Annotated in this window: 40 protein-coding genes and 1 tRNA gene (1 of these 41 running past the window's edge); 20 read left to right on the forward strand and 21 right to left on the reverse strand. The window is 69.9% G+C overall.

All coding sequences use genetic code 11. The features are described 5' to 3' along the window. Positions 1-522: 522 nt before the first annotated feature. The 3 genes from HNQ61_RS16095 to HNQ61_RS16105 are packed head-to-tail and all read right to left on the reverse strand — an operon-like array spanning position 523 to position 2,359. Positions 523-1,002 carry a PAS domain-containing protein gene (locus tag HNQ61_RS16095; protein ID WP_170032282.1) on the reverse strand — a complete coding sequence of 160 codons (480 nt, stop codon included), beginning with the start codon at positions 1,000-1,002 and terminating at the stop codon, positions 523-525. 20 nt (positions 1,003-1,022) lie between these two features. Next, positions 1,023-1,655 (reverse strand): response regulator, encoded by a 633-nt coding sequence (locus tag HNQ61_RS16100; RefSeq protein WP_170032285.1) that lies wholly within the window; start codon positions 1,653-1,655, stop codon positions 1,023-1,025. Next, positions 1,652-2,359 (reverse strand): ATP-binding protein, encoded by a 708-nt coding sequence (locus HNQ61_RS16105; RefSeq protein WP_170032287.1) that lies wholly within the window; start codon positions 2,357-2,359, stop codon positions 1,652-1,654. Before HNQ61_RS16105 ends, HNQ61_RS16100 begins: the two co-directional genes overlap by 4 nt. A gap of 180 nt (positions 2,360-2,539) precedes the next feature. On the opposite strand from HNQ61_RS16105, the gene HNQ61_RS29255 reads away from it, so the two are divergent. Next, positions 2,540-3,232 carry a GntR family transcriptional regulator gene (locus HNQ61_RS29255; protein ID WP_170032289.1) on the forward strand — a complete coding sequence of 231 codons (693 nt, stop codon included), beginning with the start codon at positions 2,540-2,542 and terminating at the stop codon, positions 3,230-3,232. A gap of 785 nt (positions 3,233-4,017) precedes the next feature. Beyond that, positions 4,018-4,644 carry a hypothetical protein gene (locus tag HNQ61_RS16115; RefSeq protein WP_170032291.1) on the forward strand — a complete coding sequence of 209 codons (627 nt, stop codon included), beginning with the start codon at positions 4,018-4,020 and terminating at the stop codon, positions 4,642-4,644. 126 nt (positions 4,645-4,770) lie between these two features. Here the strand turns inward: HNQ61_RS16115 and HNQ61_RS16120 are convergent, their stop codons facing one another. Continuing rightward, complete coding sequence (locus HNQ61_RS16120) at positions 4,771-7,008, reverse strand: ATP-binding protein (protein ID WP_170032293.1); 2,238 nt, start codon at positions 7,006-7,008, stop codon at positions 4,771-4,773. 251 nt (positions 7,009-7,259) lie between these two features. Here HNQ61_RS16120 and HNQ61_RS16125 point away from each other — a divergent pair, with 251 nt between their 5' ends. Further along, positions 7,260-7,427, forward strand: a complete 168-nt coding sequence (locus HNQ61_RS16125; protein ID WP_170032295.1) for a hypothetical protein — start codon at positions 7,260-7,262, stop codon at positions 7,425-7,427. Positions 7,428-7,891: 464 nt separating this feature from the next. Beyond that, complete coding sequence (locus HNQ61_RS16130) at positions 7,892-8,392, forward strand: DUF4870 family protein (protein WP_170032297.1); 501 nt, start codon at positions 7,892-7,894, stop codon at positions 8,390-8,392. 119 nt (positions 8,393-8,511) lie between these two features. Here HNQ61_RS16130 and HNQ61_RS16135 read toward each other — a convergent pair whose 3' ends face one another. Then, the gene (locus tag HNQ61_RS16135; protein WP_170032299.1) at positions 8,512-11,583 is read right to left on the reverse strand and encodes a DUF4344 domain-containing metallopeptidase; all 3,072 of its coding nucleotides are present in this window, start codon (positions 11,581-11,583) and stop codon (positions 8,512-8,514) included. A 626-nt stretch (positions 11,584-12,209) separates the two neighbouring features. Then, a complete protein-coding gene (locus HNQ61_RS16140) occupies positions 12,210-13,940 on the reverse strand; it encodes a hypothetical protein (RefSeq protein WP_170032302.1) in 1,731 nt (576 codons plus the stop codon). A gap of 317 nt (positions 13,941-14,257) precedes the next feature. Between HNQ61_RS16140 and HNQ61_RS16145 the strand changes: the two genes are divergently transcribed. After that, positions 14,258-15,028: a tryptophan-rich sensory protein gene (locus tag HNQ61_RS16145; protein ID WP_170032305.1), complete on the forward strand. Its 771-nt coding sequence runs from the start codon at positions 14,258-14,260 to the stop codon at positions 15,026-15,028. Positions 15,029-15,189: 161 nt separating this feature from the next. On the opposite strand, the gene HNQ61_RS16150 is transcribed toward HNQ61_RS16145, so the two are convergent. From HNQ61_RS16150 to HNQ61_RS16160, 3 genes are all read right to left on the reverse strand, one after another. Beyond that, positions 15,190-16,179 carry a ketopantoate reductase family protein gene (locus tag HNQ61_RS16150; protein ID WP_170032308.1) on the reverse strand — a complete coding sequence of 330 codons (990 nt, stop codon included), beginning with the start codon at positions 16,177-16,179 and terminating at the stop codon, positions 15,190-15,192. A 147-nt stretch (positions 16,180-16,326) separates the two neighbouring features. Next, the gene (locus HNQ61_RS16155; RefSeq protein ID WP_170032311.1) at positions 16,327-16,884 is read right to left on the reverse strand and encodes a hypothetical protein; all 558 of its coding nucleotides are present in this window, start codon (positions 16,882-16,884) and stop codon (positions 16,327-16,329) included. Between the two features lie 243 nt (positions 16,885-17,127). Beyond that, complete coding sequence (locus HNQ61_RS16160; protein ID WP_205761211.1) at positions 17,128-18,822, reverse strand: ABC transporter permease; 1,695 nt, start codon at positions 18,820-18,822, stop codon at positions 17,128-17,130. A gap of 91 nt (positions 18,823-18,913) precedes the next feature. Here HNQ61_RS16160 and HNQ61_RS16165 point away from each other — a divergent pair, with 91 nt between their 5' ends. Next, positions 18,914-19,081 (forward strand): hypothetical protein, encoded by a 168-nt coding sequence (locus tag HNQ61_RS16165; protein ID WP_170032319.1) that lies wholly within the window; start codon positions 18,914-18,916, stop codon positions 19,079-19,081. A gap of 82 nt (positions 19,082-19,163) precedes the next feature. Here the strand turns inward: HNQ61_RS16165 and HNQ61_RS16170 are convergent, their stop codons facing one another. The 4 genes from HNQ61_RS16170 to HNQ61_RS16185 form a co-directional block, all read right to left on the reverse strand. Further along, a complete protein-coding gene (locus HNQ61_RS16170) occupies positions 19,164-20,282 on the reverse strand; it encodes an ATP-binding cassette domain-containing protein (RefSeq protein ID WP_170032322.1) in 1,119 nt (372 codons plus the stop codon). A gap of 2 nt (positions 20,283-20,284) precedes the next feature. Continuing rightward, positions 20,285-21,328 (reverse strand): extracellular solute-binding protein, encoded by a 1,044-nt coding sequence (locus HNQ61_RS16175; protein WP_170032325.1) that lies wholly within the window; start codon positions 21,326-21,328, stop codon positions 20,285-20,287. A gap of 624 nt (positions 21,329-21,952) precedes the next feature. After that, on the reverse strand, positions 21,953-24,550 hold the full coding sequence (locus HNQ61_RS16180; protein ID WP_170032328.1) for a PIG-L family deacetylase: 2,598 nt from the start codon (positions 24,548-24,550) through the stop codon (positions 21,953-21,955). Between the two features lie 413 nt (positions 24,551-24,963). Beyond that, positions 24,964-25,641 (reverse strand): HAD family hydrolase, encoded by a 678-nt coding sequence (locus HNQ61_RS16185; protein WP_170032331.1) that lies wholly within the window; start codon positions 25,639-25,641, stop codon positions 24,964-24,966. Positions 25,642-25,896: 255 nt separating this feature from the next. Between HNQ61_RS16185 and HNQ61_RS16190 the strand changes: the two genes are divergently transcribed. Together HNQ61_RS16190 and HNQ61_RS16195 are read left to right on the forward strand one after the other, a co-directional pair. Next, positions 25,897-26,715 carry a DUF5715 family protein gene (locus tag HNQ61_RS16190; RefSeq protein WP_170032334.1) on the forward strand — a complete coding sequence of 273 codons (819 nt, stop codon included), beginning with the start codon at positions 25,897-25,899 and terminating at the stop codon, positions 26,713-26,715. A 298-nt stretch (positions 26,716-27,013) separates the two neighbouring features. Continuing rightward, complete coding sequence (locus HNQ61_RS16195; RefSeq protein ID WP_170032337.1) at positions 27,014-30,235, forward strand: GAF domain-containing protein; 3,222 nt, start codon at positions 27,014-27,016, stop codon at positions 30,233-30,235. A gap of 487 nt (positions 30,236-30,722) precedes the next feature. Here HNQ61_RS16195 and HNQ61_RS16200 read toward each other — a convergent pair whose 3' ends face one another. Further along, on the reverse strand, positions 30,723-31,733 hold the full coding sequence (locus tag HNQ61_RS16200) for an SDR family oxidoreductase (protein ID WP_170032340.1): 1,011 nt from the start codon (positions 31,731-31,733) through the stop codon (positions 30,723-30,725). Positions 31,734-32,497: 764 nt separating this feature from the next. Here HNQ61_RS16200 and HNQ61_RS16205 point away from each other — a divergent pair. From HNQ61_RS16205 to HNQ61_RS16215, 3 genes are read left to right on the forward strand one after another with little or no spacing between them, the layout of a single operon-like run. Continuing rightward, complete coding sequence (locus HNQ61_RS16205) at positions 32,498-33,937, forward strand: TolC family protein (RefSeq protein WP_170032343.1); 1,440 nt, start codon at positions 32,498-32,500, stop codon at positions 33,935-33,937. Positions 33,938-33,951: 14 nt separating this feature from the next. After that, a complete protein-coding gene (locus tag HNQ61_RS16210) occupies positions 33,952-35,100 on the forward strand; it encodes an efflux RND transporter periplasmic adaptor subunit (RefSeq protein WP_170032346.1) in 1,149 nt (382 codons plus the stop codon). Positions 35,101-35,150: 50 nt separating this feature from the next. Next, positions 35,151-38,315 (forward strand): efflux RND transporter permease subunit, encoded by a 3,165-nt coding sequence (locus HNQ61_RS16215; RefSeq protein WP_170032349.1) that lies wholly within the window; start codon positions 35,151-35,153, stop codon positions 38,313-38,315. A 472-nt stretch (positions 38,316-38,787) separates the two neighbouring features. Here the strand turns inward: HNQ61_RS16215 and HNQ61_RS16220 are convergent, their stop codons facing one another. The 6 genes from HNQ61_RS16220 to HNQ61_RS16245 all read right to left on the reverse strand — a co-directional run bounded on the left by HNQ61_RS16220 (position 38,788) and on the right by HNQ61_RS16245 (position 46,533). Then, the gene (locus HNQ61_RS16220) at positions 38,788-39,918 is read right to left on the reverse strand and encodes a lamin tail domain-containing protein (RefSeq protein WP_170032353.1); all 1,131 of its coding nucleotides are present in this window, start codon (positions 39,916-39,918) and stop codon (positions 38,788-38,790) included. A 202-nt stretch (positions 39,919-40,120) separates the two neighbouring features. Next, positions 40,121-41,269 carry a lamin tail domain-containing protein gene (locus tag HNQ61_RS16225; RefSeq protein WP_170032356.1) on the reverse strand — a complete coding sequence of 383 codons (1,149 nt, stop codon included), beginning with the start codon at positions 41,267-41,269 and terminating at the stop codon, positions 40,121-40,123. A gap of 506 nt (positions 41,270-41,775) precedes the next feature. Next, the gene (locus HNQ61_RS16230; RefSeq protein ID WP_170032360.1) at positions 41,776-42,900 is read right to left on the reverse strand and encodes a lamin tail domain-containing protein; all 1,125 of its coding nucleotides are present in this window, start codon (positions 42,898-42,900) and stop codon (positions 41,776-41,778) included. 224 nt (positions 42,901-43,124) lie between these two features. After that, complete coding sequence (locus HNQ61_RS16235) at positions 43,125-44,273, reverse strand: lamin tail domain-containing protein (RefSeq protein WP_221305270.1); 1,149 nt, start codon at positions 44,271-44,273, stop codon at positions 43,125-43,127. Positions 44,274-44,471: 198 nt separating this feature from the next. Next, positions 44,472-45,596, reverse strand: a complete 1,125-nt coding sequence (locus HNQ61_RS16240; protein ID WP_170032367.1) for a lamin tail domain-containing protein — start codon at positions 45,594-45,596, stop codon at positions 44,472-44,474. A 268-nt stretch (positions 45,597-45,864) separates the two neighbouring features. Next, positions 45,865-46,533, reverse strand: a complete 669-nt coding sequence (locus HNQ61_RS16245; RefSeq protein ID WP_170032371.1) for a nitroreductase family protein — start codon at positions 46,531-46,533, stop codon at positions 45,865-45,867. Between the two features lie 273 nt (positions 46,534-46,806). Between HNQ61_RS16245 and HNQ61_RS16250 the strand changes: the two genes are divergently transcribed. From HNQ61_RS16250 to HNQ61_RS16275, 6 genes are all read left to right on the forward strand, one after another. Further along, complete coding sequence (locus HNQ61_RS16250; RefSeq protein WP_170032374.1) at positions 46,807-47,370, forward strand: hypothetical protein; 564 nt, start codon at positions 46,807-46,809, stop codon at positions 47,368-47,370. 785 nt (positions 47,371-48,155) lie between these two features. Next, complete coding sequence (gene dnaK, locus HNQ61_RS16255) at positions 48,156-50,102, forward strand: molecular chaperone DnaK (RefSeq protein ID WP_170032377.1); 1,947 nt, start codon at positions 48,156-48,158, stop codon at positions 50,100-50,102. A gap of 474 nt (positions 50,103-50,576) precedes the next feature. Next, the gene (locus HNQ61_RS16260) at positions 50,577-52,097 is read left to right on the forward strand and encodes a trypsin-like peptidase domain-containing protein (RefSeq protein WP_170032380.1); all 1,521 of its coding nucleotides are present in this window, start codon (positions 50,577-50,579) and stop codon (positions 52,095-52,097) included. A 338-nt stretch (positions 52,098-52,435) separates the two neighbouring features. Continuing rightward, positions 52,436-53,023, forward strand: a complete 588-nt coding sequence (locus HNQ61_RS16265) for a hypothetical protein (protein WP_170032383.1) — start codon at positions 52,436-52,438, stop codon at positions 53,021-53,023. Further along, positions 53,020-54,261, forward strand: coding sequence for a hypothetical protein (locus tag HNQ61_RS16270; RefSeq protein ID WP_170032385.1), 1,242 nt, complete (start codon positions 53,020-53,022; stop codon positions 54,259-54,261). The genes HNQ61_RS16265 and HNQ61_RS16270 overlap by 4 nt, the downstream gene beginning before the upstream one ends. After that, positions 54,258-54,791: a hypothetical protein gene (locus HNQ61_RS16275; protein WP_170032387.1), complete on the forward strand. Its 534-nt coding sequence runs from the start codon at positions 54,258-54,260 to the stop codon at positions 54,789-54,791. The genes HNQ61_RS16270 and HNQ61_RS16275 overlap by 4 nt, the downstream gene beginning before the upstream one ends. A 162-nt stretch (positions 54,792-54,953) precedes the next feature. Here the strand turns inward: HNQ61_RS16275 and HNQ61_RS16280 are convergent, their stop codons facing one another. Continuing rightward, entirely contained in the window at positions 54,954-55,109 is a 156-nt protein-coding gene (locus tag HNQ61_RS16280; protein WP_170032389.1) for a hypothetical protein, read from the reverse strand. Between the two features lie 178 nt (positions 55,110-55,287). Between HNQ61_RS16280 and HNQ61_RS16285 the strand changes: the two genes are divergently transcribed. From HNQ61_RS16285 to tig, 3 genes are all read left to right on the forward strand, one after another. After that, positions 55,288-56,466 carry a 6-bladed beta-propeller gene (locus HNQ61_RS16285; RefSeq protein ID WP_170032391.1) on the forward strand — a complete coding sequence of 393 codons (1,179 nt, stop codon included), beginning with the start codon at positions 55,288-55,290 and terminating at the stop codon, positions 56,464-56,466. 413 nt (positions 56,467-56,879) lie between these two features. Beyond that, positions 56,880-56,960 (forward strand) — tRNA-Leu (locus tag HNQ61_RS16290). 42 nt (positions 56,961-57,002) lie between these two features. Next, positions 57,003-57,671: the 5' portion of a trigger factor gene (tig, locus tag HNQ61_RS16295; protein WP_170032393.1), read on the forward strand. It continues 636 nt past the right edge of the window; 669 of the gene's 1,305 nt are visible here — the first part of the coding sequence; the start codon lies at positions 57,003-57,005; the stop codon falls past the right edge of the window.

The following is a 57,671-nucleotide window of genomic DNA, read 5'->3' on the forward strand; positions in this document are numbered from 1 at the left end:
TCCATGGACGGTCTGTTTACCCGGCTCTGCGCAAAAGCTTCGCTTCACAACGCCTGCATCTTGATCAACAGGCAGCTAGGACGACAGCCGCTCGCCTTTGCCGATCTGCTCGGCTGGTGAGAAACTCACACCAAGCGTTGAAGTCGCGGCAACAACGGCGCAAAGTCCGCCTTCGCGGACTGCGGCCGCCGCTCTGGTGCACGGACCCGGAATCTGTGCATTCGATGGTCCGTGCGCGACGGCGTTCTCGATGCAGCCCGCGGCGCGTTGCTGCTGGGTACCCGCGTGGGGGCGCGACGTTGCCCCCCGCCGATGCGAGGTTGAGCACCGAAGCGAGTCGTCCCCGATGCAGTTGAAGCCCCGAACGGCGCCTGTGGGCGACGTGTCGGGGCTTACCGCGGTTGGAGCGGCGGATTCATTCGCTCAGGGAGACTGGGTGAGCGCCGCCGCATGTCTCACACGAACGAGGCCGACGCCCGCCGCACGTCTCGCCCAATCGACGGCGGCTGGACGTCAGCGGTTCTATGCGCGGTCCAGATTGCGCACGATCAGCACGCCCTTCTTCTTGTCCGGCATGTACGTCATGGTGATCTGCACCAGCCGCTCGCCGCTCTTGAAGCGGAACAGGTAGCGGAACCGGTCCATCCCCGCCTCGCCCCGCTCCACCATCGCCCGGTACCGCCCCTCGAATTCCTGCACGGCCGTGCACGGCGCCACGTCGCGAAAGAAGCTGCGCCCCAGCACCCGCGCGGCCTGCAGCCCGCTCAGCCGCTCTTCAAAGGCGTTGAAGGCTTCCACCACGCCCGCGTCGTCCACCGTGACGAAGCCGAAGGGGAGCAGATCCAGATCGTCGGCGGTAAGCCCCATCAGGTCTTCCACCGGCATCATCCCCAGCTCGCCCGCGCAGTTCAGGCAGAAGCCGATCTGTCCGCCCGTTCCGTTTCCGGCCAGCGGACTGTCACACAGCACGCAGCTGCTAAGGGCTGAGATCCTGTTGTTCATCGAAGCGTGAATTCGTCGTTCTACGCCCGGCGGGCGCGGCCTTCGCGAAGGTACCAGGCCGTCGCCTCGGTGCGGTTCCGCACGCCGAGCTTGAGGTAGAGGTTCTGCAGGTGAAACTTGACGGTGTTGTCGCTCACCCGCAGCCTGTGCGCGATCTGCGCGTTGGTGAGCCCCTCCGAAACCAGCGCCAGGATCTCCGTCTCCCGCGCGCTGGGCGTGGTGGCGTCGCCGGGCGATTCGCTGCGCAGAAGCCACTTTCGCGCCGCCAGCGGAAACACCAGCTGCCCCCGGCACACCTGCCGGATGGACGCCACGGTCTGCTGCGGCGGCTCGGTCTTGAGCGCGAAGCCGTCCGCGCCGCCCTCCAGCGCCGCGCGCATGCTTTCGCCGTCGCCGTACGCGGTCAGCACCAGCACGCGCACCCCGGGCGACTCGCGCTTGATGACCTCCAGGCAGCGAAGGCCGTTCATCTCCCCCATCTCCAGGTCCATCACCACCACGTCCGGGGGATCGCGCCGCACCGCGTCAATCACCTGCCGTCCGTTGGTGGCCGTGGCGATGACGCGCATGTCGGGCTCGGCCTCCACCAGCGACCGCAGCCCTTCCAGCACCAGTTCGTGGTCGTCGCCCAGCAGGATGCGAAAGCCGCTCATTCCTCCTCCGCGGGCGCGGCGGACGGGACCTCCACCGCGATCAGCGCGCCGGCGCCGGGCGCGCTGCGCAGGCGGAACCGCCCGCCGATCATCTCCACGCGGTCGCGCATTCCCTGCAGCCCGAAGTGCCGGCCCTCCGCCATCCGCGCCGGGTCGAAGCCGTCGCCGTTGTCGCTCACCGTCATGCGCAGCCGCGGGCCCTCGCGCCCGGCGGCGCCCCGCAGCCGGACCGCCACCCGGTCGGCGCCGCCGTGGCGGTACGCGTTGCTCAGCGCCTCCTGCAGCACGCGGTACAGCCCGATCTTGACCGGGACGGCCAGGTCCGGCACCGGGCCGCGCACCTCCAGCGCGACCTGCGTGTCCGTCATGGCCTCGTGCTGCAGCAGCAGGTTCTCCACCAGCGCCACCAAGCCGCGCGCCTCGAACTCCGGCGGGCGGAACGCGCCGATGAAGCTGCGCACCTCGTTCAATCCGCCCTCCAGCAGCTGCCGGATGCGGGCCACGCGGTCCTCCGCCTCCGGCGACAGGCACTCGGCGCTCACCAGGGCGCGGCGCAGCAGGTCCAGCTGCGAAAGCGCGGCGAACATGTGCTGCACCGGCCCGTCATGAATGTCCAGCAGAATGCGCTGCAGCTCCCACTCCGTCACCTGCATCATGCGGTGCGAGGCGCTGATTTCGCGGGTGGGCGCGGCGGGTGCGGACACGGTCCCTGCGTGTGGGGGAAACGGGGCGACCCGGCCAATGTTGCGGCCCGGGATGGCCCCGGCAAGCCCGGCCAGTGGACGAACATTGGACAGCCCGGGCGGCACTCCGGCGGCGGTTGCGCCCGCCCGGCCCGCCCGCGATCTTGCAACGCCAGGAACGAACCACGCATCCCCCGCCTGATGACCTCCCGCCAAGCCACGCCCGTTTCCATCCCCGCCTCCATCGCGCGCGTTCCGCTGCGGGACCAGGTGCACCACGCCATCGTGGACCGCATTCTTCGCGACGACCTCAAGCCCGGCGCCCGCATCAGCGACACGGCGCTGGCGCGCGAACTGGGCGTGAGCCGCACCCCCATCCGCGAAGCGCTGCTGCGGCTGGAGCGCGAGGGCTTTCTGGGCGCCGACGTGGGCCGCGGCTTTTTCGTCAAGCCGCTTTCCGTGCGCGAAATGCGCGAGGTGTACTCCGTCCTGTGGACGCTGGAGGTGCTGGCCATGCGCAGCGCGGCCCCGCTGACGGAGGAGCGGGCCGCGGCGCTGGTGCGCATCAACACCGCGCTGGAGGCGGAGCAGGAGCCGGCGCGGCGGATTGACCTGGACGTGGAGTGGCACCGCACGCTGCTGGAAACGTCGGACAACGAGTACCTGCGCACCACCATCGATTCGCTCAAGCGGGTGGTGCGCCGGTATGAGTACGCATACATGCTCAACGCCGGATTCGTCCCCGCCAGCACGCGCTCGCACGAGCAGATCGTGGCGATGGCGATGGCCGGCGACCTGGACGGCGCCGTGCGGCTGCTGGAGGACAACTGGCGCCTCGGGATGGAGAACCTGATCGTCTGGCTGGAGGAGCGGAACGCGAGCGCGGGACAGTAGGGGAAGTGCGTGAGTGCGGGGTGCGTGAGTGCGTGAGTGCGAGGGACGGAAGTGCGCAGTGCTCAGCCCCGGGGGAGCCCTCACCCCGCGTGCTGCGCACGACGACCCTCTCCCACGAACAGATGTGGGAGAGGGAGCACACACCAACTGCGATACGGTGCGGGCGATGCGGTTCGGCGACCATCTCCAGCTCCGTTGAGCGGATGAATTCGCCGCTCCAACAGCAGGAACCCCTGCTCGTAGCCGCTGTCGCGTCCACGCCCGCGGCTTCAAGTGCGCACAGGAGCGCCACAGCCCGCCTCCACCTGCGCCAAGCCTCCCCCCTGCGCCACGCCACCACGCTCCGCCACGCATTCACCCTCCATCACACATCCACCTTCCGCCACGCCTCCACCCCTCCGCTGAGGCGCCAAAAGGCGTCATCCTGAGGAGGCGCCGGCCGATTCCGGCGCCCAGGCCGAACCTTGGCGCCGACGAAGGATCTACTCTCCCCCGGTCCAACCGTCCCGCTCGCACCGCACCCGCCCTGCATTGCAATTGAGGCCCCGAACGGCGCCTGTGGGCGACGGGTCGGGGCTTTGCGCTTCTGGAGCGGCGGATTCATCCGCTCAGGACAGTTGGCGTCGAGCGTCCCGCGGATAATCACTTTCTCATTCACGGCCGCTGGCACTCCGTCTGGCGACGGAATATCGTTGGGCCGTTCGCGCCCTCCTCGCGGATCGTCCCCGGCGAGGCGGATCACCCCAACCTGCGCCGCACCCCGGCGCCCTACCCTTTCTCCTCAGATGAAACGGCTTGTGTCCTCCGCCATCGTGGCGGCCCTCGCGCTGTGCACCGGCGCCGCGCACGCCCAATCGTCCCCCGCGGACGCCGACACCACCACCGTGCTCCGCAAGGGCGCGCGCTCCATCTCCTTTACCGCGCCGCTGGACGGCGGAAGCGCCCAGGCGGGGATCTGGAGAATGGTGGACGACAACACCAACGTGGGCATCCTGGTCGCGCTGGGCGCGTCCCGGAACAGCCTGGACGTGGACGACGACGAGGGCTCCTCTACCAACACCCAGCTGAACCTGTCGCTGGGCGTGCGCGTGCGCCGCTACGCCGATCCGCTGGGCCCGGTCAGGCCCTACATCCTGAGCGGCGCGTACGTGTTCGGCATACACCAGTCGCACGGCCCCGGCGACGATCTGGGCACCACATCGCGCGTCGTGGGGGTGGGGGGCCTGGGCGGGCTGGGCGTGGAATGGTTCCCGGCGCGCCGCGTCAGCATCTCCGGCGAAACCGGGCTGCGCGCGCAGTTGAGCCGCCAGACGCTGGAGACCGATGACTCGGTGAACGAACGCACCGCCCACTCCACCGGCCTGAACCTGGACACGTTCACCTCCGGCCTGGCGGTGCAGATCTACTTCTGAGCCGGGGAAACGCGGAGACCGGCACGCCGCGGGGGCATGCCGGTCTCCGGTCATTCTCCCGCCGATCCCGCCCGGGGGACGCAGCATGATCCCCGGCCGCGCGTCCATCGCCCGCCACTCCGCGGCTCAGTCGCCGCGGACGAGAGGAAGGCGCAGGGTGAAGGTACTTCCCTGGCCGAGGGTGCTTTCCGCCGTCAGGTCGCCGCCCATCCCCAGCGCCAGGTCGCGGCTGATGGCCAGCCCCAGCCCCACCCCGCCCTGCGGCTGGTCCAGCCGCCGGTCCACCTGCGTGAACGGGTCAAAGATGGACTCCAGCTTTTCCGCCGGCACGCCGCGCCCGTTGTCCTCCACCCGCAGGTAGCCCCACTCCGCGTCCGCGTCGCAGCGCAGCACCACGCGCCCGCCCGCCTCGGTGAACTTGACGGCGTTGCTCACCAGGTTCACCAGAATCTGCCGCACGCGCTCCTCATCCCCCATGAAGCGCAGTTCCCCGTCGCACTCCAGCACCTGGTAGGCGATCTGCTTGCTGGCCGCCTGCGGGGCGATCAGCGCGTCCAGACTGCCCAGCACCCGCCGCGCGGACAGCGGCTCCAAGTCGAACTCCACCCGCCCCGCCTCCAGCCGCGCGTAGCTCAGAATGTCGTTGATGAGCGTGAGCAGGTGGCGCTGCGCGGCCTGCACGCGCTGCAGCATGTCGCGCTGCCCCGTGGTCACCGGGCCGTGGATCTCCAGTTCCATCAGTTCCGTGTAGCCGCCGATGGCGTTGAGCGGCGTGCGAAGCTCGTGGCTCATGTTCGCCAGGAACTCGCTCTTGGCGCGGTTGGCCTCCTCCGCCTCCGCGCGCGCCCGTTCCAGTTCGCCCCGCGCGCGAACCTGGTGCGTAACGTCGTTGGCGATGCTCACCAGCGCGTACACCTGGCCGTTCGTGTCGCGCAGCGGCTGGTAGCCGACGTCGAACAGGTACTCTTCCGGAACGCCGTCACCGTCGCGGTCGATGAACACCGGGCGCTCGCTGGCAAAGAACGGCTCGCCCGCTTCGTACACGCGGTCCAGGATCTCGCCCAGCCCGCCCTCCAGCGTTTCGGGGAATGCCTGGCGAAAGGGAATGCCCAGTAGCGGCCGCCCGCCGCCGAACGCCGTGTACCGCGGGCTTACGATGGTGTACACGTGGTCCGGCCCGCTCATTACCGCCAGCGGAATGGGCGTCTGGTCAAAGATGCCGCGCAGCCGCCCCTCGCTCGCCTGAAGCCGCAGGTTGGCGTCGGCCAGCGCCTCGGTCTGCGCCTCCAGTTCCGCCGCGTTCTCCTGCAGCTGCTCGGTGATGACCTCCAGCTCCACCTGCTGCCCGGAAAGCAGCTCGTTGGTGCGCGTCATCTCGCGGCGGCTTTCCTCGCTTTCCGCCAGCAGCCGCTCCACCTCGCGCCGGGCCAGCACCTGCCCGGTGACGTCGAACCCGTGCGCGATGATCCCCACGCGCTCCCCCTCGCCCTCCACCAGCGGCAGGTAGGTGAAGTCCACGTAGCGCTCTTCCGGCTGGGCGCCGGGGGTGCGGGCCAGCAGAATGGGAAGCTCGCGGCCCAGGTAGGGCGTCCCCGTCCACAGCACCCCGTTCAGCAGCTCGATGAAGCCCTGCCCCGCCACCTCCGGCAGCGCCTCGATCACCGGTTTGCCGATGATCTCGCGGTGCCCCACCAGCTGGTAGTAGGCCCCGTTGGCCAGGGTAAAGACGTGGTCCGGCCCGCGCAGCACGGCCAGAAACGAGGGCGCGTGCTGAAACACCGCGGCCAGCCGTTCGCGCTCGATCTCCAGGTCGCGCGTCAGCCGTTCGCGCTCGGCCTGCAGGGCGCGGCTGGTGACCTGCGACGTCGTATCGAACAGGGTGATGAACACGCCGCCCACCGCCCCGCCCTCGCCGCGCACCGGGCTGTACGAGATGGTGATGTACACCGTGTCGGGCGGCGCATCGGGCCCGGCGCGCCGCAGCTGGTAGGGCTGGTCGACAAGGGAAACCGTCTCGCCCGCGAATACGCGGTGGTAGATGGGCTCGTTGAAGTCCCACGCCTCCGGCCAGCACTCCCGGGTGGGAATGCCGAATCCCCAGGGGTGCTTTACGCCCAGAAACGGGACGTAGCCGTCGTTGTAGATCTGAACGAGATCCGGCCCCCAGAGCACGATGTTGGGCACCGCCGACCCCAGGACCGCGGACGCGATGGTGCGCAGGCTCTGCGGCCATCCGCTCACCGGCCCCAGCGGGGTGCGCGCCCAGTCCGTCTGCCGAAAGATGCGCCCCGTCTCTCCGCCGCCGGGAATGAGCGCCGCCGCCTCGCCGTCCAGATCGTCTCGCGGGATCAAAAGCCGGCTCATTCGCGCCCTGTGGAATGGTTGATGAACACCGAACCGCAAACTAGCACCTCACCCGCGGCGCCGGTATGCGCCCGCGGCCGCGCGCATGCCGGATGCGACGCGCGGGGAGGAAAACTGCACGCCGGGACCCGATGGGGGCGCCCTCCAGAACACACTCCGGAGCGATCAGGCACGGTACATGCCGTGCAAATCTGCCGATCGCACACCGCCGTGGTGCCCGCGACGGGCACCGGTTCATCCCGGAGATCTCCATGATGGAAAACACCACCTCCTCGCAGGCGTCGGCTTCGCGCCGCCCCTGGACCGCCCCCCGCGTGCAGGAACTGCCGCGCCTGACGCAGCTTACGCTGGCCACCGGCGGCGGCATTCCCGGCGGCGACCCCGACGTCGTAGACAGCGGCGGCTCGACGGTGTTCTAGCACCCGGCGAGGCAGAACAGCAGAGGCCCGCGGCACACGCCGCGGGCCTCTTTGCGTCCCGGCCTCATCCACATCATTTCCGGCACCCGGAACAAAGTTCGTTCTCCCGCGGCGGTGGATGAGGTGCGACGGCGGATCCGCCGAGGGCCGCGGAATGCCGGATGCGGTTCGGGAGATGGAACACGGACGAGGTTCCCGGCGTGCGCCGCGACCTTCCTTCTTTTCCGCTGTCAACTGCTGAAGCGGATGCACGGAACCCGCTTCGCCGCCTGCCGTCCATCCCGTCGCTCCGCGCCTCGCCATCCCCGTCCTGCCCGTCCTGCCCGTCCTGCCCGTCCTGCCCGCCACCTTGCAGAAGCTTCTTTCTGACACTCGTTTCGCGCCGGTTGAAACGATTGCCGATGTCTCACGTACGATCCGCCCTCGATTGCACCCCCCTCATCAACCTGTTACCCCGGAACGAGATGGGCCACCTTACCACCTGCCCCTTCTGCGACGGCTCCGTCAGCGACGAGGCCGCGGCATGCCCCCACTGCGGCCGGCGCCTGTGGGGTGCGCGCCCGCCGCGGCAAGCGGCCGCGTACACGCCCGCCATCCCCGTCTCCCGCCCCGCCCCGGCGAAGCAGACGTACAGCCCCGTACCCATGATCATCTACGTGCTGCTCGGGCTGGGATTTCTGTACTTCATTCCGCCCGTGCTTGGCGTGGCGTTGGCCTACGTCAACCGGGGCGAGGCGCGGGGCACGTGGCTGGAGTCTCACTACCAATGGCAGATTCACACCTTCTGGGCTGGGCTGGTCTACGCAATCGCCGTCGCCGTCGTCGGGTTCGTGGTGGTCATGGGCACCCAGTCCATGGGGAGCCTCGTCCTGATGGGCGCGGCGGCGGTGGGCGTGTTCGTATGGTATGCGTGGCGCGTGATCAGAGGCGCGCTGGTGCTGCACAAGGAGCAGGAGATCGGCTGATCCGGCATCCATCCACCCTCACCGAGAGGGGTCTGGTGGATGACGGGCGGGGACGAAACGAAGGGGAGGCCCGCGGTGTGCGCCGCGGGCCTCCCCTTCGTTAATCCATCCCCCGTCTGCTACTGACGGCCCAGCGGGCGCCCCAGCAGGCGGGTCCACGACTTGGTCATCTGCTCGTACTCCGACGGGCAGCGCCGCGCGCGGGCCTGGGGCAGAATGCCGTCGCGCACCCATCCCTGGTACTTGCCCGGGTCCGAGCCGTAGATCCAGCAGGCGATGTTGAACAGGCGCTGCGGCCCCAGCGAGTGCTCGTCGGAAAAATCCGAGTTGTCGAACTGCGCGCCTTCGCTCTGCAGCGCCATGGCGCCGGAAAGCGCCGCGTTGGCGCCCTTGTCGCCGTCCTGCAGCAGCACCAGCGCGGCCAGCTGGTCCGCCACGTCCTCCTCGCGCCCGGTGATGGGCAAATCCAGCTGGTGCACCAGCGCGTGCCCGACCTCGTGCAGCATGATGAAGTCGAACGCGCCGTTCACCCGCTCCGCCAGGTCCTGCTGGTTCTGCGCCACGCCCTGGAAGCCCTCGGTCAGGTAGTCCAGCATCTCATAGCAGAAGGTGACCGAGCCGTCGCGCGGATTGTAGAACGCGTTGGCGCCCATCTCTGAGCCGCACTCGCCAAAGAGCAGCGGCACGTTGCGCGGCAGCGGGAACGAACCGTTCAGCTGGTCCGCCACGCCTTCCATGCGCCGCGCGCTCTGGAGCTGCGCCCGCATGGGGTTGTAGCGCGGGGTGGTCACGGCGGGGTACGCCGCCACCCACTTGCCCGTCATTCCCGCCGTGCCGGCGCCCACCGGCGCGGTGGACGTGCCGCCCTGCGGACGCTGGGCGACGGCCCCGCTTCCGCGCTCCACCAGCAGGGTGTAGGCACCCGTGGCGCGCGGGCCGTACGAGTTCACCTGGATGGCGTAGGTGCCGTTGCCTTCCACGGTGAAGTTGAGCTGCGCGTCGCTCCCGCCGCCGCTGTCGTCGTCGCTGGCGATCGCCCGCGTGTCTTCGCCGTCCGTGGCGCCCACGGCCAGGTACGAGTCGAACGCGGTGGAGCGCAGCGTCACGCGCACCTGGTCGCCCGGCTCGCCGCGGTACAGGTACACGTCGGCGTACGAGCTGTCGCTGAGCATGGCGTCCTGCGCGGTCAGCTGCCCGGTCACCGGCTGCCCGATGCTCACGGCCGGAAAGCGGCTGGTGGCGTCGGTGCGCTGGGCCACCTGGCTGGCCGGGTCGATGCGCAGCGTGTACGCGCCGGACTCGTTGGCGCCAAAGGAGTTGGCCTGGATGGCGTACGTCCCCGAGCGGTCCAGCCGAACGCGCAGTTCGGCGTTGGCGCCCGGGCCGCTGTCGTCGTCCTGGGCGATGCGCTGGTACTGGTTTCCGAACAGCGTGCCCCAGGTGAGGAAGGGGTCGAAGTCGGTGGATTCCAGGCGGACGACGATTTCTTCGCCCGGCTGGCCCTGGTAGGTGTAGATGTCGTAGTGCGAACCGTCCTGCAGCGTGGGGTCCGACGCCTCCAGCCGGCCGGAAACGGTCTGCCCCTGGCGGATGGTGCTGCCCGACGCGACCTGGCCGCCGCCGCCCGCGCTGCGCACGGCCAGCGTGTAGGCGCCCGTCACGTTGCCCTGCAGCGAGTTGGCGCGGATCACGTAGCGGCCGTTGCTGCCCACCGTCACGCGAAGCTGCGAGTTGGTGCCGCCGCCGCCGTCGTCGTCATGGTCGGCGCCCGTCACCGCCGAGGCCGCGTCTTCGCCGCCGCCCAGGAAGGTGTCGAAGTCGCTGGAGCTCATGGTGACCTCGATCTGCTCGCCGGGGCTGCCCTGGTACACGAACAGGTCGTACAGCGACTGGTCCGTCAGCACGGGATCGCCCGAGGCCAGGCGGCCCTGCACCGACTGCCCGGCGCGGATGGGCGTGCCCTGCGCCTGCGCCGGCCCGGTGCCGCGGGCCGCGGTTTCCACGCGCAGCGTGTAGGCGCCGGTGGAGGCCGCGGCCACGGAGTTGGCGCGGATGCCGAACTCGCCGCTGGCGCCCACCACGGCCACCATGCGGGCGTTGGTGCCGCCTGCGCCGTCGTCGTCGCGCGCCTCGGGGGTCAGCGTGCCGCCGCGAATGGTGCCGCCGGACAGGTACGCGTCGAACGCCGTCGACATCATGGTGACGGTGATCTGCTCGCCGGGGGTGCCGCGGTAGGTGTACAGGTCAAAGAACGACCCGTCATCCAGCTTGTTGTCGGACGCCGCCAGGGCGCCGGTGACGGTTTCGCCGGCGCGGATGGGGCCGCCGCTGGCCGTGCGCGCGCCGCCGTTGGACGCCTGCGTCGCGGGCGTGGTGCGCGGGGCGGGCGCCGGAGCACCCCCGCCGCCGCTCTGCACCGACACTGTGTACGCCCCGGTTTCGCCGGGGGACAGCGTGTTCACCCGGATCACGTACTGGCCGGAGGGTCCCACCGTGGCCTGCAGCCGGGCGTTGGTGCCGCCCGCGCCGTCATCGTCCGTTTCCGTGCTCTGCGCCGTGGCCCCGCCGCCCAGGAACGCGTCAAAGGCGGTGGACATGAGCGTGATGGTGATGTTCTCGCCCGGCCGGCCCTGGTACGTGTACAGGTCGAAGTGCGAGTCGTCGGCCAGCTTGGGGTCCGACGCGGTCAGCTCGCCCGAGATCGTCTGCCCCGCGCGGATGGTCTGGCCGGAGCCGCCCGCGGCCGGAGCCGGGCGCGGGGAGGGCGCCGGAGCCGGAGCCGGCGTGCCGCCGCCGCCACCGCTCTGCACGGCCAGGGTGTAGCGCCCGGTGGCCGGCTGCAGCGAGTTCACGCGGATCACGTACTGGCCGGTGGCGCCCACCGTGCCCTCCAGCCGCGAGTTGGTTCCGCCCGCGCCGTCATCGTCCGTGTCCGTGCTCTGCGCCGTGGCGCCGCCGCCCAGGAACGTGTCGAAGTCGCTGGACGTGAGCGTGATGGTGATCCGCTCGCCGGGGCGGCCGCGGTACACGTACAGGTCGTAGTGCGAGTCGTCGGCCAGCTTGGGGTCCGAGGCGGACAGATCGCCCGAAACGGTCTGGCCGGCGCGGATGGGCTGCTGCGCATGCGCGGGAACTGCGCACAGCAGCGCCACCGCGGCCGTGGGCAGAAGGAGGTGGCGTGCGAGGTTCATTGAGGCCCGAGCGGTTGGACGGGAACGCGAGCACAGCGGAGCGCCGGAGTGGCGCACCGGGTCCTGACAGGAAAGGGGCGGACCCGCGGACCGGCGCGGGGGCACGCCTGTCCGCGATCGAAACCGGACCGCGGAGGGCAATATAGCGCGCGCCCATCCAGCGTCCAATGCCGCTGCCCGCTGTTTTTGATGGCCTGATACACAGCTTTTCCGGGTCGCCGTTTCAGGGTTCGCGCGCCTGCCTGGCACAAGAACCCGTATCAGTGGGCGAGAGTTCCACGAACAGCTACGAGGATCACTCAGCGGACAGAATAGGCCAGAAAACGCCAGTGCGGGATTCCCGATTACCCGCCCTGCCTGGCCCCGCCTGGATCGATGCAGCAAAGCTCCGACGATGCATGCGAGCGTCGTCGGGGCTTTCCGTTTCTCGAAGGCCGATCCTCAACGTTGGGGGTGCGGGAGCAAGGCAATGCGCAGCAACAGCAGAAAGCATCACACAGACGTGAGGCTTCACCTGCACGGCGACCTCGGACAATCTCGAACGCCCTCTGGCGCATCCTCCGATTCAACGGGCTTCGTTCGATGCACTTCCACCATCCACCATCCACTGATACAGCGGATGATGGTCAGCGGACGACGGTGAGCGTGCGCCGGGCGACGGCGGGCTCGCGGCCGGGCAGGAGAACCGTGACTTCCAGCGTGTAGCCGCCGGGGCGCAGGCCGGCGGGGAGCGATACGCCCAGCGCGCGCCCCACCACCGGACCGGGCTCCACCGGCTCCACCCACCGCATCGCCGCCGTACGCCCGGCCCGCGCCAGCCCCACGGCCTCCAGCTGCCGCCGGCCCCAGCCCGGCTCGTCCGGCACCAGGCGCACGCGAACGGTCATGGAATCCGCCGCGCCCACGTCGTACGTCTCCCAGAACACCGCCAGCCGCTCCCCCGCCCGCGCCTCCGCCGAGGAGCGCGCACCCGCCGCCGCCTCGTCCAGCGTCACCGGCCGCGCGGCGGGATCAGCCAGCAGAAGCAGGTCCGACACGGCCGCGCGCGCATCGCCACCCAGCGCCACCCGCCGCCGTCCGAAGATGCGCGACGAATCCGCCCGTACCTCCAGGCTCGCGACCACGCTGTCCGTGGGAAGCGTCACGCGCAGCACGCCCCGCCGGGTGAACTCGGCGCGCGCCATCGCCGGGCGGGCATCGGCGTCTGCCATGGCCACCAAGGCGGCGTTCAGCCGGGACGCGGCGGCAAGGCTGTCGTCGCGCAGGGTGAAGGCGGCCACCAGGACCGTTTCGCGCCCGCGCCGGAACCGCGCGAACTGGTGCGGCAGTTCCGCCATCCGCGCCGCGTACGCCGGGCCGTAGCGGGTGATGGTGACCGCCGATTCCTCCGTGGGCCACTCATCGCCCTTGAGCGCGCGGGGATCGCGGGCCACGGAGAGCGGCGGCAGCCACTCCCACGAGCGGCCGCCGGTGTAGCCCACCACCGCGTCGCCCGGGTTGGTGCCGACGTACGAGGGCTGGTACACGGCCCACGAGCGCGGCCATCCGTACCGCACCACCACCTCGCGCGAATCGTCCAGCCAGCGCGTGCGGTCCACCTGACGCGCGTCGTCCTGCAGGGCGTGCATCACCCAGCGGGCGTAGTGCTCGGTGCGGCGGTCGTTGCCCGGCTCCGACCAGAACGGGTCCGCCAGCCACCACAACCTGCGCTCCGCCACCGCGCGGTCCGCGGGGGACAGCGCCCGCCACGTGCGCTGGTCGCGCGCGGAAAGCAGTTCGTCCACATCCACCCACCGCGCCCGCTCCGTGGCGGGAAGCAGCTGCAGCGCGCGCTCGAACGCGGCGCCCGCCTCGTCAAAGCGGCCATCCTCGTGCAGCGCGAAACCCGCGAGCGCGGCGCACCACGCGGCCTCTGCCCGGCAGGCGTGCGCGGCGGCGAGGGCGCGGGCGGGCTCCTTGTGCTCCGCCAGGTAGCGCACGCGCTGCCCCGTGATCCACGCGTCGCCGGGGCTGCGCGCGGCGGCGGCATCCAGCGCGCGCACCAGCTCCGCGCGGCGCGTGGAAACGATGGGCGGCTCCGGCGGGGGATTCACGTCGCCGTCGTCGCTGAAGTAGAAGCAGAAGCGGCCCACGCGCGTGCAGTCGCTCGGGCTTCCGCCGCCCAGCCCGCGCACCCGCGGCAGGCGCCCCGCGCGGAACCGCTCGAACGCGGCCTGCTGCGAGCGTGCGTCGCGCAGGGTCTGCACACTGTCGGCCGCCTGCACGCCCGCGAAGCGCACGGGCTGCGCCTGCGCCCGCGCATCTGCGGGAAGGAGGACGGCGGCCAGCAATACGGTTCCGAAGAATCGAGGGGCCATGGCGCTGCTCCGGGCTGGATGGGGAGCGGATGGGAGTACATGCTTCCGCTGCATCGGCCGCGCCAACGGATCGGCACGCACGGCGGTGGCGGCTCACGATCGGGGCTGCACCCAATCGCCGTCACCGCGCGGGGGTGGAGAACGCGCTCCCTGGCCGGATCCGGGCGGGCTGGACGTCGAAACGGACGCGCGGCGGAAGGTGCATCAGTCTGGCGGAACGATTCACGCCTGTTACAGGAACCGCTCGGAGAGAAAGCCGCGGCGGAACGCGGATCAGCATCCGCCACCGGCGTCACATACGGGAACGAGGCAGACGGATGAAATCGGACAGGCTGCGGCAGTGGGCCAACGTGTTGTTCTCCATCACGCAGATCGCGGCGCCCGCCATCCCCGCGGCGATGGGGCTGCCCGCGATCGGCGAGGTATCCAACCGCTATCCGACATACGTGGTCCCCGCCGGATACGCGTTCTCCATCTGGTCGCTGATCTTTCTGCTGACCGTGATCTACGCGGTCTGGCAGGCGCTCCCGGCGCAGCGCGCCCATCCGCTGCTGCGGCGCGTGGGATGGCTGACCGCGGCGGCCATGCTGGGCAACACGGTGTGGGAACTCGTCTTTCCGCGCGGATGGTACGCGCTGAGCGTGCTGGTAATCGCCGGGATTCTGGCGTCGCTCATCGTGGTGATCGCGCGGACGGCGCCGCGGCGGCAGTCGCTGTCCGCCACGGAGCGTGCGCTCGTGTGGGTGACGTTCAGCATTTTTCTGGGATGGATCACCGTGGCGACGGTGGCGAACGTGGCGGGTTCGGGACTGGCGCTGGGATGGACCGGCGCGCCGCTGACGGCCGAGATGTGGGGAATCATCATGATCGCCATCGCCGGGGGGATCGCGGCGGCGGTGACGTGGAGCACGGGAGGGAACGCGGGATACGCGCTGACGGTCGTCTGGGCGCTGGTGGCCGTCTTCATCGCGCGGCGCGGCGGGGACGAGGCGGTGCGGTCCGGCACCGTGGCGTGGACGGCGGCGGGCTCCATCCTGCTCATCCTGAGCACCTTGGCCGTATCGAAACTGCGGGCGCGATCGGAGTAGAACGTTCTCCGCGGGCACAATAAGAGGGCGCGCCCGCCGGGTGCGCCCTCTTCCATCATCCCCGAACATCCAGCGCGCTGCCGCGACCCAGCTTGGGGGAATCCGACAGGTGCCCGCGCGCTGATTCCAATCGGCCGCGGCCAGCGCCTGCGTCCGTCCCGTTACCTCTGGACGACCGGAGTCTGGTGCGGCTCGCCCGTCGTGCTCAGTGCCAGGATTTCCTGGCGGATGGCGCGGGTTTCCGGCACCGGCAGGCCGAGCGCATCCCCGTATGTGAGGATCGCGCCGGCAAACAGGTCCAGTTCCGTGCGGCCCTTGCCCCCGTGCACATCCAGCTGCAGCGACGTGGGCGTGTGATACGGAAAGGTGGCCGCCTTCTGGAACGTGCGCTCGATGAGGTCATCCGGCAGCGCGATGCCCCTGGCGCGGGCGATGGCCTCGATTTCCTGCATCAGGACGCGGGCCCGGGCGTGCAGGGCAGGCTCTTCGTGGACCTGGCCGATGGACCTGTTGTAGCGGGCCGAGACCAGGCCAAAGCTGGCGATGAAGAAGAACTTGGTCCAGATGGCGGGAAATGCGTCGGTCTGGTACTCCAGCCTGATGCCCGCGTCCGTCAGAAGGCCCAGCAGCGGGCGGGGATCGAACGAGGCATTCCGCGGGTCCTGGCCGGCGACGATGCTGCCCGGATTGCCGCGGTGCTCCACGACCCCTGCTTCCTTGAGATGGGACGCCACGTAGACGCAGGCCGGCAGAATGACCGTGTGCGGGAGGATGCGGCGGATGCGGTCGTAGATGTCCACCCCGTTCATCAGGGGCAGAACCGCCGCGCCGGCGGGGAGAACGGGCTGCAGCTGCCGGCAGAGGTCTTCCAGGTCGTACTCCTTGACGCACAGCAGCAGCAGATTCACCGCGCCCAGTTCCGCGACGCTTTCCACCACCCGCGCCGGGTGCGCGACGGAATCCGGATGCTCGGGCGAGAGCAGCGTGAGCCCGTGCTCGCACACGGCGGCAAGGGTGGCGCCCCGCGCCACGAACGTGACCCGCGCGCCCATCGACCCGGCGTACTGCTTCGCCAGCTTGAAGCCGAAGTAGCCCCCGACTCCACCCAGCCCCACGACCGCGAGTTCGGCTGTGTTCCGCTGAGAATCCATGAAAGCTCCCTGAGAGTGGAAAGCGGAAAAAGCCATGCGGGACCGGTGGAAGAGTAGATCCCGGGCAGCGGCGGACGCAATCGTGGAAACGAAAGAGGGGGCGCACCCCGGCGGGTGCGCCCCCTCTTCATCCATCTATCCCGAAGATCAGTTGCCGGAGCCCGGAGCCGCGGAAGGGGCGGCGCCGCCCGCGGGGCCGCCGCGCAGCGTTTCCAGGCGCGCGAGCAGCGCCGGAACCTGCGGGTCCAGCCGCGTCATGGTGGCGATGAGCTGATTGACGTACGCCTGCTGCTTGGTGCGCACCTCGGGCAGCGCCATTACGCGGGGCGTAAGCTGGTCGAAGTACACGGCCATTGCCTCGGCCTCGCTGGTGAGCGCGGCCAGGCGGACGGTGTCGCCGGCCTGCTGCGCGGCCTGCATCTCGGTGCCGAGCGTTTCCGCGCGGGCAAGGCGGCGCGTGGCGGTGCTGTCGACGGTGGCGGCGGCGGCCAGCAGGTCGCGGTTGAGCGCCTCGCCGGCGGCCAGGATGGTGGAATCCTGCAGCGCGGTCTGCTGCAGATGCTCCAGCCGGGCCTGGATCTGCGCGATCTCCACCTGCGGCGCGGGCGCGGCCTGGGCCGGCGGCGCGGCGGGCGTGGTCTGCGCGGCCAGGGCGGACGGAAGCGCCAGCGCGGCGGCCACCAGCAGTCGGGTCATCTTCTGCACGAGTACGTCTCCCACCAGAGTACGGGTGCGGCCGCCGGGCCCGGCGTTCCGCGGAATGCAAGCGGATACACTACATGCGTTTACATGATCCACGGGACGGAAGTGCGTGAGTGCTGGGTGCGTCAGTGCGTGAGTGCGAAAGACGGCAAAGAAAAAAGCGCCTTCTCTCCGCGGGCGATCGATGGGATCAAGGCCGCACCTCCGCCCGGCAGTTCAGCACTCACGCACCCAGCACTAACGCACTCACGCACTTCCTTTTCCCCCGCCCGCCGCGAACACGATCCCCACCAGCACGATCAGAATCACCCCGTACGCCGAGGCGCCGCCGAAGTCGAAGCCGCGCAGGCTCGACAGCATCTCCACCGAAATGGGGCGCGTGCGGTTGGTGTAGAGGAGGATGGAGGCCACGAACTCGCCCAGCGCGGTCACGAAGGCCAGCAGCGCGCCCGCGGCCAGACCGGGCAGCACCAGCGGCAGCACCACGCGCCGCGCCGTCGTCCACCGCGACGCGCCGAGGGAGGCAGCCGCCTCTTCGTACGTGGGATCCAGCTGCTTGAAGCTGCCGAGCGCCGCCCGCGTCACCAGCGGAATGTTGCGGATGAAGTACGCCAGCGGCAGGATGCCCCACGTCCCCACCAGCACGAACCGCCCCGCCAGCGGCTGGTGCACGTTGAAGGTGAAGACGAGCGCAATTGCCAGTACCGTTCCCGGCAGCGCCCACGGCAGCGCCACCAGCGCCGAAATCCATCCCCGCCCGCGCGTGCCCTTTCGCGACAGCAGCCACGCCGCCGCGTACGCAAAGATCACGTTGGCGATGGTGGCCACCGTGGCCATCTGCAGCGAGTTGAGGATGGGCACCAGCCGCTGCGAATCGCTGAACAGCCGCGTGTAGTTTTCCGCCGAGTACGAGGGCGGAATGACCTGCGTGGTCCACGTCCCCTCCGGCACGAACGAGATCAGCAGCACCGTGGCGTGCGGCAGCAGCAGAAAGGCCACCAGCAGCGTGGCGCCCAGCGACAGCCAGCCTCCGCGCCCGCCTGCCGCGGGGGGCGCCGGGGCCAGCCCCTTGCCCGCCCCCGTGTACTCGCGCCCCGACTCGTACCGCTGCAGCATCCACAGAAAGAGGAGCGAGGCGAGGGCGAGAACGACCGCCTCCACCGCCACCAGCCCGTCCTCGCCGTTCAGCTTGCTGTTGAACAGCTGCGTCGTCAGCACGCGGAAGCCGCCACCGAACACGTACGGCGCGCTGAACGACGCCATCGACGTCATGAACACCAGCAGCGCGGCGCCGCCCAGCGCGGGGGCCAGCATGGGCAGGGTGACGCGGCGCAGGGTGGTCCACCACCCCGCGCCCAGCGCCGCCGCCGCCTCGGCGTAGCCGCCGTCCAGCCGCGCCAGCCCGGCGGCGGTGAACAGGTAGAAGTAGACGTACATCGTGTACGCGTGCACCAGCAGCACCGCCCAGGCGCCCGTCAGCCGCCACGGCGCCTCGTCCATCCCCAGCAGCGACTGCACGCCGCGCGTCAGGAATCCGCTTTCCCCGTAGAGAAAAAGGAACGAGAGCGTGCCCACCAGCGGCGGAAGAAGAACGGGCATGGCCGCCAGCGCGCCCAGCACCCGCCGGCCGGGAAAGTCCCTCCGCGCGAACAGAAAGGCCAGCGGCACGCCGATCAGCGCGGAAAGCACCACGCTGGCCAGCGAGATCCACACGCTGTTCCACAGCGCCCGCACCTCTGACCGGCTGCCGAAGAAGCGCGCGTAGTGCTCCCCCGTCCACCGGCCGCCGTCCAGCACGCTGTCCGCCAGCACGAACAGGTTGGGATACAGAACCAGCCACAGGAGGATGATGATGACGGGAACCGCCACCCACGCCGCCCCGCCGATCCGCCCGCGGCCCGGCGTCCCGCGTCGCCCCGCGTCACTCGCCGTCATCGACATTGATTATCCGCCACAATTCACCCATGTTGATCCGCCGGGCCCCGGCGACTCCCGCCACGGTGCCCATTCCGCACTCCATCCGCCACCGGACATGAAGAAGAACCTGGATCCCAGCGCCATCATCGTCGAAAGCTTCAAGACCACCCCGGCCGCCCTGGTCGGCGGCGTGGGCGGGGGCACCGCGTGCTTCGAGACGTGCGCCAGCGACTACACCAGCTGTCCCGACGACGCCGCCTGCGCCGACAAGACCAACCCCTGATCCGCCACCGCACGGGTTGATGAACGGCGCCGCCCGCGATCCCTCGCGAGCGGCGCCGTTGCTCATTTCCGTCCGCGCCGGATCACGGCTCCGCCGCAAAGGCGACGGTGTGGCCGGATTCGTCCAGGCAGATCCCCACCCGCTCTCCCGGCCGGGCGGCGTGCGGCCCGCCCTGCACCAGCAGCTCCGGCCCCGCCTCCGTCTCCACGCGGTAGAACGTGGCCGCGCCGGCGAAGCGGCGGTCCAGCACGCGGGCGCCCAGCGCGTTGGGCTCGTCCACGTCCGCCAGCGTCAGCGCCTCCGGACGCGCCATCAGCCGCACGGCGTCGCCCGCGCCGCGGGGCGTGTCCGCCGCCAGCCGCGCGCGCCACACCACGCCCGGCGCCACCGCGCACGTCGCGCGGTCGCCATCCACCGAATCCACCCGCGCGGCCAGAAAGTTGGCGCGCCCCAGGAACGAGGCGACGAACGCGTTCACCGGCGCGGCGTACAGCGCCTCCGGCGAGCCCACCTGCTGCAGCCGCCCGCGCTCCATCACCGCGATGCGGTCGGACAGGGCGAACGCCTCTTCCTGGTCGTGCGTCACGAAAACGGCCGTCATCCCCAGCCGCTTGAGCAGGGCGCGCAGTTCGTCGCGGGTACGCTCGCGCAGGGCGGCGTCCAGGTTGCTCAGCGGCTCATCCAGCAGCAGCACCGGCGGTTCCGGCGCCAGCGCGCGGGCCAGCGCCACCCGCTGCTGCTGCCCGCCGGACAGCGCCTGCACCTTGCGGCGCGCGTACGGCTCCAGCTCCACCAGCCCCAGCGCGCGCGTGACGGCGGCCTCCACTCCGGCGCCGCGCTCCCCGCGCGACTTGAGGCCGAACGCCACGTTTTCCCACACGTCCAGGTGCGGAAACAGGGCGTAGTTCTGAAACACCATCCCCACGTCGCGCTTCTGCGGCGGCAGCCCGGTCACGTCGCGCCCGCCGATCAGGATGCGGCCCGACGTCGGCTGCTCAAAGCCGGCGATCATCCGCAGCGTGGTGGTCTTGCCGCAGCCGGAGGGGCCCAGCAGCGTCAGGAACTCGCCCGCCGCCACCTCCAGCGACACCCCATCCACCGCCACCGTTTCGCCGAAGCGCCGGCCGACGCCGTCCAGGCGGACGAGCACGGGCGGGGTGCCGGGCGTGGCTTCCAGCGGCGCGTTCACGGAACCCGGCACGCTCACCGCCCGCCCCGGTCGCGCACGTGCTCGTCCCAGTAGCGCATCCACTCCGACTCGCGCTCCTGAAGCTGCTTCCAGTCCATCGGTTCCGGCTTGATGGCGGCCTGCGCGGCGCGAAGGCGCGGCGGCATGGAATCCATCGGGAAGTCCGCGCGCACCGGCAGGCGGTAGAAGTCGCGCACGGCGGGGATGAGCGCCGCCGTGCCGCCCACGTATTCCATGAACACCTTTGCCGCCTCCGGATTGGGCGCGCCGCGCACGATGGCCACCGCGTCCACGATCTGCGGCGTGCCGCTGCTGGGGATCACGTATTCGATGGGATACTTGTACTTCTCGCGCACCATCTCGATGTCCGGCAGCGCCCAGAGGGTGACGAGGCCTTCTTCGCGGGCCAGCATCTGGTACAGCATCGTCGGGTTCAGGACGTACTGCTTGGTGTTGGCGTCCAACCGCCGCAGCCAGGTGAACCCCGCCGCCGTGTCGCCCGTGGCCCGAAGGCCGCGCTGCACCACCATCCCGAAGATGGTGCGCATCGTTCCGCTCGCCATGGGGTCGCGGATGAGCAGCTTGCCTTTCCACTTCGGGTCCAGCACGTCGTCCCAGTCCTTTGGCGCCTCCGCCGCGGGGACCGCTTTTCCGTTGTAGGCGATCACTTCCGGCGTGAGGTACGTGCCGTACCAGCGGCCCTGCGGATCGCGCGTGCCCGCCGGGAGCGCCGCGCCCCACGAGGGCGACGAGGGCGCCAGGAGCGAGTCGTCCGCGGCCTGCTGGAACATGGACGACGGGGCGCCCCACCAGATGTCGGCCTGGGGGTTGGCGCGCTCGGAGCGGACGCGGTCCATGACCTCCTGCGAGCCCATGTCCACGTACTGCAGGTCGATGTCGGGGTGCGCCGTCTCGAACCGCTTTTCGAACGCGGACAGCATTTCGCGGCCGTGCGGCGAGTAGACGGTGAGCACCGCGCGCCCGTCGCCGCCGGAGCAGGCGGCCAGCAGGGGCAGGGCGATCGACGGGATCAGGGCGAATGGCCTGCGAAGGCGCATGAATGTGCGATGGTGTGGGATACGTGCACTGTCAACAGGTCGAGCAACCAACGACGGACCAGTGCGGCGAGCCGGGTCGAGGCGCATCCGGAGAGGGCCCCCTCCCCCCAGCCCCATAGGCGTCAACTTTATTTTGCAAAGCTTATTCGCGACGGCTAATTCGACCAGATTTCGCCAGCTTTGCGCCACCGTGAATGTAAAAATACGGGGCTAAGAGGGCTCGATATGGCTTAAGTTCGCGCCTATGCCCCCCAGCCCCCTCCACCCGCTCCGCGGGAGAGAGGGAGCCGTTCGGCGCGGGCGATGGGCTTCGGCGCGCGTCCGGCACGCCGCGAGCCCCTCCCCGGCCCTCCCCGTGCAAACAGACGCACGGAGAGGGAGAACTCACACCGGAACTGCGGCCCCGATGCAGTTGAAGCCCCGATCGTGGGCGCGACAGCGGCCACGAGTCGGGGGTTCCCGCGGTTTGAGCGGCGGATTCATTCGCTCAACAGGGCATGGGCGCGAACGAATCTTGTGAAGCCACTCGAGCTTTCAGCCTCCAACAACCCTCCCCCAGTCTTTTTTGGGGGAGGGTGGGCCGGTGGTGCCGGCCCGGGTGGGGGCCGCCCGCGAACTCCGCGCTCAGCGCCCGGCCGGGTCGCGCGCGCCCAGGGCCAGCAGGTTGGCGAACAGGCGGTACGCGCCGGGAACGCCCTCCGGAAACTGGCGAAAGAACGCCAGCCCCGTGTAGACGTACGTCCCCTTCCCCAGATGCCCCACCAGCAGCCCGCCCTGCAGCGACTCGCCCGGATCGCCCATCTCCAGCAGCGGCGTGTAGAACGGGTCCCACGTTTCCGCGAAATACAGCCCGCGCTCCTGAACCCATCCCTCGAAGTCCGCCGGCCCGATGCGGTTGAGCGACGTGAACACCCGGTCCTCGGGGCGCAGGATGCGCACGGCGGCGTTTTCGTCCGTCACGCGGCCGTGCGGGCGCGCCATGGTGATGGGCTCGGGGGTGAAGCGGCCCTCCACGATCTCGTACTTGTTGTACTGCACGATCATGGTGCCGCCCGCCGTCACCCAGTCCAGCAGTCGCTGGTTGTGGGCGCCCAGATCCGCCCGCACCTCGTACGCCCGGCTCCCCGTGATGATGACGTCGAAGCGCGACAGGTCGCCCTCCGCCAGGTCGTCCGCGGAAAGCAGCGTGGGCGTGATGCCGAAGTTCTCCAGGAACGCCGGGCCTTCTTCGCCCGCGCCCTCGATGTAGGCCACGCGCAGCCCCGCGGGCACCCGCAGGTCAAAGGCGCGCACCCGCGACTCGGCCGCGTGGTACAGCGGCCGGGCGCGCACGTGCGGATAGTCGATCATCTGCACCCCGCGCGTGAACCGCCGCCCGTCCTGCGCCTCGAACACGGCGGACACGTCCACGTCGCCCGCGCGCGCGCTGGCCGGCGGCGTCACCGTAAAGCGCACCTCGCGCACCTCGCCCGGCGCGGCGAACTGCACCGGCACCGAGGCCGGCTCCGCGCGCCACCCCGCGGGCACGTTCAGCCGCAGCGTGCCGCGCGCGCCCCCCGCCGCCTGCGCCGCCAGCCGCACCGTGTACGACAGCGGGCGCGGCGCCGCGGTGGAAAGCACCCGCGTGCGCGGCGAGAGCAGCACGCTCACGGCGGGCACCACCATCACCGGCCGGCGCAGTTCGCCCTGGCGCGGATCGACTTCGCGGAAGGTGGCGTCCTGCGGGATCGCGATCTCCGCCCCCGCCACGCGCAGGCGCGCCACCGCACGCACCGGAGCCGCCTCGAACGGGCGGGTCAGCGCGGCGTCGCGATCCGGCCAGCGATACATGTCGCCGTCGCGCGGCTGGCGCAGAAAGTACGGGATGGTCAGCTCCGCGTCCGCCGGCACCCGCACGCGAAAGCGACGCGTCATCAGCGCGCCGGGCGCCACCTGCGCGTCCGCCGCGGGCTGCACCGCCTCCGCCGTCCACCCGGCGGGAAGCTCGGGGGCGAAGGCGGCCACGGTCACCGGCTGCGCGCCGCCGTTCCAGAGGGACAGTTCGACCGTCAGCGTGTCGCCGGGGGCCAGGCGCGAACGGCTGGCCGTCGCATCCACCACGAGGCCGGAGGCCAGCGCCAGGGCGCGCTCCACGTCGCGGCGCTCCTCATCCATCCGGAACGCCAGGTCCGCCGTGCCGTTGGTGGCGGGAAGCGCGGCGCGGGCGGCGTTCAGCGTGGTGAGCGCGGAGGCCAGGTCCGCGGCCAGCGCGGCGGGAGCCAGCGGGTTGCCGCGGGCGCGCAGCGCTTCGGCCTGCGCCTGGTAGCGCACCAGCCCGCGCGCCGCGGCGCCTTCACCCGCGGTGGCGAGAACCGTGTCGATCTCGGTCCAGAGCGTCGCTTCGATCCCCGCCTGGGCGGGCCGGACGCGCAGGAGATAGCTGGCGCGGGGGCCGGCCACTTCCGGCGCGCCCATGTCCTGCGAGCGGTGGCGGGAACGGCTGGCCATGGCCTGCTGAAACGGCGACCGGCCGATCAGCGGGTCCAGGTCGCCCACGGCCAGCTGCAGCGTGGCGCCGTCCCCGCGGGAGCGGAGAGACTGATACAGCTTGCGGGGCGCGAAAGGCCGCAGCCCCGCGGCGATCTGCTCGGGAAAGCGCGCCGGGTCGCTCGCGGCGTCGTACGCGTCGCGCGCGACGATGGCGGACACCTGGTGCTGGCCGTGCCCGTCGCGCGGCGTGCCGCTGAACACGGTGATCACCACGTCCGGGCGATAGGTGCGGATGACCCGCGTCACGTCGCGGACCAGTTCCTCGCGCGGCCAGTGGCGAAACGCTTCGTCGGCGGACTTGCTGAATCCAAAGTCGAACGCGCGCGAAAAAAACTGCTCCGCGCCGTCCACCCGCCGCGCGGCGAGCAGTTCTTCGGTGCGAAGCAGTCCCAGACCCTCTCCCAGCTCCGTGCCGATGCCGTTCTGTCCGCCCTCGCCGCGCGTGAGCGACAGATAGGCGACGTCGGCGCCTTCTTCCAGGGCCAGGCGGGCCAGGAGCTGCGTGTCTTCGTCGTCGGGGTGCGCGCCCACCATCAGCACGCGCTTGGCGACGCCCACGCGGCGCAGGCTGAGGCCAAGGGCGGCGGCGCCGCGGTATTCGGTGGCGCCGGCCTGCGCGGGCGCGGGGCTGGGAAGCGCGGGCGCCAGCGCGGCCGCGGCGAGCAGGGCCAGGAAAAGGCGGGTGCGTGTCATGCCATTCAAGCTAGGGCAGGGCCCCGGAGCACACAATCCGGGGTCCGCGATCAGATGACGAACGTCATGCGATCGGTACACCGCTTTTCCCATCCAGTGCGGCGGGATGCCTCGGTCGATCAGAGAAGCGTTCCGGATGATGCGGCGAGGTCTTTCTCCCAGTCCCTCATCATCCCCGCGGGAGAAAGTGGAGACCTCAGCGCGGCCGATGGGCTTCGGCACGCGGCGGCGGCCCTTCGTCCGGCGGTTGAAACCGCGCCTCGAAACACACGAAGTCCGCCTCCGCGGACTGCCGCGGCGAGATCGTCGCGCATGCCAATGCAGTTGAAGCCCCGAACGGCGCCTGTGGGCGCCGTGTCGGGGGTTCCCGCTGTTCGAGCGGCGGATTCATTCGCTCTCGTGGGGGAGCATCCTCACCCCTGATCCGCGCCGCCCAGAAACCGCTCCGGATCATCCACCACCTCCCGCAGCGAGCGCACCACCACCGTGGCCGCGTCCAGCCGCGATCCGCCGTCCGGCGCCAGTCCGATGCAGCGCATTCCCGCGGCGCGCGCGGCGGCCACCCCGGCTGGCGCGTCCTCAATCACCAGGCACGCGGACGGCTCCACGGCCAGACGCTGCGCCGCGAGGAGAAAGACGTCGGGCGCGGGCTTTCCCGCGGGCACCTCCTCCCCCGTGGCGCGCGCGGCGAACGCATCCGCCACGCCCAGTTCATCCAGCACCTGGTGGATGAACGTCATCGGCGAGCTGCTGGCCACGGCGATGGGGAGGCCGCGGGCGCGCAGCAGGCGGATCAGCTCCACCGAGCCCTCCATGGGCACGATGCGGCCGGGCGCATCCTTTGCCAGATCGGCCCACTTCCGCTCCACCAGCGCCGCCATTTCCTCCGCCGCCAGCGGCCGCCCCAGCGCGGCGGGAAAGAAGTCGTGATCCGCCAGCCCGGCGAACCGCTCCGTGATCTCGTCCGCGCTCAGGTGCACGCCCCAGTCCACGAGCATGCGCGACTCGCCCTCCGCGTGCAGCCGCTGCGTGTCGCTGATCACGCCATCCATGTCAAAGATCACCGCCCGCACCGCCGTCGATCCCGTCATTCCGATTCCCGTGTGTTCGCTGATCAAAACCCGGCCCGCGCATCTCCCGGGAGCCCGTCCCCGCCGCGCCTTTCCCGGCAGGCGGCGGGCCGCGCGATCCGGCAGCGATTCGGAGCCGATGTGGAAGATGATGCAGCACACATACTTGGCACCGTGGGAGACCGTCGCGGTGGACCGCGTTCTGCATACGGGTGGGCGAGCGAGGGGTCCGAGGTGCGCGACCCGGCGGAGACCGATGGGAGAGAGTTTGCGGCGATGAAAGCGATTCTGACGGCACTTCTGGCGACGGCCTTCGCGAGCCCCGCGATGGCGGGAGACGTGACCCTCACGGGGTCGCCCGGCTCCATGGAGCGGCAGCACGAGGTCGCCGTGGAGCGCCGGTACACCTTCACCAAGTCCCCCGCTGACGTTTCGGAACTGGTGTCCAGCGGCAAGCTGGTGCCCGTGGTGGCGGGAACGGACTTTCAGCTCGCCAACGTGGGCTTTCCGTACGCGCGGCCGGAGGTGCTGGAGTTCGTCAAGCGCACGGCCGCGGGCTACCGCGCCGGGTGCGGCGAGCCGCTGGTGGTCACCAGCCTGACGCGCCCCTTGGCCAACCAGCCCGGCAACGCGCACAAGCTTTCGGTGCACCCGGCCGGCATGGCGGTGGACTTCCGCATCAGCAAGAGCGACAAGTGCCGCAAGTGGATGGAAACGAGCCTGCTGGCTATGGAGCGCAAGGGGCTGCTCGATATCACCAGGGAGCGGCACCCGGCGCACTACCACGTCGCCGTCTTTCCCGGCGCGTACGCGTCCTTCGCCTCGCGCACGCCGGCGCCCGCGAGCCCGGCCGCGCCGGAGCCCGTTGCGCCCGCCGCGCCGTCCGCACCCGCCGCGGCCGTGGTGGAGGCCGCGCGCCCCGCCCCGGCACCCGCGGTGACCTCCGCGCCCGCGACGGCCGTGCGCGCCCGGCGTCCCGCGCCGCCCGCCCGCGACGGAGGGCCGGAAACCGCGCTCTTCATGGGGGCCGGCGCGCTGCTGGTGGCGGCCGTGCTCTGGGTGATGTTCCGCGGCGGGCGACCGGCCCGCGTGTGACCGCGGCCCCACCCGATCGTTCTCTTCGCGCCCGGCCATGTGCCGGGCGCGCTTCGTTTGGGGGATTGATCTGGACGTTTCCGTCCATCCGCCGTGCCCAATCCGCGGACGCCTCAGCACTCAACGGACGGACCGAGATCCCGGCGGCCGCGGGAAGCGGGCGCTTTCGCCGTCGCGGGCTCGTTCGGCGCAAATCGATGCGGGGCTTTTTGTTAGCGGAACGGCTGCCGCCGCGGCCCCATTTACGCGTCATCTCCCATCCGATGACTCTTCCCCGGCTCTTCTGCCTGACGGCCCCGTGACCCGCGTACTACCGACGGACTGGGATTCTTCCCGCGCGCACTCGCTCATCGAGCAGTTCCCCGCCGTGACGGCCATCTACGAAGGGCCGGACCACGTGATCGCGGCCACCAGCGCCGCGTACCGGCGCATGGTGGGGGCGCGGGAACTCACCGGCCTGCCCTACCGGGAGGCGTTCCCCGAACTGCACCGGCAGGGGTTCACCACCCTGCTGGACGACGTGTACCGCACCGGAACGCCGGTCACCCGCACCGGCATGCGCGCCGAGTGGGACGACGACGGGGACGGCCGCGACGAGGTGCACTACGTGGACTTCACCTACCAGCCCCTGCGCCAGGCGGACGGGCATGTGTGGGCGATCGCCGTGCACGCGGTGGACGTCACCCGCAACGTGGCGGCGGAAGCGGCGCTGCGCGACAGTGAAGCCCGCTTCCGCGCCATGTTCGAGTACGCGGCCACCGGGGTCGCGCTCACCGGGCTGGACCGGTACCCCGTGGCCATCAACCCCGCCCTGCGGCGCATGCTGCGCTACTCGCTGGAGGAACTGCGGGAATCCGGCTTCGACGGCATCACCCACCCGGAAGACGCCGGCGTGGACCGCGAGATGTACGAGCGCCTGCTGGCCGGCGGCACGGAAAGCTTCCGCGTGGAAAAGCGCTACCGGCGCAAGGGCGGGGCGGAGGTGTGGGTGGATCTCACCGTGTCGCTGATCCGCGACGCGGCGGGCGCCCCCGCGTTCACGCTGGGGATGGTGACCGACATCACCGAACGCAAGCGGATGGAGGCGCTGGCGCAGGAGCAGGCGCTGGAGCTGGAGCACCAGATCGACCAGGCGCAGACGCTGAACGTGGAACTGGAAGCCACCGCCGAGGAGCTTCTGGACGCCACCCGCGCGGCCGAGGCGGCCCGCGAGCGCGTCTCCTTTCTGGCCCACGCCAGCGAGGTGCTGGCCCGGTCGCTGGACTTTGACGGGACGATGGGCCGCGTGGCGGACCTGGCGGTGGAGCGGCTGGCGGACTGGTGCGTGGTGGAGGTCAATCATCCCGACGGGCGGCGGCGCGCCCGCGTGGTGGCCCACCGCGATCCCGAGCGGCTGCGCTGGGCGGAGGAGCTGGACCGCCGCTATCCGCCCGATCCCGAGGCGCCCACCGGCGCGGCCGCCGTCTTCCGCACAGGGCGCGCGGAGATGCACGACGCCATCAGCGACGGCATGCTGGCGGGCGCCGCGCGCGACGCGGACCACCTGGCGGAGCTGCGCAAGATCGGCTTCACCGGGGTGATCACGGTTCCGCTCTCCACCCGCAGCCACACGCTGGGCACGCTCACCCTGATCGCCAGCGACTCCGGCCGGCGCTTCACCCCCGACGACCTGTCCATCGCCAAGGACCTGGGCCGCCGCGCGGGCGCCGCGCTGGACAACGCCGACCTGCTGCTGCGGACGGAAGCCGCCGCCAGCCGCTCGCGCCGCATCCAGTCCTTTGCCGCCGCGCTCAACCAGGCGGCGGACATGCGCGCGGTGGCGGAGGTGTGCGTGCTGCACGGGATGGACGCCCTGCGGGCGGACGCGGGGTCGCTGGCGCTGCTTTCGGACGACAGGACGACGTTCCAGATCGTCCACTCCCTGGGCTATCCGGCGGAGGTGACGGACCGCTGGGTGCACTTTCCCGTCACCCCCGGCAAGCCGCTTTCCGACGCGGTGCTGGAAGGCACGCCGCGCATTCTGAGCAACCGTGACGCGGTGCACTGGTATCCGGGAATGCTTTCGGACCTGGCGGATGCCAGCACCGCCGCCATGGCCATCATTCCCGTGGTGTCCGGCGGGCGCGCGCTGGGCGGGCTCTCGTTCAGCTTTACGGCGGAGCAGGAGTTCGACGAGGCCGTACGCACGATGCTGCTCACCATGGGCGAGCAGGCCGCGCAGGCGCTGGAGCGGGCGCGGCTGCTGGAGGCGGAGCAGCGGCTGCGCGCCCGCGCCGAGGTGCTGGCCGACGCGGGCGAGGTGCTTTCCGCCTCGCTGGACCTGTCCGCCACGCTGGAGGCCATCGCCCGGCTGGTGGTGCCCGCCGTCGCGGACTGGTGCTTCGTGGAGCTGCTGGGGCCGGACGGCGAGGTGGAGCCGGTGGCCGTCCACCACGCCGATCCGGATCACGTCGCGTGGGCGCACGAGGTGATGGCGCGCTTTCCCATCGATCCGGACGCGCCGCACGGCACCGCGCAGGTGCTGCGCAGCGGCAGGCCGGAGCTCGTCACCGAAATGCCCGAGGAGCTGTTTCCCGCCGTCGCGCAGAGCCGGGAGCACCTGGAGGCGCTGCGGCAGACGGGCTTCCGCTCGCACCTGTCGCTGCCGCTGCTTACGCGCGACGGGGTGATCGGCGTGCTGTCGCTGGCGCAGGCGGAATCCGGGCGGCGCTTCGTGGCGGATGACGTGCCGTTCGGCGAGGACCTGGCGCGGCGGGCGGCGGGGGCCATCGACAACGCACGGCTGTACGACGCGGAGCGGCGGGCGCGCGCCGCGGCGGAGCAGGCCAACCAGGCCAAGAGCGACTTCCTGTCCGCCATGAGCCACGAACTGCGGACGCCGCTCAACGCCATCGGCGGGTACACGGAGCTGTTGGAGATGGAGATCCGCGGGCCGGTGACCGCGGAGCAGAGGGTGGACCTGGAGCGCATCCGTTCGGCGCAGCAGCACCTGCTGGGGTTGATCAGCGACCTGCTGAACTTTGCGCAGATCGAGGCGGGGCGCATCGAGTACCGCATCGGCCCGGTTCCCGTGCAGCCGCTGCTGGCGGAACTGGAGCCGCTGATCCGGCCGCAGATGGAAGCGCGGGGACTCGCCTACGTGCGCCCCGCCGGGGAGCCGGACGCGGTGGTGCGCGGCGACGCGGAGCGCATCCGGCAGATTCTGGTGAACCTGCTGGCCAACGCGGTCAAGTTCACGGACGCGGGATCGGTGACGCTGGCCACGCGCGCGGAGGAGGACCGCGTGCACATCGTCGTGGCGGACACCGGCCGCGGGATCGCGGCCGACAAGCTGCCGAGCATCTTCGACCCGTTCGTGCAGGTGGATCGAAAGCTGACGGCGGCCTCGCAGCAGGGGGTTGGGCTGGGGCTTTCCATCAGCCGCGAGCTGGCGCTGGCGATGGATGGCACGCTGACGGCGGAAAGCGCGCCGGGCGAGGGTTCCGTCTTTACCCTGACGCTCCCGCGGGTGATCGACTGACGCGGGCTCACGCGCGGCCCCCACCCCGGCCGGCACCACCGGCCCACCCTCCCCCAAAAAAGACTGGGGGAGGGTTGGGCGGGGCGGAGAGTTCGGTGCGGATCGGCGAGTGCCCGCGTGCCCAGGCTCCGTTGAGCAAATGAATCCGCCGCTCCAACAGCGGGAAGCCCCGACTCGTGGCCGCTGACGCGTCCACGATCGGGGCTTCAATTCAATTGCCCAAGGCCGGATGCCCGGTGTGAATTCTCCCTCTCCGTGCGTCTGTTTGCACGGGGAGGGCCGGGGAGGGGCCCGCGGCGCGTCGGACGCGAGCCGGAACCCGTCGCCCTGCGCCGAACGGCTCCCCCTCTCCCGCGGAGCGGGTGGAGGGGGCTGGGGGGAGGGGGCCCTCTCCGCATGCGCCTCGACTGAGCCGATCACGCTGAGTTGTCGTTCTCCCCCCTCCGTGCGGCCGGCCCTCGTTCGTTCATCCATTCAAACCGGACGATCAGCCCGTCGATCCGCCCATCACGGGGAGAATCGCGCCGGTGATGTAGCTGGAGCACACGGGCGACGCCAGAAACACGTACGCGGGCGCCAGTTCCTCCGGCTGCGCCGGCCGCTTCATCTCCGTGGACTGGCCGAAGCTGGCGATCTCATCCACCGGCGCGTCGGCCGGGTTCAGCGGCGTCCACACGGGGCCGGGCGCCACCACATTCACGCGGATTCCGCGCTCCGCCACGCTGCTGGCCAGCGACATGGCGAACGCGTGAATCGCGCCCTTGGTGGCCGAGTAGTCCAGCAGCGTTCCCTTGCCGAACAATCCCGTCTCCGACCCCGTGCACACGATGCTGTCGCCGCGCTTCAGGTGCGGAAGCGCCGCGCGTGCCATGTGGATGTATCCGTAGATGTTCGTCCGCATGGTCATGTCCAGGTGCGCGTCGCTCAGGTCCTCCAGCTTCTGCACGTGCTCCTGGAACGCCGCGTTGTTCACCAGCACGTTCAGCTTGCCGAACTCCTTTACGGTGTGCTCCACCGCCGCATCGCAGAACGCCGAGTCGCGCACGTCGCCGGGGATGAGGATGCAGCGGCGGCCTTCCTTTTCCACCGCGCGCTTCGTTTCCTCCGCGTCCTCGTGCTCGTTGAGGTACACGATGGCGACGTCCGCCCCCTCGCGCGCGAACAGCACCGCCACCGACCGCCCGATGCCGGAGTCCGCGCCGGTGATGAGCGCCACGCGGTCCTTGAGCTTTTCGGAGCCCTTGTAGTCCGGCGCGTCGTAGCGGGGGCGCAGTTCCATATCGGCCTCCAGCCCGGGCTTCTGCAGGTGCTGCTCGGGCATGTCGCCGTCCGGCTCCTTGCGCGCGCCCGCCTGCACGCCCTCCGGCGCGGACTCCTCGTCGTCGCTCTTCTTCTTGTTCTTCTTGTCGATGGCATCCACCTCGGCCTGAATGCGCAGCTGCTCCTGCGCCGTGGCCTCGGCGGCCGCCCGGTATTCCTTCAGTTGGTCTTCCGTCATCGCCGTCCGCTCCCGCTGTCTGGATAGGGTTTGTCCACCGGGCGCCGCCCCGGAGCAAGCCCCGCGCCGGACAGGCACGCCATCATCATCCAGCTTCGGTGGATGACCAGCGACACATTCCGCCCGTCTCGCGGTATCACCCCAACGACGCGCATCAGGTAGGGGTAAGGATGATGATCCGCCCCTGTTGCCGATGAGCATCGATCGACGGCAGATGGTCTGTGGAGGGGTAGATGACGATGACGATCCCCGGTAAGCATTACAGTAGCGCTGTGATGTTTTCCCCCTGCCCAGATGCCGGCGAACGGTGCCGAAGGTTGCCCGCGCGCTGAGGTCTCCCTTTCTCCCGCGGAGCGGGGGAGAGGGCCGGGGAGAGGGGGCCTCTCCGTCCGCGCCGAACCATCCGGAACACGGTGAGTCGCCGTTCTCCCCTCTCCGTGCGCAGTTGCACGGGGAGGGGCCGGGGGAGGGGCCTCACAGCCCGGCGACAATCGAGATTTTCCGCGGCAGAAGACTATGATTCACCCCATGGCCAACGACCGACACCCGCGGCTACAACCGTTTGTCCCGTTGAGAGATGCGGCGCCGGACCGGCCGCGGACGCCAACGCATCCGGCTCGCCGCGTGTCCACGCTTTGAACGCACCTCCACTCACCGGCCGCCGGCCGCGGAGTGAAGGTGCGGATGATTTTAGCAGACCGATCACCCGGCACGGCGGGACGCAGGCACCTGCGTCCCATTCCGCCTGCCCTGCACTGCCCCTGATGCCGATGGCCCGTTTCCGCACGCCCCGCAGCACCGGGGCCGCGTTCGTTCTTGCCCTGGCGCTCTCCGCGCCGCTGGGCGCGCAGGCGCGCGACACCCTGGACCTGCCGCTGAGCACCGCGCTCAACCTGGCGCAGAGCGGCGAAGAAGTGGGGCTGGCCACCAACCGCGTGGACGCCGCCTCCGCCGCCGTGGGCAGCGCCCGCGCCGCCACCCTGCCCAGCGTGCGCATCGGCAGCACGTTCAGCCACGTGTACGAGAACGCCCGCGCGCAGGCCGTGGGCGCGATCTTCAACCAGCCCAACACGTACGGCGCCAACGCCACACTGAGCGTTCCGCTGTTTCAGGGCGGGCGCGCCACGCAGGGCGTACGGCAGGCGTCGCGGCTGCGGCAGGCCGCGCAGAGCGATCTGCAGCAGACGCAGGTGGACGTGAGCCTGCTCACCCTGCGCGCCTACCTGACCGCGCAGCTGGCCGATCAGCTGGTCGCCATCCAGGACACCAACGTGGCGCTGGCCGAGGCGCGCGTGCGGCAGGCCGAGCAGTTCGAGGCCGGCGGCCGCGGCTCGCGCTACGACGTGCTGCGCGCCCGGGTGGAACGCAGCAACCTGATCCCGCTGCGGATTCAGGCGCGCGGCGACCGCGACCTGGCCCTGCTGGAGCTGCGCCGCATCACCAACCTGCCCGAAGACCAGCCCCTGCGCCTGACCACCGTGCTGGACGAGGCCGGCATCCGCGCCGTCGCCGACGCGGCCACCGGTGCCGCGCTGGTGGATTCCGCCGCGCTGGACGCCCTTCCCGGCGTGCGCGCCGCGCGGCTGCGGGCGCAGGCCAGCGACGCCAGCGTGCGCATCGCCCGCAGCGCGCTGCTGCCGACCGTTTCCGTGAATCTGGTGAGCGGATACCAGGCGTATCCCGCGGACTGGCAGCTGCCCATCCGCGGCGGCTCGCTGGACCGCATCGACTGCCCGGCCGGCTCCGAGCCCACCCGCGTGTGCACGCAGCAGAACGGCGGCTGGTTCAGCGACCGCTCGCTGGCCGTGCAGGTGAGCTGGCCGCTGTTCGACGGCTTCCGCGCCCGCAACGACGTGCGCCAGGCGCGCGCGCAGGCCCGCGTGGCCGACCTGCAGGCGCAGCAGGTGTGGGAAGACGCCCGCACCGCCGCCGCCAGTGCCCGCACGCAGCTGCAGTCCGCCCGCGCCGTCTTCGAGGCCGGCCGGCTGAACGCGGCCGAGGCGGAAGAGGCGTTCCGCCTGGCCTCGCTGCGCTACGCCCGCGGGCTGGGCACGCAGCTGGACGTTTCCGACGCGCAGCTCGCGCTGCTGACCGCGCGCACCAACCAGGCGCGCGCCGCCTTTGACCTGTACCTGGCGTCGGCCGAACTGGCCCGCTCGCTGGGCCGGCCCCTTCCGTCGCCCGGCGCGGCGACTGCTCCCTGACGCGACCGATGCAGATGCGTACCGTTCTAGTTCCCGCCCTGTTCGTCACCCTGTCCGCCTGCGGCGGCGACGCCGAAGCCGGCGGCGCGGCGGGCGGCCCCGCCCGCGGCGGCGGCCCCAGCGTCACGCTGGCCGCCACCGACGTCGCCAACCCGCGCATGGCCCCGCTGGAGGCGGCCGTGGCCGTCACCGGCACGCTGGAGCCGCTGGAGCGCTCCGAAGTGCGCGCCCGGCTGGAGGGCGACGTGGAGCAGGTGCTGGTGCGCGAGGGGCAGGCGGTGAGCGCCGGGCAGCTGCTGGCCCGCTTCAACGCCGGCGACCAGGCCGGCAACGCCCGCAGCGCCGACGCCGACGTGGCCGCCGCGCGCTCCGAGCTGAGCACCGCGCAGTGGAGCCTGGAGCAGAACCGCGAGCTGTACCAGCAGGGCGCCATTCCGGAGCGCGACGTGCGGGTGAGCGAGCAGGCGGTGGCGGCGGCGCGCGCCCGGGTGGCGGCGGCCGCGGCCCGCTCCGGCACCAGCCGCCGCGAAGTGACCGACACCCGTGTCGTCGCGCCCGTCAATGGGATCGTCGAAAAGCGGGTGGTGAACCCGGGCGAGCACGTGAACCAGAACGCCCCGCTCTTCACCATCGTCCGCGGCGACGTGCTGGAGCTGGCCGCCGCCGTCCCCGAGCGCGACGCCCAGAGCGTGCGCCCCGGGCAGGACGTGCGCTTCACGGCGGAGGGCACGCAGTTCACCGGCCGCGTGGCGCGCATGAGCCCGTCGGTGGACCCGGCCACCCGCGCGGTGACCGTGTACGTGCAGGTGCCCAACGCCGAGGGCCGGCTGCGCGCCGGCAGCTTCGCCAGCGGCCGCATCGTGTCGCGCACCGTGCAGGACGCGCTGGTGGTTCCCGCCGCGGCCGTGCGCGAGGGGCGCGAGGGCGGCCCCCGCGTGGTGTACCGCGTGGTGAACGGCAAGCTGGAGATGGCGCCCGTGACGGTGGGGCTCACGGATGAGGCCGCCGGGCTGGTGCAGATCACCCAGGGCCTCACCGAGTCCGACCGCGTGGTGGTGGGCAACGTGGGCGTGCTGGGCGCGGGGATGACGGTGCGGATGGCCGGCGAAGGCCGCGGCGGCGCCGACGGCGCGGGCAAGGCCAAGGGCGGCGCGGGCCGCTGACGCGGCGGTTCTTTCTTATTCTTTTGTCTTAGTTTTCGCGGGAGCGCGGGATGTTTCTTTCCGACGTATCCATCCGGCGGCCGGTGTTCGCCACGATGATGATGGTGACGCTGGTCGTCCTTGGCCTGGCCGGCTACCAGCGCCTGGCCGTGGACGAGTACCCCGACGTGGCGTATCCCACCGTCGTGGCGCAGACCAGCTACCCCGGCGCATCGCCCCAGGTGATGGAGCGCGAGGTGTCGCGCCCCATCGAAGAAGCGCTCAACACGGTGCAGGGGATCGACGAGATCACCAGCACCTCGCTGGAGGGCAGCTCGCTGGTGCGCGTGCAGCTCAAGCTGGGCGTGGACGTGATGGATGCGCAGCAGGAAGTGCAGTCCAAGATCGCCCGCATCCGCCGGCAGCTTCCCGAAGACATCGACGACCCGGTCATCATCCGCTTCGATCCCAACGAGCGGGCCATCATGTCCATCGCCGTGCAGAGCAGCGGCCGGTCGATGCGCGAGCTGACGGACCTGGCGGACCAGGTGATCAGCACCCGGCTGGAAGCACTGTCCGGCGTGGGCGGCGTGAACCTGGTGGGCGGCACCGAGCGTCAGATCCGCGTGCAGCTGGACCCGGCCTCCATGCGCTCGTACGGCATCGCGCCGCCGCAGGTGGCGCAGGCGCTGCAGCGCGAAAACCAGGAAGTGCCCGCCGGCCGCGTGCGCCGCGGCGACCAGGAGCGCCTCGTCCGCATCACCGGGCGCGTGGAGGATCCCAAGACGTTCCAGGACGTGACCGTCGCGGTGCGCAACGGCGTTCCCGTGCGGCTGGGCGACGTGGGCAGCGTGGTGGACGGTACGGCCGAGGCCCGCAGCGCCAGCTTTCTGAACGACGGGCGCGCGCTTTCCATCGAAATCCTCAAGATCAGCGGCAGCAACACGGTGGAGGTGGCCGACCGCGTGCGCGCCGCCGTCGCCGAGATGCAGCGCCAGCTTCCGTCCGACGTCAAGATGACGGTGGTGACGGACGACTCGCGGCGCATCAAGGAGTCGCTGGCCAGCGTGCAGCACGAGCTGGCGCTGGGCGCGGTGCTGTGCATCGCCATCATCTACCTGTTCCTCAACAGCTGGCGGTCGACGATCATCACCGGGCTGGCGCTGCCCATCTCCATCATCTCGGCGTACTTCGGGATGTGGATGTTCGGCTTCACCATCAACACCATGACGCTGCTGGCGCTGTCGCTGGCCATCGGCCTGCTGATTGACGACGCCATCGTGGTGCGCGAAAACATCGTCCGGCACGTGGAGATGGGGAAAGACCACCACACCGCCGCGCGGGAGGGCACCAGCGAGATCGGGCTGGCCGTCTTCTCGACGACGCTGGCGGTGGTGGCGGTGTTCGTTCCCGTGGCGTTCATGGGCGGGCAGATCGGGATGATCTTCTTTCAGTTCGGCGTGGTGGTGGCGTTCGCGGTGATGATCTCGCTGTTCGTCTCCTTTACGCTGGACCCCATGCTGTCCAGCGTGTGGCCTGACCCGGAGGTGGAGAACCACGAAGGGCGCAGGCGGAACCCCATCCAGCGCTTCGCCCGCCGCTTCAACGACGGCTTCGAGCGCATCGCGGACCGCTACCCCGCGTGGCTTGCCTGGGCGCTGGACCACCGCAAGTCGGTGCTGGGCGGCGCCACGGCCGCGGTCGTCGCATCGATGCTCATCATCCCGCAGCTGGGCTTTGCCTGGGTGCCGGACTTTGACGGCGGGGAGTTCAACGTCAACTTCCGCGTGGCGCCGGGCTCGCGGCTGGAGTACACGGTGGCGCGCGGGCACGAGCTCAGCGATCTGCTGCGCAAGCAGCCGGAGGTGGAGTTCACCTACATGAGCATCGGCGGCGGCTTCCGCGGCACGCCCAACACGGGGCGCGTGTTCGTGAAGCTCAAGGAAAAGAGCGACCGCAAGCGCAACCAGATGGAGATTACGGAAGACCTGCGCGGCGCGCTGCGCAACCTTCCCGGCATCCGCGCCAACATCACCGGCACGCCCACCATCTTTGGCGGCTTCCGCCAGCCGATCCAGGTGAACGTGCAGGGGCCGGAGCAGCAGCAGCTGAAGCTGGCGGCCGCGCAGGTGATGGAGATCCTGGAGTCGGTGCCCGGCCTGGCCGAGGCCACCAGCAGCGACGACGGCGAAATCCCGCAGCTGGACGTGAACGTGGACCGCGAGCAGGCGTGGGCGGCCGGCGTGGGAATCAGTTCGATCGCGACGACGCTGCAGCCGCTGTTCACCGGGCAGCGCGCCACGGAGTGGGAGGACGCGCAGGGCTACACGCACGACGTGGTGGTCGTGTATCCCGACAGCATGCGGACGAGCGCGGCGGACGTGGGCGGCATCGTGGTGCCCAGCACCAACGTGGATCCCGCCAGCGGCCGCCCGGTGATGATTCCGCTGAGCCAGGTGGCCACAGTGCAGGCCGGCGTGGGACCGCAGCAGATCGAGCGCAGCTCGCTGGAGCGGCAGATCAGCATCAGCGCGGGCGTCACGCCGGGCTATCCCATGAGCGAGGTGGCCGACGCGGCGCGCGCGGCGCTGGACTCGGCCGGGCTGCCCACGGGCTACCGGACCGTGTTCCGCGGCGACGTGCAGAACCTGAACGAGACCAAGGGCTACGTGCTGAGCGCCCTGGGGCTGGCGGTGATCTTCATCTACATCGTGCTGGCGTCGCTGTTCGGCTCGTTTCTGCAGCCGCTGGCCATCATGCTGTCGCTGCCGCTTTCGTTCATCGGCGTGGGGCTGGCGCTGCTGCTGACGGGCGGCAACCTGAACGTGTTCACCATGATCGGCATCATCATGCTGATGGGCCTGGTGACCAAGAACGGCATTCTGCTCATCGACTTCGCCAACCAGCAGCGCGAAGAAGGGATGGGCCGGCGCGAGGCGCTGCTATCCGCCGGACGCATCCGCCTGCGGCCCATCATCATGACCACGGTGGCCATGATCTTCGGCATGGTGCCGCTGGCGCTGGCGCTGGGCGAGGGCGCCGAGCAGCGCGCGCCGATGGGCCGCGCGGTGATCGGCGGGCTGATCACGTCGACGGTGCTGACGCTGTTCGTGGTGCCGGTGGTGTACACGCTGCTGGACGACTTCGTGGGTCTGCTGCGCCGGCGCGGCAAGCGGTCCGCGCAGTCTCACGCGCCGCATGCTCCGGTGCGCCCCGAGCCGGTCGCCGCGGACTGACGCGCCGCGCTCGAGGTCGATGAACAGAAGGGCCGCCGATCTCTCGCGATCGGCGGCCCTTTTCTCGTCTGCATGCTTCTACGACAACTGCCGTTTCACACGGAGGTCACGGAGGATGCACGGAGGACACGGAGGAAGAACAAGAACCTCACACAGAGCCACAGAGCCGCAGAGAAGAGACAACTGAAAGCATCACACAGAGTCAGCAGAGTCAACAGCAGGAACAATCATTACTCAGTTAACTCTGTTGACTCTGTGTGAGTCCGATCAGTGCTTTTCCTCTGCGGCTCTGCGTCTCTGTGTGAGGCTTTCGTTTGCTGTTCCTCCGTGTCCTCCGTGCATCCTCCGTGACCTCCGTGTGAAACGGCAGTTCATCACACTCCGCAGCCGAACGAAGCCTGGATGAACGCGAGAGCCCCCGGCGCCGCGTGGGCACCGGGGGCTTTGCGTGATCAGGGCCGAAGCCGAAAGATCAGGGCGTAAACGAGGAGTTCTGCGCCTTGGGAGTACCGCGGCCGCCGGGGCCGTACACAGAGGTGACCGAGGCGTTCCCCCAGTTGCTGCCGTCCATGTTGCTGTTGTCCAGCGCCGGGTTCTTGAGCTCGCGGCTGATTCCGTCCTGCGCCGAGGTGGCGGCCGAGGCGTACTGCGTGCGGTCGACGGTCAGCGTGTCGGAGCCGTACACGCGGGCGATCTTGAACGCGCCCAGACTGTTCGGGAATCCAGTCAGAGTGTACGCGTAATCTACGGGCACGCCACCGTTGCTGGTGGTGTTGGCGGACTTGCCCAGCACCACGTACGCACCCGGGAGAACCTCGAGCGGCGAAGAGATCAGGTGGTACGCACGGCGACCCGATGCGGCGGAGTCGGCGACCACCAGGTTCTGCATGTCCACCGGCCGCGTACCCGCGTTGTACACTTCAACCCACTCGCCGGTGAGGTCGGGATTGGAGTTGAAGTTCGCGGGATTGACGAGCACCTCGTTGATCACCAGCAGGTACTGCACATCCGTCTCGATGTACACCTTGAAGGAGACGTTGCTGGCCGTCTGCGGCACGCTCAGCTGCCACGTGTGCGCGGCCGAAACCTGGTTCTGCGTCAGGATCTCGTGGTAGGCAAAGAACGGCTGCTGCAGCCCGGTGAACTCCGCGACGCCGTCCGCGTTGGCCACGGTGGCTGTTCCCGTTCCGTTGGTCACCGTGGGGCCGGTGTGAAAGAAGGCCTGGATCCCCTGCGGGTCCGCCACCGTGCCGTCCGGCGTACCCATGGCTTCGTTCATCAGGTTCTGCACCGTCACGTCGAACTGAAAGATTTCCGTTCCCGGATTGTACGACGCGTTGCTGGACGTGAGCACCAGGTTCGTGTACTGGCCGCCGACGACGACGCGGCTGCCGCTGCCGGCGGGAGCCGCGGGCGCGCAGCTCACCGTGGCGGAGCGGATGTTGGCATTGCACTCGAACAGCTGCAGCGCGGACTCGGGCACATCGCGGCGGACAGTGCCCTGCACGGCGGCGGGCTGCTGGTCGCCGCACGCCGCGGCAAACACGAGGGATGCGGCCGCCGCAAGACGCACGGGGAGCCGCTCCGAGTTCAGGAATCGCAAGAGGTACTTTCGCGGGAGGATCACATGATGTGGTGCAGAGCTGCAACGCTCAATGATAACGGCACCGGCGTACGGCAGGAAGGCCGTTTTTCCCGTCGATTCCCGCGCAATGGTGCACTCCTGGTTCGCGAAACGACGGAGCCCCCGGCGCCGCGTGGGCGCCGGGGGCTCTGTTCAATTCATCCCGCGTGAAAGGGAGAGGTCAGGGCGTGAACACCGAGTTCTGCGCCTTGGGCGTGCCGCGCCCGTTGGTGCCGTAGAACGGGGCGTCGGAGGCGCTGCCCCAGTTGCTGCCGTCCATGTTGGAGTTGTCCAGCGCCGGGTTCAGCAGCTCGCGCGAGATGCCGGCCTGCGCCGAGATCGCCGCGTTGCCGTACTGGGTCCGGCCCAGGGTAAGCGTATCGCCGGGAACGCTGCCCAGGCGCGAGATCTTGAGGGCGTCCACCGAGTTGGCCAGCGCAATGGTTCCACCGTACGAGTAGTCCACCGGAACCCCGCCGTTGCTGACGGTGTTGGTGCTCGCGCCCAGAACCACGTACGCGCCCGGCGCCACCGTCAGCAGCGACGCGATGCGATGGTACGGCCGCCGCCCCGATCCCGCCGAGTCGGCGATCAGCAGTCCCTGCATCTGCACCGGCAGACGGCCCGCGTTGTACACTTCGAACCACTCGCGGTCGGTGTCGACGCCGGGGCCGTTGGGGTCCGGGTTCAGGGGGTTCACCATCACCTCGTTGATCACCAGCAGGTACTGCACGGTCGTTTCGATGTAGATCTTGAACGACACGGTGCTCGCGGTGGTCGGCACGTTCAACTGCCACGTGTGCGACTGCGACACCTCGTCCTTCTGCAGGATCTCGTTGTAGGTGAAGTACGGCTGGTCTTCACCCGTGATGGAGGCGACGCCGTCGGCGTTGGCCACACTGGCCGAGCCCGTTCCGCTGGTGACCGTGGGGCCGGTGTGGAAGAAGGCGCGAATGCCACCCGGATCCACCGCCACGCCGTTCGCGGTGCCCAGCGCCTCGTTCAACAGGTTCTGCACCGTCACGTCGAACGAAAAGATCTGCGTGCCCGCATCGTATCCGGTGTTGCTGGACGTCAGCTTCAGGTAATCATTCTGCCCACCGATGATCGCGCGGCTGCCGCCGCCGGCCGGGGCCGCGGGCGCGCAGTTCACCACCGCGGAGCGGATGTTCGCGGTGCAGTCGAACGCCTGCAGCGCCGTCTTGGGTACGTCGCTGCGCGCGGTGCCCTGCACGGCCACGGGCTGCTGGTCGCCGCACGCCGCGGCCGAAAGCAGGACTCCGGCGGCCAGCAGGCGCCACGCAGCGCGCGGCACAGAGGGAGAGTTCAAGAAAATCTCGTTTCGCGAAAGAAGGCCCGCATCAGGGCGAAGGGAGGGAGATCCAGCCATGACCCGCGTGCGGAGGGGCGAAGCCCGGAGGAACCTCTGGGGCGTAGGCAATTTCCGTGCGGGATTTTCAAATGTTTCCTTTGCGGACGGGAATCAGCGGCTTCCAGCAGATTCACGGATTGACGGCCTTCTTTCATGCGGCCGAACGCACGTGAACCGCGCGGGAACGTGGCCTTGCCTCCATGGGCGACAGGCCTGTTGCGGCCTGGGTGCACCGGCTGCGGGGCGGATGATCGTTCCGGTGGACACACCCTTTCTTGCCGTCACGGCGGGGGGCGCCGGCCGTCCCCCATTGCCTCTCCTGACCCCACGCACCTCCGCCGCGCCGGGTGCTCCGGGTAACGGCGGTACGCGCATTCCGCACGGAGGGGGGACACACGCGAGAGCCCCCGGCGCCGCGTGGCGCCGGGGGCTTCGTTCACCCGTTCCGCGCGAGCGGACGAGGGTCAGGGCGTAAACGCGGAGTTCTGCGCCCTGGGCGTGCCGCGGCCACCGGGGCCGTACACCGACGTGACGGACGCACTGCCCCAGTTGCTGCCGTCCATGTTGCTGTTGTCCAGCGCCGGGTTCTTGAGCTCGCGGCTGACGCCGTCCTGCGCCGAGGTCGCAGCCGACGCGTACTGCGTGCGGTCCAGGGTCAGCGTGTCCGCGCCGTACACGCGGGCGATCTTGAACGCGTCCAGCGAACTCTGCAGCGCAACCGAACCGCCCCACGCATAATCCACCGGCAGGCCGCCGTTGTTCGTGGTGTTGGTCGTGGTGCCCAGCACCACGTACCCGCCCGGGGCGATCACCACGGAGGACGCGATCAGGTGGTACGGGCGGCGCCCCGACGCGGCCGAATCGGCGATCACCAGGTTCTGCAGGTCCACCTTGAGGGTGCCCGCGTTGTAGAGCTCCACGAAGTCGCCATTCGTTTCCATGCTGGTGCCCGACGGATTGACGAGCATTTCGTTGATCACCAGCAGGTACTGCACGTCCGTTTCAACGTACATCTTGAACGCGACGGTGCCGACGCTGGCGGGAGCGCTCAGCTGCCACGTGTGCGCGGCCGACACCTCGTTCTGCCTCAGAATCTCGTGGTAGGCAAAGAACGGCTGCTCAACGCCGGTGATGTCGGCCGTGCCGTCCGCGTTGGCCACGGTAACCGTTCCCGTTCCGCTGGTGACCGCGGGGCCGGCGTGAAAGAACACGCGGATCCCTTCCGGGTCGGGCGTCACGCCGTCCGGGGTGCCCATGGCCTCGTTCAACAGGTTCTGCACCGTCACGTCGAACTGAAAGATCTCCGTCCCCGCATTATACGAGACGTTGCTGGACGTGAGCTTCAGCAGCGAGTTCTGGCCACCCAGAATGTTCCGGCTGCCGTTTCCGGCCGGGGCCGTCGGGGCGCAGTTCACCGCCGCGGCGCGGATGTTCGCCGTGCAGTCAAACTCCTGCAGCGCCGTCTCGGGGACGTTGCCGTCATCGGCGCGCTGCACGGCGGTGGGCTGCTGGTCGCCGCACGCCGCGGCGGCAAGAACAAGCGTCGCCGCCAGCCAGCGGCGGTCGAACGCGGGACGCTTCAGTTTCATTGAACCGGTTTCAGGCGAAAGGTAAAGCCCGAAAGCGGGCGACAGGCAGGCTCACCAAGATAGCGGAATCCGTGCACGGACGCTACACGCGGCACGCGGCGAAAGCGTTTGCGGCGCAAGGGTTTCTCCCCCGTCGTACGGTTCACGACGAAAGCAGAAAACCCCCGGCGCCGCGCGGGCGCCGGGGGCTCCAATCCGTCCGTACCCGCCGAAGCGGGACGAACTCAGGGCGTGTACGTGGAGTTCTGCGCCTTGGGCGTGCCGCGGGTGGTCGTGGACCCGTAGGTGTAGGTGGCCGTCACTGCCGTAGTCGCCCAGTTGCTGCCATCCATGTTGGAGTTGTCCAGCGCCGGGTTCCGGAGCTCGCGGCTGATGCCTTCCTGCGCCGACGTAGCGGCCGACGCGTACTGCGTGCGATCCAGCGTCAGCGTGTCGGTTCCGTACACACGAGCAATCTTAATCGCGTCCAGCGAGTTGGCCAGGCTGAAGCTGCCGCCGTACGAGTAGTCGATCGTCGCACCCAGGTTCGAGGCCGGGTTGGTGCTTCCGCCCAGGGTCACGTACGCGCCCGGGGCAACCTTCAGGGAGTTGGCGACCAGGTGATACGGACGGCGCCCGGAAGCGGCGGAGTCGGCAATCACCAGGCCCTTCATGTTCACGGACAGAGTACCGGCGTTGTATACCTCGAAGTATTCCGCGGGCTGCTCGGTGGACACGAGGCCGACCGGGTTCGCCAATACCTCGTTGATCACCAGCAGGTACTGCACGTCCGTTTCAATGTACATCTTGAACGCCACGGTACCGGCGCTGGGAGGAACGCTCAGCTGCCACGTCTTGGCCGACGAAACGGCGTTCCTGGGCAGGATCTGGTTGTACCTGAAGTACGGCTGCTGCGTGCCCGTGATGTCGGCGACGCCGTCCGCGTTGGCCACGGTGGCCGTGCCCGTGCCGCTGGTGACCGCGGGGCCAGCGTGGAAGAACACCCGGATGCCGTCCGGATCCGGCACGGTGCCGTCCGGCGTGCCCATGGCCTCGTTCAACAGGTTCTGCACCGTCACGTCGAACTGAAAGATCTGCGTGCCCGGGTTGTACGACACGTTGCTGGACGTGAGCTTCAGCAGCGAGTTCTGGCCACCCAGGATGTTCCGGCTGCCGCTGCCGGCCGGGGCCGCGGGCGCGCAGTTCACCGCCGCGGCGCGGATGTTGGCCGTGCAATCAAACGCCTGCAGCGCGGTTTCGGGCACGCTGCCGACTGTCGGGCGCTGCACCTCCACGGGGTGCTGGTCGCCGCACGCCGCGGCGAGCAGGAGCATCGAAGCCGCCACGATCCGGGCGCAGGAACGCTCCGGAGTCGGGAGTCGTAGAAAGGTCATCTGCAGGGGGATCGCGTGAGGTGATACGAAGGTGTTACCCCACCAAAGATAATGACAGACAGGCATGCGGAAAAGTCCGGATGCCGCAACAGCATGGACTGTCACGAAAGTCACTTTGTGAGTTTCTCCGCACAAAAAAGCCCCCGGCGCCGCATGGGGCGCCGAGGGCTTTCGGTCATCAAGCCGAAACCGCGGAGGTCAGGGCGTGTAGGTGGAGTTCTGCGCCTTGGGCGTACCCCTGCCGCCGGGGCCGTACACCGCGGTCACCAGCGCGCTCGCCCAGTTGCTGCCGTCCATGTTGCTGTTGTCCAGCAGCGGGTTCTTCAGTTCGCGGCTGATTCCGTCCTGCGCCGAGGTGGCGGCCGACGCGTACTGCACGCGGTCCAGTGTCAGCGTGTCGGTGCCCACCACGCGGGCGATCTTGAGGGCGTCCAGCGAGTTGGCCAGGGCGATCACGTTGCCGTACGCGTAATCCACCGGCACGCCGCCGTTGGCGGTAGTGTTGGTGCTCTGCCCCAGCACCACGTACCCGCCCGAAGGCACCACGAGCGAGGACGAGATCAGGTGGTACGGCCGGCGCCCGGATTGGGCGGAGTCGGCGATCACCAGGTTCTGAAGATTCACCTTCAGCGTTCCCGCGTTGTACACCTCGAACCACTCGCCGTTGACGTCGGGGTTCGTGTTGTAGTTCGCGGGGTTGGCCAGCACCTCGTTGATCACCAGCAGGTACTGCACGTCCGTTTCGATGTAGATCTTGAACGACACGCTGCCCACGGACGCCGGCGCGCTGAGCTGCCACGTCTTGGACGACGAAACCTCGTCCTTGCTCAGGATCTCGTTGTAGGCGAAGTACGGCTGCTCTTCACCCGTGATGTCGGCGACGCCGTCCGCGTTGGCCACACTGACCGAACCCGTGCCGCTGGTGACCGTGGGGCCGGCGTGAAAGAACGCCCGGATGCCTTGCGGGTCCGGCACGGTGCCGTCCGGAGTTCCCATTGCCTCGTTCAACAGGTTCTGCACCGTCACGTCGAACTGAAAGATCTCCGTACCCGCATCGTACGAGACGTTGCTGGACGTCAGCTTCAGCAACGAGTTCTGCCCGCCCAGGATCGACCGGCTGCCAGCGCCCGCCGGGGCCGCGGGAGCGCAGCTCACCGACGACGAATGGATGCTGGCGGTGCAGTCGAACGCCTGCAACGCGGTTTCCGGCACGTCACCATCCACCGGGCGCTGCACCGCGGTGGGCTGCTGGTCGCCGCACGCCGCGGCGAGGAGGACGGCGGCGGCCAGCCAGCGCCGCGACGCAAGAGGTCTCAGGTTCACGGATCGATCCGATGGTCAGGGGGAAATGGAGGGGGCAGACCGGAGTTCGAGCTACAAGGTAGCTGATCCCGGCGGATGCGCAACCCTTTGTAGGATGCACAGTTACCGACACCAGCGCGCCGGTTTCTCGTAAATCGGCAGAGGACAACGGACTAGACGAGCCCGTACCAAATCTGTCACATTTTTCCAACCCGCGTTCGCGGCGCTGCGACGGCACGGGTAGCAGCACGCGATTTCGATCCCGGATGCCGGTCGCGTGGCCCCCGGCTCAGGATCCGGGCGCGGGCAGCCGCAGGTCCACCCAGCGCGACCACTCCGCCGGGGCGCCGCGCCGGTCGCGGTGGCTGCCCCCGCTCACTTCAGCGTCCCCCGTATCCGCGGGAAAGAAGAAGAGCGATCCCAGCAGAATCTCCCGCTCCGGAATGCCCATCCACCCGAACGCGTCCGGATCGCGAAGCGCGCCGCCGGACGCCCAGTAGTTGCGGATTCCGCGCGCCGTGGCGGCGAGCAGCAGGTTCTGCACGGCCGCGCCCGCCGCGGCCACGATCTCCATGTTGTCCACCGTCGCCTCGAACAGCCCGTCGATCTCTCCCCTGGGCGGGTTGGGCAGCCACGTGGCCTGCACCAGCGCCGAGGCCGCGCCCAGCATGCGCGGCACCTTGCTCTTGTCGCCGCGCGCGAGCAGGGCCTGCCGCAGCGCCCGGCACCCGTCCGCGTCCAGCAGGTGAAAGCGCCACGGGACGATGGAGGTCAGCCCGCCGTCCTGCAGGTGCACGCGCGCCGCCGGCTTGTGAAAGGGCGCCCATCCCGCAACCGCCACCAGTTCGTCGATCACACCGCGCGCGGACACCGGCGGGAGCGCCTCGTCCGCCAGCACCTTTTCCGTCCGCCGCGCCCGGATCGTCTGATCCACCTCGGCCGCCTTCTCTGTACTCATGCCTTGCTGTCTCCTGAATCGGTTCGTCCCCGAAATTTATCGACAGGCGCGGGTGAAGGCCAACGCGCGGCGGCGGGATCAGTCCCTCCCTCTCCCGCGTTTCTCGCCGGGGGATCACCGGCTGTCCATGGGAGAGGACGAAACCAGGTTCTTCGTATCAGAATCACCCGCCCATCGTATCAGATGGAGATGGTCTGGATCTTGTAAAACCGGCGGACGAGAGCCCGGCCGCAGGGTGTGGCGGGCCCGATCAACCAGAAGGAATCCGGAACGATGAAGAAAGTCATGTCTGCCGCGGCCGTGGCCGCCGGCGCGCTGCTGGTGTCGGCGAGCAGCGCCGGGGCCCAGGTGTTCACCCCCAGCTACCAGTCGCCGGTGCCCATGAACGACCTGGGCATCTACCTGAGCGACGGCCCGGGCGACTCCGCCTTCGAGGGCATCTACCGCGAGGGGCCGCTCGGCCTGCGCGTGGGCTACGTGGACGCGCTCGACGGCCTGATTTCCGTCGGTGGCGAACTGCGGGTGCCGCTCACCGCGCCCATTCCGGTGGCGTTCACCGCCGCCGCGCAGGGGCTGCTGGGCGATGACCAGGCGATCGGCCTGCAGGCGGGCGTCAGCGTGGGCCAGCGGTTCGTAACTCCGGGCGTGGCGCTCACGCCGTACCTGCACCCGCGGGTGGCGGCCATCCAGGGCTACGGCGGCGACGAGTTCGAGACGGAACTGCTGGCGGAACTGGGATTGGACGCGGAGTTCTCCAGCAACCTCATCCTTCGCCTGAGCCTGGGACTGAGCGACGAGTCGCCGGACGTGGGCGTGGGCCTTTCCTGGCGCCGCTGACCGTCCGCGGTCCGGGAGGATGAACAGAATGGCGGCCCGCCGGACTCTTCCGGCGGGCCGCCGCTGCGTCTGGCCATGGATTGGAGGAGAATGCAGGCCGGCGGAACGCGAGTTCCGCCGGCTTCTGGGTTGGGACAGTGGATTTGTAGAGGATTGATTTCGGCGCGCGAGGCGGGTGCCAGGGCGGCCCCCGCCCGGGCTCGTACGACTCGCCCACCCTCCCGAGCGAGAGCGGATGAATCCGCCGCTCAAGCTGCGGTAACCCCCGACACCGGCTGCTGGCGCATCCGGTTCGGGGCTTCAACTGCACCGTGGAATCCGCACGACACTGGTGTGTGCTCCCTCTCCCACATCCGTTCGTGGGAGAGGGTCGTCGTGCGCAGCACGCGGGGTGAGGGCCACCGCCGGCGGACGCGCCGATCCGTATTCCGCACCGCCATTGTCCCTTCCTCGCCACGGCAAAGGCCGGAAACAGAAACGCCCCCGCCCTCGGCGTTGAGGAGTGGGGCGTTCCTGCGTGGCGGAAAAGGATCAGTACCGGGGACGGACAGAGAAGCACGCTGCTGTCATGACCGGAACCCTGCCCGCTCCTGACAGCTCTCCTCTTCCGTCATCCGCCGTGCCGACGAGGTGCGCCAAAATGGCGGTACAAGCGTCAAAACCTGCCGGAAACACATGAGAAAAGGTGGCATGCCCGTTGCCCTTTCCACGGCAAGCGCATCAAGGCGCGCCGGGTCTGAGGGCCCGGCAGCGCCTCTGTTTTCTCATCACTGACAGGAGAGCCCATGGCGAAGGTCATCGGGATCGATCTTGGAACCACGAACTCGGTGGTAGCCGTCATGGAAGGCGGCGACCCCGTCGTGATTCCCAACGCGGAAGGCGGCCGCACCACGCCGTCGGTCGTGGCGTTCACCAAGGACGGCGAGCGGCTCGTCGGCCAGGTGGCCCGCCGGCAGGCCATCACCAACCCGACCAACACGCTCTTCTCCATCAAGCGCTTCATGGGCCGCAAAGAGGCCGAAGTGCAGCAGGAGGAGAAGCTGGTACCCTACAAGGTCACCGCGGGCCCCAACGGTCTGGCGCAGGTGGAGATCCCCAATGTGGGCAAGACCTTCACCCCGCCCGAAATCTCGGCGATGATTCTGCAGAAGATGAAGCAGACCGCCGAAGACTACCTGGGCAGCACCGTGACGCAGGCCGTGATCACCGTGCCCGCGTACTTCAACGACGCGCAGCGGCAGGCCACCAAGGACGCCGGCAAGGTGGCGGGCCTGGAGGTTCTGCGCATCATCAACGAGCCGACGGCCGCCGCGCTGGCGTACGGGCTCGACAAGAAGAAGGACGAAAAGGTCGCGGTGTACGACCTGGGCGGCGGCACGTACGACATCAGCGTGCTGGAGCTGGGCGAGGGCGTGTTCGAGGTCAAGGCGACCAACGGCGACACGCACCTGGGCGGCGACGACTTCGACCAGAAGATCATCGAGTGGCTCACGGAGGAGTTCCGCCGCGACCAGGGCATCGACCTGAGCAAGGACCCCATGGCGCTTCAGCGCCTGAAGGAATCCGCGGAAAAGGCCAAGATGGAGCTGTCGACCACCATGTCGACGGACATCAACCTGCCCTTCATCACCGCCACGCAGGAAGGCCCCAAGCACCTGAACGTGACGCTGACGCGCGCCAAGTTCGAGCAGCTGGTGGACGACCTGGTGAAGCGCACCATTCCGCCGATGGAGCAGGCGCTCAAGGACGCGGGGCTGAAGCCGGGCGAGATCGACGAAGTGATCCTGGTGGGCGGCAGCACGCGCATTCCCAAGATCCAGGAGATCGTCAAGAACTTCTTTGGCAAGGACCCGCACCGCGGCGTGAACCCCGACGAGGTGGTGGCGGTGGGCGCGGCCATCCAGGGCGGCGTGCTGGCCGGCGAAGTGAAGGACGTGCTGCTGCTGGACGTGACCCCGCTGTCGCTGGGCATCGAGACGCTGGGCGGCGTGTTCACCAAGCTGATCGAGCGCAACACCACGATTCCGACCAAGAAGTCGGAAACGTTCAGCACGGCCGAGGACAGCCAGACCACGGTGGAGATCCACGTGCTGCAGGGTGAGCGCGAGATGGCCGTGTACAACAAGACCATCGGCAAATTCCAGCTGACGGGCATTCCGCCGGCACCCCGCGGCATGCCGCAGGTGGAAGTGACGTTCGACATCGACGCGAACGGCATTCTGCACGTGTCGGCCAAGGACCGCGCCACCGGCAAGGAGCAGAAGATCCGCATCGAGGCTTCGTCGGGCCTGTCGGAGGGCGAGATCGACAAGATGGTGAAGGACGCCGACGCCCACGCCGCCGAGGACAAGGCGCGGCGCGAGCAGGTGGAGGCCCGCAACCGGCTGGACTCGATGGTCTACGACGTCGAGAAGAACAGCAAGGAGTGGGAAGACAAGCTGGACCAGGGCACCCGCGACACGCTGAACGCCGCGCTGGAGCGCGGGCGCAAGGCGCTGAAGCAGGACGACATCGCCGAGGTGCGCACCGCGACGGAGGAGCTGCAGGCGGCCTTCTCGGCGGCGGGCGCGTCCATGTACCAGGCGCAGGCGGCGCAGGGCGGCGCCGACGCCGGGTTCAGCGGCGGCGCCACGGCGGGCGCCGGCTTTGAGAACGACGCCACCGCCAGCGCCCGTCCGCAGGACGACGTGGTGGAAGCGGACTACGAGATCGTGGAAGACGACAAGAAGTAGTCGCCTTCGCGTGTGAATACACGGCCCCGCCGCCCCGAGAGGGCGGCGGGGCCGCTGTCTTGCGAGGGAAAGAAAGTGCGTGAGTGCGGGGTGCTGGGTGCGTGAGTGCGAAAAGAAGAAAGTGCTCAGGTACAAGTGCCGAGTGCCCAGGGTCAGTGCCCAGTGCCGAGGGCCCGGTGCCCGTCAGGCCGGTCGCGTGGCCGGACCGGGCTGGCCTGAGGTCCACGGCGGCGGCTGGTCTCGTACATACCTCGTCAGAGACTGCGTGCGCGGGCCGTTCCGATGGTGCGCACCAGGGCTGGGCACTTGGGCACTTGTACCTGAGCACTGGGCACTGGCCCTTTGTCTTTCGCACTCACGCACTAACGCACCCCGCACTAACGCACTGTTCATCCTCCGCCCCTTCCCGTACGCGGCGGATTCCCGGATCTTTGGTTCCGCTCATCCGGTGTCGGACGCACACACAGAGGAAGCATGCTCGATCCCGTACGCGCCAAGTTCAAGATGCTGGGCACCACGGCCGGCGCATTCGCAGGCGGCATTCTGGTGGCCACCGGCCTGGACTGGACGGCCGGCTCGCACGCCGCCGTCCTGCAGACCACGCCCCGTCCCGGCAGCGCCGAGGTGCGCCCCGTGGCCGAGATGAGCGAAGCCTTCATCCGCATCGCCGAATCCGTGACGCCGGCCGTGGTGGCCATCGAGACGGAAAGCAGCGGCGCCGAGGAGGAAGATCCCCGCGGCGGCAACCGGCGCGGCTTCCCCTTTCCCTTCCCCATGCCCGAGGGCCAGCCCGACGTGCCCCAGGAATCCAGCGGCTCCGGATTCCTGATCTCGCCCGAAGGCTACATCATGACCAACAACCACGTGGTCGCCGACGCGGACCAGATCAACGTGGTGCTCAGCGACAACCGCCACCTGCGCGCCACGCTGGTGGGGCGCGACCCGCTGACCGACATCGCCGTCATCAAGGTGGAGGGCGGCACCTTTCCGTCCGTACGCCTGGGACGCAGCGAGGGCGTGCGCATCGGCGAGTGGGTGCTGGCCATCGGCAACCCGCTGGACCTGGGCACGACGGTCACCTCCGGCATCGTAAGCGCCAAGGGACGCACGCTCAACAACCTGATCGGGCAGAGCGCGGGCGCCAACGGGCGCTGGGCCATCGAGGACTTCATCCAGACCGACGCGCCCATCAACCCGGGCAACAGCGGCGGCCCGCTGGTGAACCTGCGCGGCGAAGTCGTGGGCGTGAACTCCGCGATCGCCTCGCCGACAGGCTTCTATTCGGGATACGGATTCGCCGTCCCCATCGACCTGGCACGCAAGGTGGGGGATGACCTGATCCGCTACGGCCGCGTGCGCCGCCCCGCGGTGGGGATCCAGGTGAGCAACGTGACGCCGGAAGACGCCGAGGTTTTCAAGCTGGAGCGCATCGTGGGCGTGGTGGTGCAGGACTTTCCCGAAGACAGCCCCGCGCGGGAGGCCGGCGTGCGGCAGGGCGACGTGATCGTGGCGGTCAACGGGCAGACGGTGGAGCGCGTGGGGCAGTTTCAGCGGCTGATCGCGACCAAGCAGCCGGGAGAAACGGTGACGCTGGACCTGATCCGCTACGGCCAGCGCCAGCAGGTGCGCGCCCGGCTGTCCGAGGCGCCGTCGCAGCCCGCCGAGCCGGCCCGCCCCGCGCGCCACGCCGCCGCCGAGACGGGATCGCGGCTGGGGATCGCCGTCGCCGCGGTTTCGCCGGAACTGGCGCGCCGCTACGAGCTGGAGGGCGGCACCGCGGGCGTCGTCATCACCCAGGTGGAGCGCGGCGGCGTGGGCGACCGCGCGAACCTGGGCGAGGGGCTGCGCATCCTTGCCGTGGACGGGCAGACGGTGCCCGATGTGGAAGCCTTCCGCCGCGCGGTGGAGCGCCGGCGCGGCGGCGAAGTCATTTCGCTGCGCGTGCTTCTGCCCGCGGGCGAGGGAAGCATCTACAACATCCGCCTGCCGGAGTAGCTCCGGCAGGCGGTCGGGAGAGAAGTCGGCAAGCGGCCCGGGCACATGCCCGGGCCGCTTCTTTTTCGCCCATTGATGCAGCGCGCCACCCAGCACCCGCCCGCGCGCCGGACCTCCTCCCCCAGACAAAGCTCAGGGCGGATGCCGCCATCCGTCCCCCGCCGCCGCGGCGCCAACCCGCACCGTGATCCCCGCCAGCCGATCACAATCTTTTCCAACAACAATTTTCTTGACACGGAGCGTCCGGATTGTAAATTGTCAATTCAGGTGCGCAGGGGCTGATCCCCGCCCCGCCGCCCTCCTCCACACCCAGCGTTCCCTGGACGGGACCCACCTCGATGCAGATCCACCCGCTCTCCGTCGCCACCGCTCCCGATCCGCCTCCCGCGCGGTTGTCGCGCCTGGGCCGCCTCTCCGACTGGCAGTTCCGCACGCTGCTGCTGGCGATGGGAGCGGTGTCGGCGCTGATGGTGGCGGAAGCAGCGCAGACCTTTGCCGAAATGGCCGAGCGCAACGCCACGCTCTCCACGAGGTGGGCCGCCATCTCTCCGGTCGCGTACGGGTCCCCGCTCCCCGCCCTGCATGCGCTTGCACCCGCCCTGGACGAAAGTCCGCGCATTCTCCTGCGCGCGGACGCCGAGCCTGCAGGCAGAGAGGCCCGCTGTGCGCTGGCGGCAGAAGCGGGACGCGGCCCGAACATCCGGTGGATCGCCCTGGCCGCGCCCGTGGAGCCCTGTGTAGTGCGGGCATTCGGAAATGCCGTGCTGCGCGGCGACGGGACGGCTGCCAGGGAATTCGGGACCGCGCGGTGGATCGTGCTGGACGCGGGCGGAGTGGCGCGGTACAGCAGCCGGAACGTGCCCTCGCCGCAACGGCTTCGATCGACGGCGGCACTGCTGGCGCCGTCCGCGGAGAGCGGGCGGTGAAGCGCGCACGGCTGATTCTGATCGTGGCGGGCGCCGGAGCGATGCTCTCGACCGCGGCCGCGCTCCGCCCCGGTGGACCGGTGGCCGCCGAACTCGCATCCCCGCTGTTCACCTCGCCCGTGCAGGCCCGCCTGGCGGCCGACCGGCGGATTGCGGCCGGACCGCAGGACGGCGCGCAGACGGACCTGTCGGAACTCGCGCTGCGCATCGACGGCGGAGAGGAGGGATTCGGGCACATCGTGGACGTGGTGCCGAGCCCGGGGGGAGACACGATCTACGTGCTCGACGGGATGTCGCTCTCCGGCTCCGCGTTCGACTCCGGCGGGACGCGGCTGTTCGGCTTCGGAGGCGCGGGCGGCGGCCCGGGCGAGTTCCGCCGTCCCACCAGCCTGACCCTGCTGCCCTGGAGCGGAGAGGTCGCCGTGTGGGACGTGCAGACGCAGCGGATGACGGTGCACACGTCCGCGGGAGCGCCGGTACGGTCGCTCAGCCCCGCCGGGCTCGGCCAGGGGCTGGTGCAGAGGATGGCCGCGGTGGAGGGCGGCTTCGTAGCCGAAGTCCGCTCGGACCCGTTGCGGGTGCAGCCGGACGCGCAGGGGGGAGCGCTCGTGCGGCTGGACACGGCCGCGCGCGCGACGCGGACGCTGCTGCGCTTCCGGGTGCCGGGGGTAAACGCAAGTCACCGGGAGTCCGCCGCAGGAAGCAGCGTGACCACCTGGCTCAACCCGCTGACGTGGTCGCCCGAGCCCCGGTGGAGTGCGCTGAGGGACGGCTCCGTGGTATTTGCGCCCGGCGGTCCCGACGACGTGTATCGCATTGACCCGTCCGGCCGCGTCGAGCGTATTCGCGCCGACTTTCGCCCGGCGCGCGTCACGCGCGGAGACCGCGTTCGCCACCTGGCCGGGCTGCGCGAGCGCGGAAAGATCGCGGCCTCCACCACGCCGCTGCACCTGCTGGAGCCGCTGAACCGTTCCTACTACGCACGCGTTCGCCCCGCCGTGAGCGGCGTGCTCGCCGGTCCCGGCGGGGCCGTGTGGACCCGCGGATTCAGCACGGAGGACGACTGGCGCGGCTACAGCCGGGAGTGGCGCGTCGCCGCAGCCGCGCGCCCCCCGGCGCGGGTGCGCCTGCCGCGTGGATTTGAACCGCTCCACATCGCGGGCAGCCTCGTGTACGGAGTGGCGGTCGACAGCATGCTGGCGGAGCGGGTGGAAGCGTACCGCGTGGAGGTGCCATGAACCGGTGGAAGCGCCTGAGCATCACGGGCTTTCTCGCGCTCCTGCTCGCGTGGAGCGGCCTCCGGACCGCGAGCGCGGCCGTCGCATGGAGCCGGGCGCCGGAGGCGGCGCAGCGGACGGGGCTGCTTCAGCCGGCGCGCACGCGCGTGCGGGCGACGACGCCGGAGCTGGCCCGCATCGCCCGGGCGAAACGGGCGATCGTCTTTGTCTACGCGCCCACCTGCAGCGCGTGCAACGGCAACATGGCCAACTGGATCGACCTCGTCGCCGACCTGCACGGCGGGCAGGTGCAGCTGTTCGCCGTCGCGCCGGCCGGCACGCCCGCGGCGCGCGAGTACTGGGGCCCGCTCTCAAGGCACGTACACGTGATTACCGCCACACCCGCGGAGGTGCGCGGCGCGCTGAACGCGGAGGTCACGCCCGCCACCATCCTGGTAGAGAATGGGGTGATCCGGGGCGTCGCCACCGGCGCGCTCACGCGGCCGGCGATACGGCAGGTGCACGCCTTCGCGGCCCGCCCCGCCGAATAATTCTACCTCGCGCATCAACCCGTCCCGGCCGGGACTTCATCCGCCCTCCCAAGGAGATTCCATGTCACAGGATACCAGACGTCTGCGCCACCTTCAGATTGCACTGTTCTCAATGATCGCCGCGATGCTGCTCCTGCTTTCTCCACGCCTCGTTCAACGGGTCTACGCGCAGGACCTTCCCAGCTGCAGCGCGAACTGCTCGCGGGGGTCGTGCAGTGGAAACGGCAACTGCACCTGCTCCTGCAGCTTCTGGACGGGCGCGCCCATCTGCTCCTGCTCCACCGGCGCCACCGGCGGAGGGGAGCACGAGGTCGTCACGCCTCCCTGAGCAGGCCGCTCCGAATCGTCGTCCCTGATCCCCGGCCGGGCGGTGGAGGACGATTCGGCTCGCGCCCGCAATGCAGTCCCGCAGCAAACCACCGGTGCGGCGCGGCCCCACGCCGCACCCTTCCCGCAGCCACGCACTCCATGCCAGTGCGCTACTCCCATCCAGACAATGAAGGTACGTAGAATTTCAACACTGCTCCCCGCACTCGCGCTCGCCGCCGCGTGCGGGCGCGATCGGGCTCCCGCCGCGTTCCGCTCCGAGACGCTGCCCGGCGGCGCCGTGCAGGCCATCAACCCGGAACAGGGTGCCTGGACCGAAGCCACCGCCTGGAAGGCCGTGGAGGATCTGCGGATCGGCACCGCGGAAGGGAGCGGCCCCGACGTCTTGGCCGGTCCCGCGGCGCTGGAGGTCGACCCCGCCGGCCGCCTGTACGTGCTGGACGCCATGACAATGAACGTCCGCGTGTTCGGGCCGGACGGGCGCCACCTGCGCAGCATGGGCCGCAGGGGGCAGGGCCCCGGCGAACTGAACCAGCCCGCCGGGATGGCGCTGGCGCGGGACGGCTCCCTGTGGGTGGCGGATCCCGGGAACGTGCGCTACACCGTGTTCGACAGCGCCGGCGCCATCCGCCCCAGCGTGCCGCGAAGCAGCCGCATGAACATGGTGCCCTGGCCCGGCCGGTTCGATCGCACGGGCCACCTGTGGGATGTCACCCAGGGCCCGGACGGCTACGGCGGCGCGCCGGCGCTCCTGCGTGTAGACGGGGCGTCGGGACAGATGGAACGCGTCGCGCTCCCCGCCGTGCCCGAGCCGCAGTTCAGCACCGCGCGGGGAGGCGTCAGCACCTCCGCGCCCGTGCCGTTCTCCCCGCGGCTGGCGTGGACGATCGACGGCGACGGAAACGTGTGGTCCGCCGACACCGGCCGGTACCGGCTCGTTCTGCGCAACCCGCGGGGCGACAGCCTGCGCATCGTGACGCGTGAGAACACCCCCGTGCCCGTCTCCGACGCGGAGCGCGACTCAGTGCCGCTTCAGCTCAAGTGGTTCACCGACCAGGGCGGCCAGGTGGACGTGTCCAGGGTGCCCCGCAACAAGCCCGCGCTGCAGAGCCTGGTCACGGATGACCGCGGCTGGCTGTGGGTGCGGCCCTCCGTCCCCGCCGGCGAGCAGAACACCGTGCTGGACGTCTTCGATCCGGAAGGCCGCTACCACGGCCGCATGACGCTGCCGGTCGCGTCGCTCGGGGAGCCGCTGATCCGCGGGCAGCACATCTATGCGCTGACGCTCAACGAGAGCGGCGTTCCGCAGATCGTGCGCTTCCGCATCCAGGGCCGGCCCGCCGCCTGATCCGCCGCGCGTCGTACAGGAAGTCGAGGAAATCCGCAGAGCGGCCGGGGCTGATCGTCCCGGCCGCTCTTCTGTCGGGACAAGGCGCGCGCGCGGCGAGGACGCCTGGGCCGGCTACGGTTGTCATCGTATCGCATCATTCACGATCGGCGCTGGACAAAAAGGGCGGCCGAGGACCGGGAACGCGGAGCAGCCCGCCCGTAACGCGCCATCCGCCGCGCGAAAGTTCGCGCGGCGCGCGATGAGCATCGCCACCGCCGCGCACCCCCCCGCCACCCCCTGCGTCCTCCGCGTGAGGGCCGTTGCCGTTCATCACGCACACCACGCGCGGCGCACTTCACGGGATGAACCGAAGCGCGCGCGCCGTGTTGACCCCCCCGGACCCGAGGTCTATATTCACCCGTTCGTCCCAGGCGAAAGTGGCGGAATGGTAGACGCGCTGGTCTTAGGAACCAGTGGCTTCGGCCGTGGGGGTTCGAATCCCCCCTTTCGCACCTGATCGCAACAACGTCCTTCAGCTGAATAGATTGAGCCGGATGTCCGATACCACCGTTTCCACCGATCTGCGCATCGACGTGCAGGAGTCCGGCTCCTGCACCCGCAAGCTCACCGTCACGGTGCCCCGCGAGCGGGTTCGCCGCGTGCGCCAGTCGGTGTCGGCGCGCATCGCCGGCAGCGTGCGCATGCCCGGCTTCCGCAAGGGCAAGACGCCCGCGAACCTGCTGGAGCGCCAGTTCGGCCCGGCCATCGAGCAGGAGACCATCGAGCGCGTCATTCAGGAAGCCTACCGCGAGGCGCTGCAGAGCGGCGCGCACGAGCCCATCAACCAGGGCGCGGTGGACAACGTCCGCTACGAGGGCGGCGACAACGAAATCAGCTTCGACGTGGAGTTCGAGGTGCAGCCCACGCTGGACCTGTCGCGCGTGGAAGGCTTCGTGGTGGAGCGTCCGGGCGACACGATCGGCGACGAAGAGATCGATTCCGTGCTGGAGCGCCTGCGCCAGGACCGCGCCGAGCAGCAGCCGCTGGAAGGCCGCCCGGACTACGGCGACGTGGTGATGGTGCAGATCACGCAGTTGGATCCGGCCGAGGGCGAAGAGAGCGAGCCCCGCGCCTACCGCTTCGAGCTGGGCGAGGGACAGGCCATTCCGGACATCGAAGCCGCCATCATGACGCTGGCCCCGGGCGAGGAAGGCGAGTTCACC

The organism is Longimicrobium terrae, assembly GCF_014202995.1.
Taxonomy (GTDB): domain Bacteria; phylum Gemmatimonadota; class Gemmatimonadetes; order Longimicrobiales; family Longimicrobiaceae; genus Longimicrobium; species Longimicrobium terrae.

Bases quoted from the DNA above. Each gene is read 5' to 3' on its own strand.
- HNQ61_RS16095 (WP_170032282.1), bottom strand. From the start codon at position 1,002: ATGAACAACAGGATCTCAGCCCTTAGCAGCTGCGTGCTGTGTGACAGT.
- HNQ61_RS16100 (WP_170032285.1), bottom strand. From the start codon at position 1,655: ATGAGCGGCTTTCGCATCCTGCTGGGCGACGACCACGAACTGGTGCTG.
- HNQ61_RS29255 (WP_170032289.1), top strand. From the start codon at position 2,540: ATGACCTCCCGCCAAGCCACGCCCGTTTCCATCCCCGCCTCCATCGCG.
- HNQ61_RS16115 (WP_170032291.1), top strand. From the start codon at position 4,018: ATGAAACGGCTTGTGTCCTCCGCCATCGTGGCGGCCCTCGCGCTGTGC.
- HNQ61_RS16120 (WP_170032293.1), bottom strand. From the start codon at position 7,008: ATGAGCCGGCTTTTGATCCCGCGAGACGATCTGGACGGCGAGGCGGCG.
- HNQ61_RS16125 (WP_170032295.1), top strand. From the start codon at position 7,260: ATGATGGAAAACACCACCTCCTCGCAGGCGTCGGCTTCGCGCCGCCCC.
- HNQ61_RS16130 (WP_170032297.1), top strand. From the start codon at position 7,892: ATGGGCCACCTTACCACCTGCCCCTTCTGCGACGGCTCCGTCAGCGAC.
- HNQ61_RS16135 (WP_170032299.1), bottom strand. From the start codon at position 11,583: ATGAACCTCGCACGCCACCTCCTTCTGCCCACGGCCGCGGTGGCGCTG.
- HNQ61_RS16140 (WP_170032302.1), bottom strand. From the start codon at position 13,940: ATGGCCCCTCGATTCTTCGGAACCGTATTGCTGGCCGCCGTCCTCCTT.
- HNQ61_RS16145 (WP_170032305.1), top strand. From the start codon at position 14,258: ATGAAATCGGACAGGCTGCGGCAGTGGGCCAACGTGTTGTTCTCCATC.
- HNQ61_RS16150 (WP_170032308.1), bottom strand. From the start codon at position 16,179: ATGGATTCTCAGCGGAACACAGCCGAACTCGCGGTCGTGGGGCTGGGT.
- HNQ61_RS16160 (WP_205761211.1), bottom strand. From the start codon at position 18,822: ATGTCGATGACGGCGAGTGACGCGGGGCGACGCGGGACGCCGGGCCGC.
- HNQ61_RS16165 (WP_170032319.1), top strand. From the start codon at position 18,914: ATGAAGAAGAACCTGGATCCCAGCGCCATCATCGTCGAAAGCTTCAAG.
- HNQ61_RS16175 (WP_170032325.1), bottom strand. From the start codon at position 21,328: ATGCGCCTTCGCAGGCCATTCGCCCTGATCCCGTCGATCGCCCTGCCC.
- HNQ61_RS16180 (WP_170032328.1), bottom strand. From the start codon at position 24,550: ATGACACGCACCCGCCTTTTCCTGGCCCTGCTCGCCGCGGCCGCGCTG.
- HNQ61_RS16185 (WP_170032331.1), bottom strand. From the start codon at position 25,641: ATGACGGGATCGACGGCGGTGCGGGCGGTGATCTTTGACATGGATGGC.
- HNQ61_RS16190 (WP_170032334.1), top strand. From the start codon at position 25,897: ATGAAAGCGATTCTGACGGCACTTCTGGCGACGGCCTTCGCGAGCCCC.
- HNQ61_RS16200 (WP_170032340.1), bottom strand. From the start codon at position 31,733: ATGACGGAAGACCAACTGAAGGAATACCGGGCGGCCGCCGAGGCCACG.
- HNQ61_RS16205 (WP_170032343.1), top strand. From the start codon at position 32,498: ATGCCGATGGCCCGTTTCCGCACGCCCCGCAGCACCGGGGCCGCGTTC.
- HNQ61_RS16210 (WP_170032346.1), top strand. From the start codon at position 33,952: ATGCGTACCGTTCTAGTTCCCGCCCTGTTCGTCACCCTGTCCGCCTGC.
- HNQ61_RS16215 (WP_170032349.1), top strand. From the start codon at position 35,151: ATGTTTCTTTCCGACGTATCCATCCGGCGGCCGGTGTTCGCCACGATG.
- HNQ61_RS16230 (WP_170032360.1), bottom strand. From the start codon at position 42,900: ATGAAACTGAAGCGTCCCGCGTTCGACCGCCGCTGGCTGGCGGCGACG.
- HNQ61_RS16235 (WP_221305270.1), bottom strand. From the start codon at position 44,273: ATGACCTTTCTACGACTCCCGACTCCGGAGCGTTCCTGCGCCCGGATC.
- HNQ61_RS16245 (WP_170032371.1), bottom strand. From the start codon at position 46,533: ATGAGTACAGAGAAGGCGGCCGAGGTGGATCAGACGATCCGGGCGCGG.
- HNQ61_RS16250 (WP_170032374.1), top strand. From the start codon at position 46,807: ATGAAGAAAGTCATGTCTGCCGCGGCCGTGGCCGCCGGCGCGCTGCTG.
- dnaK (WP_170032377.1), top strand. From the start codon at position 48,156: ATGGCGAAGGTCATCGGGATCGATCTTGGAACCACGAACTCGGTGGTA.
- HNQ61_RS16260 (WP_170032380.1), top strand. From the start codon at position 50,577: ATGCTCGATCCCGTACGCGCCAAGTTCAAGATGCTGGGCACCACGGCC.
- HNQ61_RS16265 (WP_170032383.1), top strand. From the start codon at position 52,436: ATGCAGATCCACCCGCTCTCCGTCGCCACCGCTCCCGATCCGCCTCCC.
- HNQ61_RS16275 (WP_170032387.1), top strand. From the start codon at position 54,258: ATGAACCGGTGGAAGCGCCTGAGCATCACGGGCTTTCTCGCGCTCCTG.
- HNQ61_RS16285 (WP_170032391.1), top strand. From the start codon at position 55,288: ATGAAGGTACGTAGAATTTCAACACTGCTCCCCGCACTCGCGCTCGCC.